Below are 57,671 nucleotides of genomic sequence, written 5' to 3'. Positions count from 1 at the left end.
CGTCATTTGTGTCGCTTGTGTCTCTGTGGCAACCTTGCCTGCAATGTAACGAAAATACCCACTAATGGTTTCTGACCTCTCCTCGCCCTTATAATCTGTAAAGGTAATCTTGTCAAATTGTAATTGTTGCATTTTGTTTGCAACCACAAAATTTCCATCTACTGCTTCTCTAAATGCTCTAATTTGCGTTGGGTCTTCGCGGTATCGTTGTGCAAGCTCAATATCGCTTGCGTCTTTACCATCAAAGAAACGATTAACCCCAAATGCTCCGGCGAAGTTTGTGCCATTATCTTGGATTGAGATATAAATCTCTTCTGAAGGATTTTTAGCTGTGATACTAAACGTTCTGGAATCGTTATTATAGATTGCTTGAAAGTGGTCATCAAAATCATTCAAAGCGTTTCCGTCTTCATTATCATCGACATTTGCATTAAGCTGACTAACAATACTTTGCATTGTTGTAAGATTGTTGATTGTAACTTCACGCACTCCAAGCTCTTTTCCATCTTTATTATACATAACAACTTTGAATGTCCCTTCATGCACATTATAACCGCTTGTTGTTAGCGCGTCTCTTGTATCTAAGGTCAAATAGTCGCTTCTTGCACTTAATTGAGAACATTCTGCATAGATATTATTTGTCGCTTCTATGATTCCATTTGCAAAAGTATCAAGGTCGTTAATATAAATTTGTAACTTTCCTAAAGTGCCGTTACAATTTAACACATCTTCTGTGCGAATCAAATCTAGCAATGCGCCAACTTTACCTTCATTTAAAGCATTTGTTAAATCATAAGGCTTGTGGTCGCTACGCAAATATTTAATCGTATAGATTCCGCTTGGATTTTCGGAATTATCCAAAACTAAAGGGTGAAAAGAAGTGCCATCTACTATGGATTTTCCTCCGATTGTTAGTGTATAACCATCATCAAAATCGGCAATATCTTTATTCACAACACAGCTTCCTTGCACATTTTGTTTAAAAACATTACAACCGATAAGATTGTTAATTTCAAACTCATATTGGTCGCGCAAATCACGCAAATCATTTGCTTTTTTGTAAAGCTCATGGCTTTCATGCTCTATAATCTGCTTATTTAAGATTGCAATTTGCTCACCTAAGCGATTCACCTCTTCAACTGCGATTTTCATTTCATCATTAAGACGTTGTTGGAGATACTCTAAAGATTTGCGCGTTTCTTGGATATTTTTTGTCAATGTCCCTGCTCGCTCTGCTAAGGCAATTTTTTGCGCTGGGTCTCCAGCTTTTGTCGAAAGGTCTTTCCAAGCATCAAAATACTCTTGTAAATCGTTATAGATTCCTACATTATCGATTTCTGGATAATAAGACGAAGCTTCTTTAAGCCCAGAAAAGCTTGTATCATAATAAGTTTTTTCTGACGCTGCTTTTTTATAACGCATAAAACTATATTCATCATGCACACGTTCAATTGTCAGAATGCTTAATCCCTGTCCTAATGCGTAATTTTGCTTCCAAAGGGGAGTTTCAGCTGCGGGACGCACAACTTGACGCGTATAAAATTCATTATTTGCATTAGCAATATTGTTTCCCGTGGTATCCACCATTACTTGATGACCAGTTAGCCCTGTATAAGGAGTATTCAAAGAAGAAAGTAGTCCGCCCATTATCTACTCCTTAAATTTCTGTTTGTAGAAATGATGCGTTACCTAGTGATTGTTTTTGGGATTGTTTTTTATATCCGCGGTCTTCAACAGGAACGATTTTGCTTAAAAGTGAGCTGTAAAATTCAGAAACAGCTAAAGACATTTTGCCAAGACGCAAATTTAAATCTTTTAACACACTTAAACTATCATGCAATTCTGCTGTGTATTGGCTAGCACCCTCACCCAACAAACGCTGCTTGTCTTCATAAGTCAAATCTTCTAATGTAGCATTTGGAAACTCTGCACACAAGCGTTCTTCTACTTCTTTAGCATACGCTTCTTTTTTGCGGATAAATGATGCGGTTAGCTCTTCTTTTTGCGGAATCCTTGCAAAGATTGCGTCATTATTCGCAACCTTAATATCAGCAATATCTTGTTCAGTGATTGCAATTAGAGCTTTAACATCCTCTAATGCATCTTGTAAAAACTGCAAAGACATAAGATAACTCCTTGAAATAAGTTATCTCTATCTAAGCAATTCTTGTGCCAATTTTTCTGCACTCCCCCTTAAATCAATTTTATATGTTCCATTTTTGATTGCATCTTTGATTGTATCCACTTTAGATTCTGAAGTTTTTACATTTTCTTTTGTTTTTTGCTTATCATCAATGGTTTCATTTTTTGCATTAACTTGCGAAGTATTTTTGTTGTTCGCTTGATTAATAGCAGTTGAGAAAGTTGCATTATTCATCAAATGATTAATCATTTTCACTCCTTTTTATGAAATCTTATAGCTATATCGGCTAAATTTTAAAAAACTAAAATGATTCACGCACACTTTTTGAAACATCTTGTAAAAATTTCTCTGTTTCGTTTTTTGCTGGCGCAATATTCTGTGTTTCACTATGCAATGGAACATTTGGACCACCAATTTTAATGGCATATAAAATTACAAAAAGCATAAAATAAACAAATAATCCAAACCCAATTGAAGGCACAAACCAATCTTTCATTTATGCTCCTAAGCTTTATATTGTGAAATCAATATTAAGATTATAGCAAAATTTTAAAATGATAAATTTTAAAGCATTTTTTAATTTTATTGCCCTAAATTGCGGATTTTGTGTTATAATTCTTAATTCAATTTTAAAAATCTAGGTTATTTTAAAGGATTATTATGCGTATTATAAAACAAATCAAACCCATAAAAATTTTTAGAAACACACTTAAGTTTTGGCTTGTTTTTGGGACTTTTGGGGTATTTTCACACGCGGCAACAATCCAAGAGGCAAAATGGGAACAAGGGCAAACTCTACTCACTTTTTTTGAAAAAAATGCGATTCCTTTAAAAACCTATTATGACCTTGCTCCAGAAGACAAAGAACTTGCTGATGAAATTATTAGCGGAAGCACTTATTATACATTATATGACGATTCTACACTGCTTCAAGCTCTAATTCCTATTAATGAAAATTCACAACTTCATGTTTTTAAACAAGGTGATAGCTATGGAATGCGTGCGATTCCGGTTGTGTATTTCTCCAAAGAACACACGATTTCTTTATCAGTGGATAATTCCTTATATAATGATATTGTTAATCTAACAGGAGATAGTTTTTTAGCAAGTGATTTTATCCAAGCTCATAAAGGCAATGTTAATTTTCGTAAAGAAGTGCGCAAAGGAGACCAACTCGCGGTGATTTATGAGCGCAAATATCGCTTAGGCAAAAATTTTGGTTCGCCTAATATCAAAGCATCAACCCTTAAAATCAATAACAAAAATCGCTATGTAATCCGCCATGACGATGGACATTTCTACGACTTACAAGGAAATAATTTAACCAAATATCTCCTCACTGTGCCTCTGCAATACAAAAGAATCTCCTCGCATTTTTCAATGGGAAGAAAACACCCTATTTTAGGCTACAAACGCCCGCATTTAGGCACAGATTATGCAGCACCTAGACATACGCCAATCCGCGCTTCAGGTGATGGAAAAGTAATTTTTGCTGGAACAAAAGGAGGATATGGCAGAACTGTGATTATCCAACACAATAATGGATACAGAACGCTTTATGCGCATATGCAAAAGATTGAGCGCGGAATCCGAATGGGCACTCGCGTCAAACAAGGTAAAAGAATCGGAACAGTGGGTAGCACAGGACTTAGCACAGGACCACACTTGCATTTTGGTTTATATAGAAATGGCAATGCTGTTAATCCTATCAAACATTTAAAAATCACGCATTCAAAATTACAAGGTAAGGAAAAAGAAACTTTCTTAGCAAATGCCAAAAATTATAAAAAAGCACTCAATATAGCTCTTTCAGAAGATAAATTCCAAAACACGCCTTTTAAACGTATCAAAGATGGCTATATCGTTTATCTAAGTCAAGATGATAAGAACTTTAACTAATGCAACCTAAAAATATTTCAAATATTCGCTTTTGTGCGTGTGAGGATTCTAAATACATAAAATCCAAAAGAATGCTTTTTAATGAAAATGGAAAAGAACGTAGCTGGGATATTATAGAAGCACATGATAGTGTTGCAGCATTACTCTACCACACACAAAAAAACGCTTTTGTTGTTGTCAAACAATTTCGCCCTGCTGTATTTTTAAAAGAAAAGAATCGCGATATAGGGCATTTAAAAACTGAAATTGGTTACACTTTTGAATTATGTGCAGGAATCACAGACAAAGATAAACCGCTTAATGTAATTATGCAAGAAGAGATTTTAGAAGAATGCGGCTATAATGTCCCTTTGCAAAATCTCATAAAAATTACAGAATTTTATAGCTCTGTGGGATTTGCAGGAAGCAAACAAACACTATTTTTCGCTGCTCTTGATGAAACTTACCGCCAAAACTTAGGCGGTGGTGTCGATGATGAAAATATTGAAACAATCTTTATCCCAAAAGAAGAAGCCTATAATTTTATTTTAGATTCTTCCTATCCGAAAACTTCAGGAATTATGTTTGCATTTCTTTGGTATTTTAGGAATTATCCATAATGCAAGACTTGAACGCTTTAAAAGAACTCACCAAAAAACTTGATACTATCAAAGAATCGTGGCAAATTTATGCGATTTTTGAAGACGCGAGAAAAAATTTTAATGAAGAATTTAGTGCGCTTAAAAAAGACAAAGAAGCCTTAATAGAATCCTTTAATACAACTTCTGCCAAAAATGCACTTTTGCTTGCAGAAAATAAGGAGCTAGAAGCCAAAAACAAAGCTTTATTAGAAAGCAACAAGACTTTAGAATCTTCGCAAAATCACACAATGCAAGATTTTACTTTAGAAAAAGATTCCACACATCTTTATGCGCAATGCGAAAATCTACAAGATACCCTAAAAGGCATACAAACTCTTCTTTCTAAGATTCCAAATGCTACTCCAAAACCCTTACAAAAGCTTGAAGTTTCTTACCAAAAACACCAACGCTTACTTGCAAATCCAGCAAAGGGCTATGTTTCTTTAGAAAGTGCTACTGCATTGTTTAATATACTAATCAATGTGGAATCCAAAATCAAAACATTAGATTCAGAACTTGCAAAGCTTCAAATTGAAATGCGTGATTTCTTTCAAAGCGCACAAAATCCCACAGAAGAGAATCTTGAAATTTCTGAAGATTCCACAGAATCAAATACAACACAACCCACAGATAACGATACACCTTGAAACCGATAAAAATTTTTGTCTCTGCTTTGGAATATTCTGCAAACCTGCATCTTGCTAGGCTTATAGAAGCCTTTGAAGAAAAAAAGATTCCTTTTAGTCTTTGTGGAATCTTTGATACTAAAGTGCTTAAAAACTATACAAGCACTTATAATCCTACAATATTTCGCGTTATGGGATTTAGCGGAATCTTAAAATTACTGCCAAAATTCTTTGCCGTCAAAAAAAATCTTGCAAAACTTGCTAGCACTTGCGATATTGCACTTTTTATGGATTCTTCTTCTTTTAATATTCCCCTTATTAAAAATATTCGCAAAATTTGTCAAAATCATTCTAACACGCCACCTTATATTGTTTATTATATCTTGCCACAAGTTTGGGCATGGAAAGCTTATCGCGCTAAAGTGTTAAGCACAATCTGCGATACGCTTTGGGGGATTTTACCTTTTGAGTGTGGATTCTATCCAAAAAATACGCCCATTTGTTATGTCGGACACCCTTTATTAGATGCTATTCCCTACTCTTTAAACGCTTATCAAGATTCCAGAAAAATTGCATTTATGCCCGGTTCAAGAAAAGCGGAAATCCAAGCACTTTTTCCTATTTTTCAATCCCTTGCAAAAATACTTAAAGAAAATGGAAAGATTCCGATTTTAATCGCGCCAAAATCTTTTGAAAACAAAAATTTAAACGCAATTTATGGAGATTTTAGCGACTTTGAAATGGTATTTGATACATATAGTGGCTTAAAAGATTGCTCTTTTGCCTTTGTTTGTAGCGGAACAGCAACTTTAGAATCTACACTTTTAGGGATTCCAACAATTTTGGCTTACAAAACAAGAATGCTTGATTATTACATCGCAAAATCTCTAGTGAAACTTAATTTTATAGGATTAGCTAATATTTTCCTAGAATTTTCCCTCTACAAAACACCAAAAAACAATCCAAATCCAAAAATTCCGCCTATTCACCCAGAGTTTTTGCAAAATTTAGTAACACCACAAAATTTACTAAAAGCTTATGAAAATTACGATTATACACGCTTTTTTGAGGGAAAAACTAAACTTGTAGAATACTTACAACAAGGCAGCGCAAAAACTTGTGCGCAAAATTTAGAAAATTTAATAAAAAATTTACAAAAATAAAGGGCTTTTTAACTCTCTTTGCCCTACTATTTCAAATTATTTTATTTTTAAGGAATCTTTGTGGAGCCTATGACAGAATATGGCTATAATAAGCTAATCACTGAATTAAAGAATCTAAAAGAAGTCGAACGCCCAAAAAATATTATTGAGATTGATACTGCAAGAGAGCATGGAGACTTAAAAGAAAATGCAGAATATCACGCTGCAAGAGAGCGGCAGCTCTTTTTAGATGCGCGCATTAATGAGCTTACACAACTTGTTGCAGAAGCGCGCGTAATTGACCCTACAACACTTTCGCATGACAAAGTAAGTTTTGGCTCTACAATCACACTAGAAGATATGGATACAGAAGAAAGCTACACCTACACCATTGTTGGAGCGACAGAAAGCAATCCTGATAAAGGCTTAATCTCTTATCATTCTCCCCTTGCAAAACAACTTCTTGGTAAAATTGTAGGCGATGAAGTGAGTATAACTTTACCTAAAGGGCGTGCAGATTATGAGATTTTAGACATCACTTACAAACCTATTGAATTTTAAGTTAGGTGTAGTTTAAGGAAAAAGTAATGGCAACACTTAAAATCAAACTTCTAAACTCCAATGCAACACTCCCTAAATACCAAACAAGTGGTTCTTCGGGATTTGATTTATGCGCAAGTGAAAATTTGGTGTTAAAGGCAGGGAGTTTTACGCTTGTTTCAACAGGACTTAGCTTTAGCTTTAGCGATAAATATGAAATTCAAGTGCGTCCTAGAAGTGGATTAGCCCTAAAACATGGAATCTCTGCTTTGAATACTCCGGGCACAATTGATGCAGATTATCGCGGAGAAATTAAAGTGCTTTTAATCAATCATAGCAAAGAAGATTTTACAATCAATATTGGTGATAGAATCGCACAAGCTGTGTTATGTCCGATTGAAAAAGCTATATTTGAAGTCGTAGAAGTTTTAGATACCACAAAACGCGGTGAAGGTGGATTTGGTAGCACAGGCAAACAATAAAAGGAGAAGAATTTGAGCTTAAAACAAAATGTAGATTACATCAAAGAAGAAATGAATAATGACGAGAAAATGCTTGAGGGCTTATTACGCTTTGAGAGTTGGTTTAGGCGTTACAAAACTGCTATTTTTACATTGCTTGGGATTATTGTTGTTGCAAGCGTTGGCTATGCAGGTAATACATATTATCAAGAAAAGCAACAACAAGCATTAGCGCAATCCTATGAAAAAGCATTAAAGGGTGATGAAAGTGCGCTTGCTACATTAAAGGATTCCAAAAGCAGGCTTTATGATTTATATCTTTTTCAAAATGCGCTAAAAACCAATGACGCTGCTGTGTTAAAGACTTTAGAATCTTCAAAAGACTCTATTATTGCGCAATTTGCAAAGACACAAAATGCTTCGCTTAGCAAAGATATAAATACGCTAAATTCTAAAAATTCTGGTGATTTTGGATATTTGCAAGCTGCACTTTTAGAGATTCAAGCAGGAAACTCGCAAAAAGCTAGAGAAATTCTAGTAAAAATCAAAAACGACTCTCCGATTAGAGATTTGGCAAATGCACTTACACATCTTAGTATTAAAGGAATAGATAATGAAAAATAATGTTTTAAAACAATGGCTGAAAATTACCTTTTTAGGTGTTATTGGAATTTTGATTTTTGGGGGTTGTGGGTCAAAATATTATTTCAAACCCGAACAACAAAGCATTGAAGGGTCTATAGAATATGATGGCATTGCTCCATCTTGGATTGGTTCTGTTGTGCGTGATGGTGCTACACTTTTAAATGGACGCTTTATCACAAAACATGCGGAGATTCCTAATATCCGCCTAAAAGCTGGCTCAAGATACCTTAATGAAACAGAAGAATATTATATTGTTCAGCGCGGTAAAGCACTCATTCTCATCAATAAAGACGATAGAAAAGAAACTAACATTCCGCTTGAAAGTATCCCTGTAAGTGTTTCTATGGATAAAAATTTAATTGCAATTATTTTTGATACTAATACAATCGCAATTTATGATTTAAATCGTATGCAAGTGGTTTATCGTCAAGATAATGTTCCAGCACCGGCAAACAACACACTGATTGCTTCTCCTTATTTTTTAAGTGATATTGTTGTGATTCCAACACTTGATGGCAAACTCATCATTGTAGATAAAGCAAGTATGCGTCTTGTAAGAAATATTGTTGTTAATGGAGATAAATTCTTTAATAATGTTATTTACCTAGAAGCTATCGGAAATCGTATGGTTTCAGCTACTCCAAAACGTATTATTTCTGTTAGTCCTAATATTATTAATACCTTTGATGCTAATATTAAAGATATTTTATTCTTTGAAGATAGAATCTTTATTTTCTCCAATGAAGGAGAGATTATTTTAACAGATAAAGACCTTAACGAAATTCGCCGTAAAAAATTCCCATTTGCACATTTCTCTGCAACAAACCATGGCAAAGATATTGTTGTTCTTGAAACACAAGGTTATATGATTACAGTTGATGATTCCTTGCAAACAAGTAAAATCCAAAAATTACCTCAAGCAATCACAGAACCAACATTCTCTGCTTCAGGAAAAATCTTTATTGGCGATAAATTTTTTAATATTCAATAGGTGCTTTTAATGATTCTTTGTGATATTGGAAATAGTTTTTTACATTTTTACTATCGCGGAAGAATCTGGAAAGAAGATAAACACGCGCTCTCTCAAAAAGACCCTAATGAAATAATCATCTACATTAGCGTCAATAAGGATTCTACAAAAGCTCTTTTGCGCTCCCATAAACGTTGTTTTGATTTATGTGATTACTTAAATCTTGATACAACTTATAAAGGTTTGGGCATTGATAGAATCGCAGCTTGTATGGCAATTAATGATGGTGTGATTGTAGATGCTGGAAGCGCGCTTACTGTAGATGTTATGCATCAAGGTATCCATTTGGGTGGCTTTATAATGCCCGGAATTTCTCAATACCGCAAAATGTTTAGCAATATTACAATTTTAGACCAAGAAATTAATTTAGCTGTAGATTTACACTCTTTTCCGCAAAATACAAAAGATGCTATTAGCTATGGAATGCTAAAATCCATCATTCTTACACTACAAACAACAACAAAAAATAAGAGAATCCACTTTACAGGAGGAGATGGCAAGTTTCTCTCGCATTTTTTTGAAAATTGTTTTTATGATGATTTGCTTGTCTTTAAAGGTATGCAAAAAGCAATTAAAGAAAATTTCACAGCAAAAGGGATTTATTTATGATTAGGGTTGCATTACCAAAGGGGAGAAATGCTGAAAAAACATTAAAGATTTTTGAGCATTTTTTAAATACACCACTACAATTTGAAGACCGCAAACTAATTTTAGAAAAAGAAAATTTTAGTTTTATGCTTGTAAGAAATCAAGATGTTCCAGCCTATATAGAACGTGGTGTAGCAGATATTGGAGTTGTTGGGTTAGATGTTTTAGAGGAACAAAAAAGCCCTCTTGTGCGCTTGCTTGATTTAGGATTTGGAAAATGCAGAGTTTGCATTGGTTCGCCAAATTCTTATACCTTTGATTTTGCAAATCCTAATTTAAAAATTGCCACAAAAATGGTCAATATCACAAAAAAATTTTTTGCACAAAAAGCAATGAGTGTAGAGATTATTAAACTTTATGGCTCTATTGAGCTAGCCCCTCTTGTAGGAATGGCTGATGCGATTGTGGATTTGGTGGAAACCGGTGATACAATGCGTCAAAATAACCTAAAAATTGACCATACTATTATGGATATTAGCGCATATTTAGTAGCAAATCCAAACAGCTTTTATATGCAACAACAAACAATTTTGGAAATCCAAAACTATTTTAAAACTTCATTAAATCTTTAAAAGGAGCAAAAATGGGACAAACAATTACTGAAAAGATTTTTTCACACCATGTAGGAAAAGAAGTTTATGCTGGAGATATTGTAGATTCTCCTATTGATATGGTAATTGGCAATGATATTACAACACCACTTTCTATTAAAGCCTTTGAAGAAAGCGGTGCAAAGCAATTAGCAAATCCTGATGGATTTTGCATTGTTATGGATCATTTTATCCCCGCAAAAGATATTGCAAGTGCCAATCAAGCAAAAATTAGTCGTGATTTTGCTAAAAAACACCAACTTAAACATTTTTTCGATGAAAAGGATATGGGGATTGAACACGCACTTCTACCAGAAAAGGGGCTTGTCGTAAGTGGTGATGTGATTATTGGAGCAGATTCTCATACTTGCACACATGGAGCACTTGGCGCATTTAGCACAGGTATGGGAAGCACAGATTTAGCCTATGCAATGATTACAGGGCGTAATTGGTTTAAAGTGCCAAGCTCTATTAAAGTAGAATTTATCGGTAAGCCTGCAACACACATTTATGGCAAAGATTTAATCTTAGAAATTATCCGTCAAATTGGCGTAGATGGCGCGCTTTATCAAACTTTAGAATTTTGCGGGGAAGGCATTTCTCATCTTAATATGGACGATAGATTCTCTCTTTGTAATATGGCGATAGAAGCAGGAGCAAAAAATGGAATCATTGCTCCAGATTCCATTACACGAGAGTTTTTAGCAAGCCGCCCTAACCTACGCACGCAGCCAAAAGAATTTTTCTCAGATTCCAATGCAAATTACACACACACAATCACGATTGATATTAGCAAACTTGAACCTGTTGTTGCTTATCCTTTCTTACCAAGTAATGGAAAAAGTATCACACAAGCTGTTAAAGATAATCTAAAAATCGACCAAGTTTTCATCGGAAGTTGCACAAATGGGCGTTTGAGTGATTTAAAAATTGCAAGTGAAATCCTAAAGGGCAAAAAAGTGCATTCTGATGTGCGACTCATCATCACACCCGGAACACAACAAATCTATAAAGATGCGCATAAACTTGGCTATATTGATATTCTTTTGGATTCTGGTGCGCTTATCTCAAATCCTACTTGCGGAGCATGTCTTGGCGGATATATGGGGATTTTAGGCGATAATGAACGTTGCGTTTCTACAACAAACCGCAACTTTGTAGGAAGAATGGGTGCTAGAAATTCAGAAGTCTATCTTGCAAATTCTGCTGTTGCAGCAATCAGTGCGATTAAAGGTAGAATCGCAGACCCACGCGACTAAGGGATTCTATTAAAGTCTTCCCTTAGTGTGCGCTTGTCGTAGTTGCGCTTCAGAGAAAATCTCTTCTCCCATATATTGCCACTCTAGCTCACTAGGAACTGAAAAATCTTGATATTGTTGCATAGAAGGATTTCTACTTCCATTTTGCAAGGAACGCATACTATATCCCGCTATGCTTCCTCCATTTAAAAAATAAGCTGTTGTTACAGAACCTAACCCAGCACCAAGCAAAAATGCGTCTGCCTTTGCAGAAATACAACCACTAAAACCTATCAAAGCGCAAACTAACAACCCAACAAAAACTATTTTTTTCAGAATCATTTTTTCCCTCTTAAAATAAAATTTCTAAACTTTTCTAAGCACACTTTATTCCAAAATTAGATAGAATCCCAAGTTTAGCTAACAAAAAAGGCAATTTAACAATGTTTGGAATGGGATTTTTTGAGATTTTAATGGTTGCAGTCGTTGCAATTATCTTTTTAGGACCAGAAAAATTACCAAAAGCACTCGTAGATATGGCAAAGTTTTTTCGTGCTGTAAAAAAAACAATGGACGATGCAAAAGAAAGTTTGGATAAAGAAATCAATCTCAATAAAATCAAAGAAGAAGCTTTAGCTTATAAAAATAGCATTACACAAGGTGCGCAAAATTTGACAAAAGAATTTGATTTAAAAGCACTTGATTTAGATGACAACCTCTTAAATGAGACACAAACTTCTAAAAACACAGAAGCAAAGCCTCAAACAAATTCCAACCCCAAAGATTCTACGCCACAAGAAGAATCACAAAAAGCCCAACCTACAAACCCAAATCTAAAAGAAATCAAGCTAGAAGCAAACAATAAAACCACTCTAAGCTTTGGTTCAAATCTCAATCAAGATACGCACAAGGAATCTTAATGCTTGAAGACTTAAAACCACATATTCAAGACTTACGCCGTTGCCTCATCAACATTACTATCGCTCTGTTAGTTACTTTTGCTATCTCTTTTTATTTTTGGGAGATTATTTTAGATTGGATGGTTGCTCCTTTAAGCGCAGCTTTGCCAAAAGGGCGCGAAAGTGTGATTTTTACGCAAGTTGGTGAAGCGTTTTTCACTGCACTTAAAGTTGCGTTTTTTAGTGCTTTTATTTTTGCGCTTCCTGTTATCTTTTGGCAAATTTGGGCATTTGTAGCTCCGGGACTTTATGAGAATGAAAAAAAGCTTGTGATTCCTTTTGTGATTTTTGGGACATTTTTCTTTTTATGCGGTTGCGCATTTGCCTATTATATTGCTTTTCCTATTGGATTTGGATATTTGATTAATTTTGGTAGTCAGCTTTTTACCGCACTTCCTAGTATTGGAGATTATGTAGGTTTTTTTGCAAAATTAATGGTAGGCTTTGGCGTATCTTTTGAACTTCCTGTGATTACATTTTTTCTAGCAAAAGTCGGGCTTGTAACAGATAGAACACTCAAAGAATACTTTAAATTTGCTATTGTTTTTATCTTTATTTTAGCAGCGATTCTTACTCCTCCTGATGTGCTTTCACAATTTTTAATGGCGATTCCCTTAGTTTTGCTTTATGGGCTTTCTATTATGATTGCAAAACTTGTGAATCCCTACAAACCAGCTGAAGAACTTGAAGAATCCTTAGAAGAAGAAACACACAAATGAATCCTTTAGCCCTAGAAAGCTATGATTACACACTCCCTAAAGAACAAATTGCAACAACCCCTATATCTCCAAAAGAAGCCGCAAAATTGCTTGTGTTTAACCGCAAAGATTCCACGATAACACATAGCACTTTTAAAGATTTTGCTAGTTTTTTGCCTAAAGATACATTGCTTGTTTTTAATAATACAAAAGTTCTTCCTGCTAGAATCTACGGAAAAAAACTTTTAACCCCTCCCTGCGATTCCACAAATCTACAAGCTTGCAATGGAGCAAAAATTGAAGCACTCTTTCATAAAGAGCTTGGAGATAATCGCTATTTAATGCAATGCAAGGGGCGTTTGAGAGTTGGACATTCTATTGGTTTTACAAAAAATATTTTTGCTAGAATCTTAAAAGATTCTTCAGAGCTAGGCGCAGGTTTTAAGGAATTAGAATTTTTTACAATACAAAACAACACAAGAATCCTCTTAAGCAAAGATACATTTTTTTCCTTTTTAGAACAATTTGGGCATATCCCTTTGCCACCTTATATCAAACGCGATTCAACAAAAGCAGACAAAAACGATTACCAAAGTGTCTTTGCAAAATGCCTAGGAGCAATCGCTGCCCCTACTGCTTCTTTGCATTTTAGCAAGGAATCTTATCAATCTTTGCAACAAACTTTTAATACCACAGAAATCACCTTGCATGTTGGTGCAGGCACTTTTATGAGCGTGCAAGCAGAAAATATTTTAGAACACACAATGCACAAGGAATCCTTTTTTATCTCTAAAGATTCTGCCCAAAAGCTCAAAAATGCAAAACACATTACAGCTATTGGGACAACAGCAGCGCGGACAATCGAAGCTTACGCAAGGCACAAAGCCTTCTTAAGCGGAGAAGAGCTAAGCGGGGAATGTGATTTATTTTTGCACCCAAAAAATCCTCCAAAAGCTACCAATGCACTTTTGACAAATTTCCACCTTCCAAAAACAACCCTTTTAATGCTAGTTGCTTCTTTTATAGGATTAGAACAAACCTTAAGTCTCTATCAAGAAGCTATTGCGCACAACTATCGCTTTTATTCTTATGGCGATGGAATGTTAATTTTATAGGCAACAAATGTCTTTAGATTCCACACAATTAGAACTTTTAAAATCCTACAAAATTATGCTTCATCAATGGAACACTATCCATAGTTTAAGTGGCGCAAAAGATACAAATCATATTCAAAAAAATATTGAAGATTCTTTATTTCCTTTGCAAAAAATTGATTTTAGCAAAAAGCATCTATTGCTTGATATTGGTAGCGGTAATGGATTCCCAGCAATCCCTATGCACATTGCGCTTAAGATTCCAACAATCCTGTGTGAGCCAAATGCAAAAAAAGCTGCATTTTTACAAAATGTCAAAGCAAGTTTAAAGCTTGAAAATCTAAGTATTCAGCGCAAAAAAATAGAATCTCTAAATCTCCCTATTTTGCCAGACCTCATCACTTCCCGTGCTACATTTTCACTTGCAACACTCCTAGAAAAATGCAAACATTGTATCAAAGAAGAGACATTATTACTCCTTTATAAAGGCTCAAATGTAGATAATGAGATTCCAAATGGCTTAAAATATTCACGTTTCAGCCAAAATCTTTTACAATATATTGTCATTAATGGAAAGGATATTTTATGTTAAAATGGATAATATTTGCACTCTGTATTTTTGGAATTTATTTTTTCTTTTTTAGAAAACCAAAAGAGAGCCAAAAAAAAGAACATAAAAAAGATTCCATTATGTTAGAATGCAACACTTGTGGAATCTATGTTTCAAGCGAAGAAGCAATCATTCAAGATGGTAAATATTACTGCTCAAAGGAATGCGCAAAATGCTAATTTTAAATCACCCGCTAATTAGCCCTTTAAATCTTAGAATTGTAAGCTCCAAAAATGCAATTGAAAATTCTCTGCCTAGTGATTTTTTAATCCTGCAATGCCAAAGTTTTGAAGAGCTTTTAAATCTAGCAAATTTTTGCAAAGAAAATCGTGTAAGCTTTAGCGTGATTCCTACTAATATCAAAGAAGCCTTGCTATTAGTCAATCTCAATGCGCGCTTTTTGCTCACAAAAGACTTAACATTTGCAAGCACTTTACAAAAACTTGCAGAAATTTATCTTTTTGATACAAAAATCCTTTTTTGCATTCAAGATGAAAATGCGATTGAATCTACTGCAAATTATGGAATCGATGGAGTTATCTTTGCAAGCATTTAGCCCTTTGGATTCCTTTGCCCCCTTTGACACCCTAAGTGCGCATAGCGTTCAAGAACTTCTACAAATCACCACATTAAAACTTTTTAAGCCAAAAGAAATTATCCTTTATGAAGAAGATTGTTGCAATTCTCTTTATTTTCTCTTACAAGGTTCGGTCAAACTTTATAAAGTCGGACGTTTTGATAATGAAGTCTTTTTAGGAATCCTAAATAATGGTTTATTGCTAGATTTTCAAATACAATGCGACACTTTTACTTCTTTTTGCAATATTGAGTGCATACAAGATTCCTATATTGCATGCTTTGATGGCAAAAAATTAAACCTTCTTCTAAAACAAAATGCAGAAATCTTAGAACTCTTTTTTAAAGCAACTTCAAACAAACTCCAATTATTTGCTGAAGTAATCCAAAAAGAACTTATCTTTGATAGCACCGCAAAGCTTGCTTATGCGCTTTTTCACCAACTTGAGCTTTTTAACGCGCGCAAAAAACAAGAAAATGCAGCCATTTTAAACATTCAGCCAGAAACACTCTCAAGAATCCTTAAAAAACTGCATCGTGATGCGATTCTAACCACAGACTCGCAAGGAAAAATTCAAATTAAAGATAGAAAAAAACTCCAACAAATTTTCAAACAGGAATTAAAATGACAAAAATCGTAACACGTCTTATTGCTCTTGGAATCCTTACAACCCTATGTGTAGCAGTAATGATTTTTTCTGTAATTTTAATCAACCAAAATAGTCTTCAAGATGGTCATATTATTAATATTGCAGGAAAACAACGTATGCTAACACAAAAAATTACAAAAGAGATTTTTATCATTAGCACACAAAATAGCAAAGACTATACAACGCTCAATCAAGCAATAAATGAATTTGAACAAAATTTACATATTTTACGCTTTGGAGATTCTAAACGCAATATTAATCCCCCTAACAAAACAATTATTGTTGCTAAGCTTGATGTTATTGCCAAAGAATGGAATGATTTTAAAACTTATGTAGAGTATTTCAAACAAGAAGCAAGCAAGCTTTATAGTGATAGAGAATTTTTATACACTAATAATTTAACTCTGTTAAAACTCTCTGACAAAATCGTTAAAGCAATGGTCGCTGCAAATATGCCTGCGCAATTAATTGATGATTCTGGACGCCAAAGAATGCTTAGCCAAAGAATGGCATATTTGCTAATACGTTATATTAACAACTGGGAAGATTACGCTTATAAAGAGTTCAAAGAAAGTTATAAGCTATATGATACGATTATCACAGATTTTTATCACAATAAACAATACCAAAAAAATCCACAACTTGCAAAAACTATTAATACTGCTTATAAGTTTTGGCAGGAATACTCAAAGCACATCAATGGAATCCTAGAAACACAAGATATTGTTGTCGCAAACTTACGCAAAATCTCCCAACAAAATACAGAAATTTTAAATGAAATTGACTGGTTAGTTAATCTCTATTCCGACCTTTCTATTCACTCACACACTTATTTAGAAAAATTCCAATATGCTGCTGCTTGCATTATGCTTTTATTAGCACTTTATTCTATCTATCACTTATTAAAAATTCATGGAATCCTAAAATGCTTTGTCGATAAAACACAGCTTCTAGCAAGCGGAAAACTTAAAACAAATCTCGCACAAGCAATTCAACTAGAAGGAGAAAGCGAACTCTCGCAAGCTTCCCAAAATCTTTCACGTTTCATTCAGCAAATTGAGCGCACAAAAGAAACTTCCAATCAAACTATTTATTTAAGTGAAATTATTAGTGAAGAAATCGCTAAGATTAGCGATGAGATTCGCAGTAAGCTCTCTCATGCACAAATTAGCGATTCCAAACGTCAAAATATTGAAAATGCCATTAATCTAGGTGAGGATATTGCTATCCAATCTAGCGAACAACTTATTGTCGCTGCAAAGCTTATTGAAAAACTGCATATTATTCTAAAAGAAATTGAAGAATACACCTAAAAGCTAATCACAAAACCACGGTCTAGCCCCGCTAAATCTTTGTAAAACTCTAAAGACTTATGCGGGATTTTTTCTAAATGCGCTTTAATACTCTCTCTTTGATTATAACCCATTTCGCACAGCGCATAAGGAATCTTATGCAAAAAAGCCAAATCAATAATATGCAAAAGCATTTCATCTCCCACTTCCCCAGCATAAAGTGCTTTTTTAGGTTCAAATCCAAGAGATTTAGGAAGCTTTTCTCCATTTTTAATATAAGGGGGATTTGCGATTAAAACATCAAATTTAAGCCTAAGCTTTGTATTAAAATCCAAATAAGAACTATGGTGCAATTCTAAATTCTTTGCATTAAATTTAATCTTATTCACATAAGCATTAAACAATGCTTCAGGAGAAATATCACTTGCATGCAAACACAATGTGGAATCTTTTTTCAAAAAAGACAGCATAATGCTAATTGCCCCACTCCCTACGCCAATTTCAACAATATTTTTGCACCCCTTTTGTGTGATAATCTCTAAGGCTTTATCTATTAAAATCTCTGTTTCAGGACGCGGAATCAATGCACCATGAGAAATATAAAATTCCTCCCCATAAAAACTAACTTTCTCCACTAAATATTCAATAGGCTCATGCAAACGCCTACGTTTAATAAGACGCCAAAAGGATTCCGCATAAAAAGGATGCACATTTTCATCATAGCGACAATGCAACTCAACCCTATTATAATCTAGCACGAAACCAAGTAGAATCTCTGCTTCTAATCTTGCGCGCTCTATTCCACTCTCTCCTAGAGCGCACACTGCTTCATCTAGCAACTCTTTAATCGTATTATGCGATTCCATTTTTGCCCAAATGCCCACAATCAAGCGCAAGCAACCTTGCCATTAAAGGGGGATGACTATAATAAAAACGCATATACAAAGGGTGGCTTAAAGGAAAGGAATTATTCTCTTTAACAAGCACAAGCAAGGCACTTGCTAAAGCTTCTTTAGTCGTTAAACTTGCCCCAAATTTATCCGCATTAAATTCATTTTTACAACTTAAAAAATTCACAAGCAACATAAAATAAAAACCAAAAGGCGCACTTAAAATCAATAAAAAAACAATGCTTGCATGCGCACTTATTTCTAAATGTGCACTTTGAAAGAGTGCTTCAGGCATATTTGCGACAAAAAATACAAGAAGTGCAAAAAAACCAAGAATCAAAGCCATCATTTTATAAATATCGTGATGTTTAAAATGTCCAAGCTCATGTCCAAGCACCGCTAAGAGTGAATCGCGCGGAATCTTATCTAAAAGTGTATCAAATAAAATCACACGTTTTGCTTTGCCAAGTCCTGCAAAATACGCATTTAATCTTCCATCGCGCTTAGATGCGTCCATCACAAACACTCCTTCACTTTTAAAACCAACACGCGCAAGTAAAGCATTAATCGCTTCTTTTAACTCCACATTATCTAAAGGGGAAAATTTATTAAACAAAGGCGCAATCACAGTTGGATACAATACATTTAAACTTACAATCAAAACTGCCCCTAAAATAAACGCGTATAACTCCCAACTCTCCACATTTACAATAATCCAACTAAATGCAAAAATTAAGATTCCACCTACAATAAAAAGTATTGCAAAAGACTTTAAAGTATCTGCCAAAAATAATTTTACCCCACCTTTTGCAAAACCAAATTTCTTATCAATCACCAAAATTTGATAAGCTTCAAGCGGTAAATGCACTAAAGATTGCACCCCCAAAAACACAAGCACAAATATGACAGACTTTACCAAAGGTGATAAATCCAAAGCATTCTCTAATGCACTAAATCCAAACAACAACCAAAACCCCACTAAAAGCAAATCTAAAAACGTATTTATAATGCTTAATTTCTCGCGCAAAATTGCATAATTTGCGGCTTGTAAAAACTTATCTTTCTCTAAAATATAAGGCTCTTTTGCGCTTTCTTGCTTTAAAAAGCCAAGCTGAAGCATTGATAAAACTAATTTTGGAAAACTCAAAACAAATGCGTAGCAAATAAAAACAATCATTTAAAAACCTTGAAAAAAACTTGCCTGCATTATAACAAAAGCGCGTAAAATTTATGATTTACATTGTATAATTTGTTAAAAATTATGTTGGGATACTATGGCACTTTTTGAAAGAAATGATATTGCAGTGGATTTAGGGACAGTCAATACTATCGTGCGCAACAATACAGATGATGTATTATTCTGTGAAGCAACATGTATTGCATTAGAAAACAAATATGGCAACACGCGCACTTTAGCAATTGGCAACAATGCAAAGAAAATGTTAGGACGCACACCACAAGAAATTAGTGTAATTAACCCTATTTTAAATGGTGCAATTAGCGATTTTGAAACAACAAAAATCTTTATGCAAGCACTTATTGAAAAAGGTAAAACAGGTTCTTTTGCTCCCAAAGTTGGTATTAGTATTCCCCAAAACTTAACACAAGTAGAACGCCACTCACTTCATGAAGCAACAATGCTTGCAGGAGCAAAAGAAGTCTTACTTATTGAAGACCCATTTAGTGCAAGTGCAGGCGTTGGGCTTGATATTAGCACATCACGCGCAAAAATGATTATTGATGCAGGAGGAGGTTTAGTTGAAGCAAGCATTATTTCTTTAGGAGGACTTGTAACAAGTGCTTATACAAAAGAAGCTGGAGATTTTATAGATTATGCAATTATGGAGTTTTGTCGTCATAATAAAAATATTGGCATTAGCAAAGATGTCGCAAACACTATTAAACATAGCATTAATATATTTTCTGATAATCAAAGTATTAATGTTGGCGCAAAAAATCTCGTCAATGGAATGCCTATTGCCTATGAATTACAATTAAATGATTTTAAAAATTTGCTTTTAAATAGTATGGAGAGAATAAAACGCACAATTTTAGAAGCAATCCATGAAGCTCCTCCACAAATTGCACCAGATTTAATTGAAGATGGTGCTACACTAACAGGAGGATTAGCGTTAATGCAAGGCTTAAAAGAATTTTTAGAAGAAGAATTAAAAATCGCTATTCATCTCTCGCCAAATCCATTGTTAGACATTTCAAAAGGTGTATGTTTAATTATGCAAAATTACGCAGACTATGAACAAGGGTTATAATGCAAACCCCTCCATCAAATATAGAAAAAACGCAGATTCATACGCCAAATGGCATCTGCGCGTTTTTAAGCCATTATCCTAATAATATTGCTTTTCACGCCGGCAAAGATTCCAAAGATACAATCCTAAAGAATCGCAGCACATTAATTTCCCCTTTTCATCTCTCAAACCTTGCTTATCTAAACCAAATCCATGGAAATATAATTTTAAATGCTAAAAATGGCGGGTTTTTAGGAGATGGAGATGGAATCTTAATCACACAAAAAGGAATCATTGGAATGATTATGGTTGCAGATTGCAACCCTATTTTGCTCTTTGATTCCAAACAAAAGATTCTTATGCTTTTACACGGGGGGCGCGTTGGATTACAAAAAGGAATCTTACATAACGCGCTAGATTTACTACAAAAAGATTTTCATACAAATTTACAAAATCTTTTTATCTATATTGGTCCTTCAATCCGCGCTTGTTGCTATGAAGTGCAAAATGATGTCTTTAGCGATTCCACTTTAGATTGTGGCAAGATTATTCGCAATGGGAAAATTTATTTAGATTTAATAGCAGTTATCCGCGCACAATTAGAATCCTATAATCTTACAAACCACACTATTGCACCACAATGCACTTGTTGTAATAAAACTTTTTTCTCTTATCGGCGTGATTGTAATTGTGGGCGTTTTGCTCTTTTTGCATATTTGGTATAATACAGCTTTTAACAAAATGTTTAGGCTTTTAAGGGTTTAAGGAATGACTGGTTATTTAATCGGACTAAACGCACAAGCGAAACGTGGTTTGATTGAACAAGCGCACAATAAGCGTAGGTTTGAGTTTGATTTAAGTGTATGGGATGCAGATTTTAAAGAGATTTCCCCTAATTTAGAAGTAGAATTTGAACTCAGTGATGATAAAACTCGTGTCAATGTCGTGCGCCCCAAAAAAAATCCTAATCAATCCTTTGTTATCCGCCAAACACGTAGTATTAAAGATTGTATTTATGATTATTTTGGTGGTGTTGAAAACTTAATTAAACGTTATGAAAAAGAGATTAACTCCAAAAAAGACTTAGATTTTTTACGCATTAAACGCTTTTTATTTACTGCTTATAATGACCTTTTTGAACTAGATAGCACCATTTCAAATACTGCATTAACAAACTTAAAATCAGAGCTTGGTGCATTAGATAGAGAATACGAATCCTTTACGAAAAAAGTCTCTTACCCTCCACAATATTCTTATGAAAAAATCTTTTTAACACGTCAAATAGAATTTGTCAAAATGGAAGAACTCATTGAAAGCACACAATCTATTATCAAAAGCGCGACCATTCAGCAATCTACCTTAGGAACTACACTAAAAAATATGGAAGAACAATTTTCAAAACGCAACGATACGCGCAGTGCTTCTTATGCGCAAGCTTTAATTAATCTCAAAAAAATCCGCAAACGTTATGTAGATTTGCTCCACTATCTCTCTGAACAAAAAGATAAGCTTGCCAAAGCTACAAAAGTAAGAGATGAGTTCTCTGAACAATTTTTTGAAGAATTTTTAAAAAATTATCTTCCGCTAACAAATGAACTCAAGAAGGATTTTATAAAGCTTTTAAACGCAAAAGCTTACGATTTAGACGCGCTTCTTTGGCAAAGAGCAAAACGTAGTTTAAGTGTTAGAAGATTCTTTATCAAAGCTGGAATCACTGGAACTTATAGCTCAAAAACATTTCTAAAATACTTTTTACATAGCTTAGACCGCAACAAAATCCGCAATGAAACAAAAAAACTTTTTGACCTTTTAAAATACCTTGAAGCATTTTCTAAAAAAAACATTCTCTTAATCCAAAGTTCCAAAGATGATAGCAAGCGTTATAAAGAATATTTAAGAAATTTTGATAGTGATTTACAAATCACAACTTCTAATGACCCCCATAACCATTTAAGCATTTCAAATCCAATGGATTATCATGTTATTGTTATGGAATGGGAAGTGTGTGAAATGAATGTTATAAATTTTATGCAAAAATACCTTGAAGTTTTTAGAGAAGCTTCTTGTGTTCCTAAATTTTGTGCAATTATGCCTAAAAATATCAATGGCACGATACTTGCAGAAGTTAGAGAGCAAGGTATAGATTATTATGTTACACAAGGAAATATCGACCAATTTATTGATATGATGCGAATGATTTTATAGTTTTTGTGCTTTTAGGTTATTTTTTGCTACAATAGCAAATTATTTTTGTGCTGGGGTTTATAAATGACTTTTAATTCAACTTTAGATTCCATCAAGACTTATGAGACAGGACGTCCAATTGAGCTTGTTGTAAGAGAATATGGAATCGCAGAAGACGCAGTAGTTAAACTAGCTTCTAACGAAAACCCATTAGGTGCTAGTCCAAAAGCTATTGAAGCAATCATTAAAAATGCACAAAATGCACATTTATATCCTGATGATTCTATGTTTGCTTTAAAAGAAAGTCTCGCTAAACATTTTGATGTGGATAAAAATACCTTAATTATCGGCTCTGGAAGCGACCAAATCATTGAGTTTTGCATTCACGCAAAAGCGAATGAAAAAAGCAAAATTTTAATGGCAAAGACGACTTTTGCAATGTATGAAGTTTATGCCAAAGCTGTTGGGGCAGAAGTGGTTCGCACGAAGAGCCATGAGCATAATCTAACAGAATTTTTAGAATCCTACAAACAGCATAAACCAGAGATTCTATTCCTTTGTATTCCTAATAATCCTTTAGGAGAATGTTTGGACTCCAAAGAGACTTTTGAGTTTTTAAAACAAGTTGATAAAAATTGCCTGATTGTGATTGATGGGGCGTATCAAGAATATGCTAAGGCTAAGGATTTAAGCAAAGCAATCCAACCAAAAGAGCTAATCAATACTTTCCCCAATGCAATTTATTTGGGCACTTTTTCCAAAGCTTATGGATTAGGTGGAATGCGCGTAGGATATGGAATCGCAAATGCAGAAATTATCCAAGCACTTTCTAAACTGCGTCCTCCTTTTAATATTACAACACCATCACTTGCAGCAGCCATTGCAGCATTAGAAGACAAAGAACACATCAAAAAAAGCGTAGAAAATAACTTAGCACAAATGCCTTTATTTGAAAATTTTGCAAAAGAAAATGGCTTTGACTTCACGCCAAGCTATACAAATTTCATCACTTATTATTTCAAAGCACCGCTAGATTCTACCAAAGTTGCAGACTATTTGTTACAAAAAGGAATGATTATTAGGAATCTTGCAAGCTATGGCTTAAATGCGATTCGTATCACTATTGGGACAAAAGAACAAAATGAAAAATTCTTTGCATTATTTAATACATATCTCAATCAAAAATAGGCGTTAGATTTTGGATTTAAAAGCATTATTTGAACAAATTAGAAGTCTTTATAAGAAGCTAAATAAAAAGCAAAAAATTGTTATTTTAGCAACCGTTGTTGTTGTTGTCGGCTTTATTTCTGGTCTTATTGTATGGAATTCTGTTAATAACAGAGCTGGAGTCTTATATCCCGGATATGCAGTTTTATTCGAAGGCGTTTCTCCAGATGATGGCGCACTTATTATTCAGCAACTCCAACAAGACAAGATTCCTTATAGAATCCCAAAAGATAATACGATTCTAATCCCCCAAGAATTTGTCTATGAACAAAGAATGAAGCTTGCAAGTAATGGAATCCCAAAAAGTAGCAAGATTGGTTTTGAAATTTTTGATACAAAAGATTTTGGGGCAACAGATTTTGACCAACGTATTAAATATTTGCGCGCTATTGAAGGAGAATTAGCGCGCACGATTGAAAGCCTAGCCCCAATTCAAAAAGCAACCGTGCATTTAGCCCAACCTGAAAAAACCGTGTTTGTGAGCGAGCAAACACCGCCAACAGCTTCTGTCGTTCTTGTCTTTAGACCAGCACAAACACTAACGCCAAAGCAAATTTCAGGGATTAAAAATATTGTTTCTTCGGCTGTTCCAAATCTTACCATTCAAAATGTAGAAGTTGTGAATGAAAAAGGTGAGCCATTAAGTGAGCTTGATGAATTAGGCGGCGCAAGAGAACTTGCAGTGGCTCAACTCCGCTACAAAACAGACTTTGAACATGCTTTAGAAGAAAAAATTGTTAATATTCTCTCTCCAATTGCAGGAGGAAGAGAAGGGGTTGTTGCAAAAGTTACAGCAGAATTTGACTTTGCGCAAAAAGAAAGCACGCAAGAATATTATGACCCAAATAATGTTGTGCGCAGTATCCAAGATTTAGAAGAAAAGCGTGAGGGATTTCGCCCCAAAGAAATTGGAGGTGTTCCGGGAGTTGTCAGCAACATTGGTCCCGTGCAAGGTTTAGAAGATGATAACATCAAAGAAAAATATGAAAAAACACAAAACACTACAAATTTTGAAATCAGTAAAACTATTTCTAACATCAAAGGAGAATTTGCCACAATTCGCAGATTATCCGCCGCTGTTGTTGTAGATGGACGCTATGAAAGGGAACTCAATGAAGAAGGTGTAGAGCAGTTAAGATATATTGCATTAAATGAAGACGATATGTCAAAAATTTCTGCTCTTGTGCGTCAAGCTATTGGCTACAACGAAACAAGAGGAGATGAAGTTTCTGTAAGTAATTTTCAGCTCAATGGACAATTATCTGGCTTTAAAGCACGCACTCCATTAGAGAGATTTTTAGAAGCATCAGTTAAACTTTTAGAACCCTTTATGCCATTGCTAAAATATGCAGTTGTTGGTTTAATTTTATTCTTCTTCTATAAAAAAGTTATCGTTCCATTTAGCGAACGCATGCTTGAAGCAAAGCCCGATGAAGAAGAAGAGTTGGAATCTCTTATTAAAATTGATGAAGATGAAGAAGAAAATGATGACCGACTCAATGAAATGCGCCGCAGAATTGAAGATCAACTTGGATTTGGTGGCTCAAATGAAGATGAAATTAAGTATAATGTCTTATTAGAAAAAATTAAGGAAATTGCTATGGAAAAACCAGCAGAGCTTGCAAATCTCTTCCAAACTCTAGTGCATGATGAATTAGGACTTGATAGCATGAGCGGAGGAAAACGCTAATGCCTTCCATTACACTAAGCCCACGCCAACAAGCACAATATGACGATCTCTCAATGGCGGAAAAAATTGCTATTTTATTAGTTCAGCTAGGTGATGAGCTAACAGGAGAAATTTTCTCACACTTAGATTTGGATTCTATTACAGAAATCTCTAAATATATCGCCCAAAATTCTGGTGTTGATAAAGTAATTGCTGGAGCAATCTTAGAAGAATTCTATGCAATTTTTCAATCTAATCAATTCATTTCTACTGGTGGTTTTGAATACGCAAAAGAGTTACTATACCGCACACTTGGACCTGAAGCTGCTAAGAAAGTCTTGGATAAACTTGCAAAGTCTATGCAATCTTCCCAAAACTTTGCTTATCTTTCACGCGTGCGCCCTCAACAGCTTTCAGATTTTATTATCCATGAGCACCCACAAACTATCGCTCTAATTCTAGCGCATATGGACCCGACAAATGCCGCAGAGACATTAAACTTTTTCTCTGATGATTTGCGTGCAGAAATCGCGATTCGTATGGCAAACTTGGGAGATATTTCTCCAAATGTTGTCAAACGTGTTTCAACGGTGTTAGAAAACAAACTAGAATCTCTAACAAGCTATAAAGTTGAAGTCGGTGGAATCCGTGCTGTTGCAGAAGTATTTAATCGCTTAGGGCAAAAGGCAGCAAAAGCAACGATTGCGTATATTGAACAAATTGATGACCAACTTGCAGTTGCTATTAAAGAAATGATGTTTACTTTTGAAGATATTGAAAAACTTGATAATAATGCAATCAGAGAGATTCTAAAAATCATTGATAAAAAAGATTTAATTCTAGCCCTTAAGGCATCCCCTGAAGAATTAAAACAAAAATTTATGTCCAATATGTCGCAAAGAGCAAGTGAGCAATTCTTAGAGGAAATGCAGTTTTTAGGTGCGGTAAAGGTTAAAGATGTAGAAGCTGCGCAACGTAGAATTGTAGAAACAGTGCAATCTCTCTCTGAACAAGGCATTGTCCAAATTGGAGAACAAGAGGATACCATTGAATAATATTAACGAACACGAAAATATCATTACAGAACAACACAAAGATAGGCATGATATTAAAAAATATAATTTTAGAACTATGGAAGTTGTTGCAAAAGCTGAACCACAAGCCAATACAGAAGCGCAAGTGAGCGAAGAGATAGCACCACCGCAGCCAACAATGCAAGCTGTTGAAACTCCACCAAAATCAAATGAGCCTAACATTGATGCTCCAGCATTGAAACTTTTTGAAACAGAAGTGGTGGATAAAATTTTACAAAAAAGTGATGTATTAGCAGAATCTTTACAGAAACTTCAAGAACAATTTGACAAGCAAGAACGCGAGATTGAACAAAAAGTCAGTGCCGCTAAAAGCGAGGCAAAAGAGCAGGGATATAATGAAGGTTATCAACAAGCAAAACAAGAGTTAGAAGCACAAATTAGCAGTCAAAAAGAGCTTTATGCGCTAAGTATTCAACGCATTGATACAAATATTTTAGAATCTAAAAATCATATTTTAGACCTAGAAAAAGAGTTAAGTGCTATTGCGCTTGATATTGCAAAAGAAGTGATAACCACAGAAATTAACACAAATAGTGCAAAAATTGCTTCTGCTCTTGCGCGCACTCTTTTGCAAGATATTGCTCAAAATACACAAGTAACACTTAAAGTTTCTCCTAAGGATTTAGAAGAACTCAAGGAATCTCTAAAAGACTTAAGTAATGTTACACTAGAAGCTGACCAAGCTGTTTCCAAAGGAGGTGTTGTAATCTTAAGTAGTGAGGGAAATATTGACGGCAATGTTTTTGTGCGCTTTGAAACTTTGAAAAAATCAATTTTAGAGAATAAAGCATAATGCCACTAGATTCAAAATACTTAGAAATTCTAAATACAAAAGAGCTAAAGGAAAAGGACTTCACTGCTTTAAATGAACTTGCTACACTTATGCGTGAAAGAATCTTAGAAGTCGTCTCTAAAAATGGGGGGCATCTTAGCTCAACACTTGGCGCAGTAGAACTCATCATTGGTATGCACTGCGTTTTTGATTCTCCAAAAGACCCATTTATCTTTGATGTTAGCCATCAAGCCTATGCACATAAGCTATTAACTGGTCGTTGGGATTCCTTTGAAACACTGCGCCAAAAGGACGGGATTAGCGGTTTTACAAAACCAAGTGAAAGCAACCAAGACTACTTTATTGCCGGACATAGCTCTACTTCTATTTCTTTAGGAGTTGGTGCTGCAAAAGCCTTTGGTTTAAAAGGAAGCAAACAAATCCCTGTTGTTCTTATTGGTGATGGTGCGATGAGTGCAGGTTTAGCTTATGAAGCACTCAATGAATTAGGAGACCGCAAATATCCAATGGTTATTATCCTAAATGATAATGAAATGAGTATTGCTGAGCCAATCGGGGCGATTAGCAAATATCTCTCACAAATTATTGCAGGAAAATTTGTCCAAGGAATAAAAAATAGAATTGGTAGTGCGATTCATAAAATGCCAAATGCAACTTATATTGCAAAACGTTTTGAAGAATCCTTAAAGCTAATCACACCGGGCATTCTCTTTGAAGAATTAGGCTTAGAATACATTGGACCAATTGATGGACACAATTTAAAAGAAATCATAGATGCTCTAACGCTTGCTAAAAATACAAAAAAACCTATTATTGTGCATGCGCAAACCCTAAAAGGCAAAGGATATTCTCCAGCAGAAGGACATTTAGAGCAATGGCATGGAGTTAGCCCTTTTGACCCAGCAAAAGGCGATAAGACACTTACTAAAAGCAACACAGAATCTCCAACTTCCGTTTTCGCAGCAACTCTATTAGAATGCGCAAAAACAGATTCAAGTGTTGTTGGAATCACTGCTGCAATGCCTAGTGGAACAGGATTAGACAAACTCATAAAAGCATATCCTAATAGATTTTGGGATGTTGCTATTGCCGAGCAACACGCCACTACGCAAGCAAGCTCTTTGGCAAAAGAAGGACTTAAGCCTTTTGTGGCGATTTATTCCACATTTCTACAACGCGCCTTTGACCAATTAATCCACGATGTTGGCATTATGAAAACTCCGGTGAAATTCGCGATTGACCGCGCTGGAATCGTAGGAGAAGATGGAGAAACTCATCAAGGCATCTTTGATATTAGCTATTTAAATATGATTCCAAATTTCACACTCTTTGCACCGCGCGATTTAGCAACACTATCTTTAGCAGTGGAATTTGCAAAAGATTTTTCAAGCAGCCCATGCGCGTTTCGCTATCCTAGAAAAGCATTTAAACTTTTAGAAAACACATTTAAAGCCACTCCTTTTACTTATGGAAAATTAGAGATTCTACAAGAAAATAAAAATGGAATCTTATTGCTTGGATATGGTAATGGCGTAGGACGCGCATATCAATGCTTATTAGAGCTAGAAAAAAAAGGAATTAACGCGACTTTAGTGGATTTGCGTTTTATTAAGCCTTTAGATATGGAATCCCTATTGCATTTAGCGCAATCCCATTCTACTTGGTTTGTCTTTAGTGATAGCGTAAAAATCGGTGGTGTGGGACATATTCTTAGTGCATTTGCTCAAGAACATTGCCTTAAAGTTAAAATCCATTCTTTTGAATTTGAAGATTCCTTTATTCCGCATGGAAAAGTAGAAGACATAGAGGAACAATTAGGATTTACCACACACCAGCTTACACAGCAAATTTTAAAATACCTATAAAAGGAATATTTATGCGATTAGTTTTCATTTTAGTTTTTTTCTTTGCAATGTCTTTTACTTTCTTAAACGCGCAAGACTTACAACTAAACTCTGTGCTAACCCATGCTCAAGAAAAGGATATATTAAATGATTTTGAAGAAGAATATTCTACTTCCTTAGCTATTAATGATCCTTTGATAAGCTATAATCGCTGGATGCACAATGTAAATTGGGGATTTTATAATTATGTAATGAGCCCTATTTTGGACGCTTATAATTTCATTACACCGCTTGGACTAAGAATTGGGCTTTATAACTTTTTTGATAATCTTGCAGCCCCTGTGAGATTCCTTGCGATTTTGCTTGCTGGAGAGCCTAAAGGCGCAATGGATGAATTAGGTCGTTTTATGCTTAATTCTACTGCTGGGATTTTAGGATTTTTTGATATTGCTTCAGAAAATAACTTATATTCTCATCATAACGACTTTGGAATCACCTTTGGTAAATGGGGAATAGGTGGAGGATTTCACTTGACTTTACCAATTCTTGGACCAAGCAATTTGCGTGATATTATTGCCCTCCCTTTAAATGCCCTCGCCTCTCCTACAAACTATCTCAAACCTGCCAAAGCGGCATTTGCAGTCGATACAATCGGATTTGGAAACTATGTAGCACGGCATAAAGCAACTTTAGATTCTATGTATCAAGATTCTTTAGATAGCTATCTTTTATTCCGCGATTCTTATGAACAAAGACGCGCAGCATTAATCTCAGAAAAATAAGGACAATTATGAAGACTTCAAAATTTCTTCTAAAAATTTTATTACTTGTTAGCATCTCCTCTTGTTTTGTTTTTGGGCTAGAGTTTGGGGAGATTGATAACACAATGCAAAAAAATATCCAGCAAACTCTTGCAATTTTGCAAAAAACAACAAGCGGCAATAAAGATTCCACAATTTCTAACGCACAAGCAGAACAAATTTCCAAAGAAATTTTTGCACTCTTTGATTCTATTTTTGATTATTCTCTTATGGCGCAGCTTTCTTTATCCAAAGAATATAAAGCATTATCACAAGCCCAACAAATAGAATACACTAAAGCATTTGAGCAGAATCTCAAAAAAAGCTTTACAGATAAACTAAAACTCTACAAAGATGAAAAAATAGAGGTTGTCGGTGGCGAGAAACCAAAACCTAATCGCTACAATCTCAAAACTTCTATGGTTTTAGATGGCAAGATAAACTACATTATTTTCAAATTTCACGACAACAATGGGGATTGGAAAATCTATGATGTAGATATTTTGGGAATTAGTATTATCCAAACTTATCGTTCGCAATTTAGTGATATTTTGGCAAAATCTGATTTTAACACATTGCTAAATAGTTTGCAGAGTGAAATTTCCTTTGAAGCAAAATAGCGTTTTCAAACTTCAAGAGTTGCTAGCACGCCTTTTTTCACGCTTCTATAAGATAATTTTACACTCTCCAAAAGTTACTCTTGGAATCTGTATTGTATTTTTTATTCTTTTTGGAATCTCTGCATTAAAACTTCCTATTGACGCAAGCTCTGATAGCTTAATCTTAGAAAATGACAAAGATTTCAAGACTTATGAATCACTCTTAGAAGACTATTCTACTAAGGATTTTTTGATTCTTGCTTACACTCCAAAAAGTGGCAATGTTTTTACTCAAGATTCCTTAGAAACCCTAAAAGAGCTTAGCGCGGATTTAAAAGCGATTCCACAAGTTGAAAGTGTGCTAAGCATTCTAAATGCACCTTTGCTTAAAAGTGTGCCAAATTTAGATTTGCAAGAAACTCTAAAACGCAACCCAACATTGCTTTCTCAAGAAGTGGATTTAGAGCTTGCAAAAAAAGAGATTCTAAACCATTCCTTTTTCTTGCAAAATTTAATTTCAAAAGATTCTAAAACTGCTGGAATCATTATTAATCTAGCAAGTAATCCGCGTTTAGTGGAGCTAAAAACCCTAAAAAACACCGCAAATTCTGCTTTTGAAAAAGAAGAATACCAACAACTCATCACCCTTGAGAAAAAAAGATTACAAGCCCAAAATGATTCTGCTATTGCCGCTTTAAAAGCTTTGCAAAATCAATACGAAGGACTAGAAATAGGCGGAATCACACTTATTGCTAGCGATATGATTGCTTATGTCAAATCAGATTTAATCACTTATGGGACACTTCTTAGCGTCATTTTAGCTTTTATGTTATGGATTTTTTTTAGAAGTTGGCAATTTGTCGCACTAACACTTGGAATCTGTTTTTTCACTCTTGTGGTAAGTAGCGGAATCTTTGCAGCACTAGGTTATCAAATCACCGTTGTTTCCTCAAATTATGTTTCTTTGCTACTTATTATTAATGTTTCTTTGGTTGTGCATTTAATCGTAGCGTATTTAGAATTTTATGAAAAATTCCCAAAAGCAACACAAAAAAGCCTGCTATATGCTACACTTATTGGTAAGCAAATGCCAAGTTTCTTTGCTGTGCTAACTACAATGATTGGCTTTTTAAGCCTTATCTATTCTAATATTTTGCCCATTATTCATTTAGGAATCGTAATGAGCCTTGGGGTTAGTGTGGCACTAATTTTTACTTTTGTATTATTTGCTAGCATTTTATCTCTGCTTCCAAAACCCAAAAAAGTCGCCAAACTCCCCTCAAAACAAGAATCCTTTTTACGCTTTTGCGCAAATTACGCCATAAAAAAACCAAAAACAATCTATGCGATTGCCCTATTTTGTGTCCTATTTAGCATTTATGGAATACAACATTTAAAGGTCGAAAATAGCTTTGTGAATTATTTTAAAGATTCTAGCGCAATCAAGCAAGGCTTATTAAAGATTGATAAAGAATTAGGTGGAACCGTGCCTTTAGATATTCTTGTAACTTTTCCCAAAAAAGAAGAAAAAAAGGAAAATGCGACAAATGATTTTGAAGCAGAATTTGAAGCGTTAGAATCGCAAGATATTTATTGGTTTGATAGTCAAAAACTCCGCATTGCTAAACTTGTGCATACTTATTTGCAAACAAATCCCTACATTGGCTCAATCTTAAGCTTGCATAGCCTAGCAATGCTTCTTGATAATCTTGGCATTGGTGCAGATGATTTTACGATTGCTTTTTTGTATAAAAATGTCTCACCGGAGCTTAAGGCGCAGCTTTTTATCCCTTATGCAAATTTAGAGAAAAATCAATTGCATTTTTCTTTGCGCACTTTTGATTCTAATCCAAATTTAGAACGCAACACCTTTATCGCACAAATCAAACAAGATTTACACAATCTCTTGCAAGATGAAGAAGTTAGCATTGAAATCAATGGTGCAATGGTTTTGTATAACAATCTTCTGCAAAACCTTATCACCTCTCAAGTTGATACACTAAGTTTTGTGATTGGTGTGATTTTTCTAGTCTTTATTGTGATTTTTAGAAGCCTAAAACTTGCCTTTATCGCGCTTCTTACAAATCTCATTCCACTTGGCACAATCTTTGGAATCTTAGGAGTTAGCGGGATTCCACTTGATTTAATGGGAGTTACGATTGCTGCAATTGCGCTTGGAATTGGCGTTGATGATGTGATTCACTATATCCACCGCTTTAGCGCAGAAATCAAAACGAACTCTCTACAACAAGCGATTCTAAATTCCCATAGCTCTATTGGAAATGCGATGTATTACACGACACTTATTATTGTTGTTGGCTTTTGTATGATGATGAGTAGCAATTTTATCCCCACAATTTATTTTGGATTCCTTACAACACTTGTAATGCTACTAATGCTCTCAAGTGCGCTTATTTTGCTTCCTGCTTTATTGCACAGCCTTTATAGAAAAGTATAATATTCAAGATAGAGAACAACATCTTGCTTGTATTTATCCCATTGCAAAGTATAAATACAAGCAATCTCCTTGCCTTGCGCTTCTCTTAAATCTGTGTTAAATACAAACGCATTGCAAATACTCTTTCCTTCTTTTAATTTTAATTGACTATGTCCTGTGCCAAAATAACGTATGTTAATAATCTTTGCTTGCACGCAAAACTTTGGAATCGTATTTGCATGACCAAAAGGCGCAAAGCTCTGCACCATTGCAAAAAATTTAGAATCAATAGCACCTAAAGGCAAATATCCCAATGTTTTGTTGAAAGTAGAATCCTCTTTAACTTGCACATATCTAAAACGCTCTAAAGCTTGCTTAAACAGCTCTAAAGATTCTTGCTTTAAACTAAGTCCAGCTGCTCCAAAATGCCCCCCAAAAGCACACAAATACTCTTTTGCACTTTCTAAAACTTCCATACAATCTATATGCGATGAACGCATACTGCCTTTTAAGATTCCATCTTTTTGCGTTAGTGCAACACAAGGTTTTATAAACTCTTCACTCAAACGCGCTGCAATAATTCCAACAATTCCTTCATGCCAACTTGGATTATAAACCAAAACAAAAGGAATCTCTGTATGGTTTTCTTGTGCGCAAAACATTGCTTTAGCTTCTGCATACATTGTATTTTGCAGAGTTTTTCTCTCCGTATTAATCGCCAAAAGTTGCTCTAATAAGGCTTTAGAATGCTCTTTATTTTTCTCTATTAAAAATGTATAAGCAAGCATTGCGCTATCCATTCTCCCAGCGCAATTTAACAAAGGAGCAATATAATAACTAATGAGTTGTGTATCAATATGATATTTACAAAACTGCTCTTTTAGATGCATAAATGCTAGTCTTTTACTTTGTTTAAGCACTTCTAAACCTTTTTTTAACAACACGCGATTCATTCCTCGCAAAGGCATAACATCACTAACAATTGCTAATGCTAATAAGTCTAAAAATTCCACCATTGCAATATCAACATTCAATACTTGTTTCAAAGCAGCACAAAGATACCACGCTACACAAGCCCCGCAAATTTCAGGTTCAGGAAAACTGCTTGAAAGCTTAGGATTGCAGATTAAAGCATTAGGTAGAATCTCTTGGGGCGTGTGGTGGTCTGTAATGAGTAGCTCAATCCCTTTATCTTTGCAGATTTGCGCAACCTCAACTGCATTAATCCCATTATCTACCGTGATAATCACATCACAATCCAAACGCGCAACAACAGATTTTGAAAGCCCATAGCCATCACTAAAACGATTTGGAATCTCAACTTGTATCGGATAATGAATCTTTTTGAAAAATTCATAAAGAATTGCGCAAGAGACAACACCATCAACATCATAATCCCCCACAACAACAATACGCTTTTGTTCTTGAATCGCAGCTTTTATGCGTTCTGCGATTACTATAAGATTACAAAGACTATCAGGATTTGGTAAATCTTTTAACCGCTTAATCTTTTCATCAACAAAACGTTGTTGCAAAAGTGATTCCACAGCTTTAAAATCAAGTTTTGGTAAATGTGGAATCACAAAATTTCCTTAAGGACGCAAAGCATTAAGAGATTGTTTAATAAACTCTAAAATTACACAATTTGGAGCTTGCAATCTTGAAGTAAATTCTGGGTGAAATTGCACTGCAACAAACCATGGATGATTCTTTAGCTCAATTGCTTCAATAAGCCCATTACTCTCTCCGCTAATTATCATACCTTGCTTTTCTAATGCTTCTCTATATTTTGGATTTGCTTCGTAGCGGTGTCTATGACGTTCTTTAACAACTTTTTGCCCCTTATATGCTGCTTGAAGTTTGCTACCATTTTTTGTTTGGCATTCATACTCCCCTAAGCGCATCGTGCCTCCCATTGGCGAAGTATGCGTCCTAATTTGTGCATTTCCTGCTTGGTCGATAAAGTTTTCAATCAAATAAATTGCAGGCTCTTTTGCCTTAGGATTAAACTCCATAGAATCTGCCTCTTTTATCCCTAAAACATTGCGACAATACTCTAAAATTGCAAGTTGCATTCCTAGACAAATCCCCAAAAATGGAATCTTATTTTCTCTAGCATAAGTAATTGCTTGCATTTTTCCTATAACTCCACGCTCTCCAAAACCACCGGGAACTAAGATTCCATCTACATATTTTAACTGCTCTAACGCTTCTTCATTTTTTTCTAGCTCCTCACTATCAATCCATTGAATATCAACTTTTGTATCAAGATTTGCCCCTGCGTGGATTAAGGCTTCAATCAGTGATTTATAGGATTCTTTAAGCCTTAAATATTTCCCTACAAAAGCAATTTTTACTGCATTTTGTGGAGCTAAAATCTGCTTTACTAGCAAATCCCATTCTTTCATATCTGGGCTAAATTCAGGCAACTTTAAAAACCTAGCAATCGGTGCTAAAATACCTTCTTTTAAGAAATTAATAGGCATTTGGTAAATACTTTTTGCATCTTGTGCTGTTATCACACAATCATAATCCACATCGCAACTCATAGAAAGCTTACTTTTAAGCTCTTTTGGAATCTCTTTTTCTGTGCGTGCGATAATAATCTGCGGTGTGATTCCTATACGTCTAAGCTCTTGCACGCTATGTTGTGTGGGTTTTGTCTTTAGCTCTCCTGCGGCACGGATTAAAGGAATCAAAGTTACATGCAAGCTTATAACTCTTTCCATTCCATATTCATGCTTCATTTCACGCATTGCCTCTAAAAATGGTAAGCCTTCAATATCTCCAACCGTCCCTCCAAGCTCCACAACTAAAATTTCATTTTCTTCTCCTGCAAGACGGATTCTGCGTTTGATTTCATCAACAATATGCGGAATCACTTGGATTGTTTTTCCTAAATATCCCCCTTTTCGCTCTCGCTCTATTACACTTAAATACACTTGTCCTGTTGTGAAGTTATTTTTACTTGAGAAATTCATATTTAAAAATCTCTCATAATGCCCAATATCCAAATCCGTTTCTGCGCCATCATGCGTTACAAAAACTTCTCCATGTTCTAGCGGGCTCATCGTTCCTGGGTCTACATTAATATAAGGGTCAATTTTTAAAATTCCAACCTTAAAACCAGAATGCTTTAAAAGTGTCGCAAGAGATGATGAAGTGATTCCTTTGCCCAATGAACTTAACACACCACCTGTTACAAAAATATATTTTGTTTCAAACTTTGTCATAAATAACCTCGCAGATGTAAAAAGCGCATTATACTTTTTGGCAACTTCATTTTTGCTTTTTAACAGATATAGAATCCTGCTATAATTTTGAGATAAAATTTTGCCAAAGGCAAACAATGCTAGAAAAAATCCTAGAATCTTATCCTAAGTTAAGCTTTCGATTCCATAGGCAAATTTGCCTAGAATTACAAAATAAAACTTGCCTTTATGGAGCAAATGGAATCGGAAAAACAAACTTTGTTCTACACTATTTTAACCAACCACAATTTAACACATTTAAAAAACTCTATATCGATTGCAACGATACACGTCTAAATCCACTAAAAGATTTAAAAGGACTAGATTCCTTTATCAAAGAGCAAAATATCAATCTATTAATCATTGATAATTTTAACCCCTCTATCACACTTCCCCAACTCCCTTCTTTATCTTTTTTGCTCATAATTTCTAATACTCCTTATGCAAATTTTCATAACATACAAATGCCTCCTATTACTTTTAACGAATTTCTTTTAATGCGTAAAATTTCACAAGAAGACGCACTCACACAATATTTGAAATTTGGAAATTTATTTGAAAATTTAAATGGACAAAAAAAGGGAGAGTTTTTAAGAGCAATCGCATTAGATTCTATGAATTTTTGGATATTGCGGAATCTCATTTTGCACTTAGGACAAAAAGTTTCGCCCTATCAAATTTACACAAAACTAAAAAAAGAAGGCAAGCTTTCAAAAGACAGATTTTACGCATATTGTCAATTCTTACAAGAAAGTGGAATCCTATTTTGGCTAGAGAAATTTGAACACGTTTCCTCGCCAAAAAAACTTTATTTTTGGGATTTCACACTAAAAAACGCTGTTTCTTTTGAACGCAATTTTAATCTGCTTTTTGAAAATATGGTGTTTTTAGAATTACTTTATCATTTTAAAGTGGAATTTTTTTATACCGATAAACTCGACTTTTATATTCCTTCTTTATCGCTTGGAATCCTTTGTGCGCCTTTCACACAAACATTACAATCACGCCTTAGCAAACTTGGCAAGGAAAGGGAATTTTGCGATTCCTTATTAATCCTTTCTTTAAACCAAAAAGCAAGCGGAGAGCATTTGGGTATGCCTTATAAAATCTTGCCTTTTACCGATTTTGTTGCAAGCAATTTTAAAGATTGGCTTTAAAGATTTCTTGCACATTTTCTAGTATAAAATATGCTAGAATCCCAAAATTTTTCTAAAGGCACATAATGTTTGAGAATATAGAATCTGTTACTTATATTATAGGTGTAGCAACTGTTACAATTATCGCTGTTTTAAACCCTTTTGGCAATCTCCCCTTGTTTATCGCAATGACAGAACAAGTCCCTATTCGCTTGCGCCAAAAACTCTTTTTAAATATCTCATGGGTAGCATTTTTAATTGTCTTGCTTTTTCTCTTTAGTGGTTCTTTTATTATGCAATATCTTTTTCGTGTCAATTTAGATAGCTTACGCATAGCTGGGGGCTTAGTGATTATTGTAATGAGCCTAAAAAATTTACTTTTCTCACACGCGCAACAAGATTTTTCTAGCTACAAGGATTTAGAATTTCATGAGCTTTTAAAGCATAGTGTTATCCCTATGGCTTTTCCTATGCTTGTGGGACCTGGGACACTCTCTACCGTGATTATTATCGCAGAAGAAAGCAATATGTTAATCGCTTCAGGAGCAGTGGTTACCGCATTTATTTTTTTATTGATTTTATTTTATTTTTCTGCAATGATTGAAAAGATTTTAGGACATCTTGTATTGTATGTGTTATCACGTATCGCATTAATTTTTATCATAGCAGTTGGAATCCAAATGATTATTACAGGATTACAGGGAATGGGAGTTATTCCAACGCCTAAATAAACACTTCAAAAATAAAGCTATATTTCTAATAATATTTTCCAAGAATCTCGCAAATTATCAAAACTATATCTCGCATTTGCTGGACTAGTTGAAGGCAAAGAAAAGATTGTAATCTCACGTCCAAATTTTTGGCAAAAAGATTTTGAAGATTCTTTAGGGATAAGGGTTTTATAATTTTGGTGCGTTTGGATTGTAAGCTCTAAATTGCGGGTTTTGCAATATTGCATAAAAAGTGTTGTAGCTTTTGTGCCATTTAGGCAAATCATTCGAATCTTGCTTGAATCAAGCAGGGCAAAAATATCGTTAAATTCTTTATTTTTTAGGCTACTATCACTCGAACCTTTAATCTCACAAGAATGCACTATATCCCATAACACTAGGGAATGGGATTTAAGAAACGCGATTTTATCATCGGTGTTTTGCAGCTTTAAAATGCCTTTATCGCTTTTATCACCAAACAAATCCGCTAAAACTTTCCAAAAGCGATTCTGCGGGTGCGCGTAGTAAAACCCTAACTCTCTTGAAACCACAGAAGGAAAAGAACCCAAAATAAGGACTTTGGAATCCTTATTTAAACCACTTGGCGGAAATGGGTGCATTGGCATTTAATCGCCCTCTATTCAAGAAGCATAGGTTTCACAAAAGGAACATGAGAGCCTACAATTAAAGTTTTATCTTTTTTAAATTGTGTCAAAAATTTTTCCCTAGTCTTTGCGGCTTGCTCTTTGTCTATATCATAAGTCGCTGAAATATCAGGATTCTTAGTTTGCACATCAAAAGCATGCAGTAAATCCGCCCAAAATACAAGTTTTTTGCTATTTTTCATATCTTGTAGCATAATGAGATTATGCCCGGGAGTATGCCCATAAGCTGGGATTGGAGAAACCACCAAAGCACCTTTAAAGATAGGATTCGCATCAAAAAATATCGTATCTTTTAAAAGAGATTCTAAAATATTTTTAGCTTTTTTATTATCGCTTTTGAGCCAATATTCTTGCTCTTTTTTATCAATCAATACCTTAGCATTTGGAAAAGTCTTTTTATCATTTTGGAGCAATCCGCCGATATGGTCCATATGTCCATGTGTAATGATAATATGCGTAACATCGCTAGGCTTTACATTTGTAGCTTGCAATGCTTCTGTGAGCTCGTTTATCGTATGCTCAAAGCCTGTATCTATAAGCGCAATATAGTCTTTATTTTTAAGCAGCATAACATTTTGCTGATTTTTTACATTTTTATCTTTATATGTCTTTGCGATAAGCTCCTTATCTGCTTCATTATTAGCTATGAGTATTTCAGGATTGATAGGTCGCTTCAACAATGAAAGCACATAAACATCAGTATCAGCTATTTTTGTATGGTAGCTTTCTGCACCAAAAGCATATACCCATAATGCAATAAAACATAGTATGATTTTTTTCATTCTTACTCCTTTGATTTTGCTGTAAATGCGTATTGTAGCATAAATGTAATGTCGCATTAAGATTTTGCTGCAAATTCTACACCCGTGAAAATTTCTAAGCACTCTTTCACAACACGACACACCAGAATTATCAAACTTGCTAAGCCCGCTTTTGGCATATAGGGTATAATCTTTGCCCCTTTCTAGCTCTAAATGCTTTTCACTTGTTTTTGGTGTGCTTTGCTAAAAGGCAATGCAAAATGGCTTATCCATTAATTCTAATTGCTCTAATGCGCTAATTTTCAAGCTATCATCAAGCCAAAAATAATCAAGCTTGCCTATCTTTTTATTGCCAAAATTTAGAATATTTAGGTAGTTTTGCATTTTTTCTCTTCCAAGCTCGCGTGCGATTTGCTGAAAAGCTGGCACTTGAGAGAATTTCATCGCATTTTTAAGATTTGCATCATTTTTCCACACTTCAAAGCTAACATTTTCTCCATTATAGCGATAAAATATCGTATCAACATTCTTTACCAACCCAGAATCTAACGCAAAAAGTGAGTTATAAATCTTGAAAGTTGAAGCGGGCGGATAAGTAGTAGCAGCCCTTTTTTGATTGATGATATAGGTTTTAGAACCTAGCTTTATCACAAATGTGCCATCAATGCCATAATCCCTAAAACGCGATTCTATGGTTTTAGTTTTATCATTAGTGGATTTTTGCGGATTGTGTTGCAATGTTTGACTAAAGAGATTTGTGCTCAAACTTGCAATGCTAAACAGAGTTAGAAATAATGTTTTTAGAATCTTTTGCATAGATATCCTTGTTAAGAAGATTATAGTGTGCAATTACATTTTAATGATTTTAGAATCTGGCATTACGCCACTCAATTGGAATATATTTAGTTTGATAATATGTTTCTAATTCTTTCTCTAGATTGTCCTTTAAATCTTTTATATTTTTATAGCGAATTTGTTTGTATCCTTTTAAATCAAAACCTGCCTCTTCATTTTCTTTTAACAACAAAATGAGTTGCTCATCGATTCCTTTTGCACGGCAAAGTGCTAAAGTATAACCAACCTCCAAATAAACATTAGGATTTTTATTTGTAATATCAGCAATCACAAGTCCTCTTTCATCAATCTGATCAAAAATTTCATTAACGATTTGATAAGTTGTTCCCTTAATATACTTATCTATTCTTAAAGGTTTTAACAAATTCTTATCCTCAAGTATCTCTAAACTTATTTTTTCTATTGTTTCATTTATTGCTTCAAAAACATCATCATTATCATGAAATGCCATAGCAATAAATATTTTAAAACTCTTAGGAATATAGGTATTTTGATAAACCAAAAAGAGATTTTCAAAATCTTGGAATCTTTTTAGCTCTGCATCTTCTATAAGCCATTCACAAAAATATTTAATTTCTTTTTCAATTTTTACATTCTCGTTATCTTTCATTTTTTCATAGAGAAAAAAGATAATACAAATAAATTCTGCTAGTTGGTTATGGTCAGAAAAATGCTTTAAAATTTCTTCAAACTCTTTTTGCTCAATCTTATCCCTCAAAAATGAAAAAAATTCACTTAATAATTCCTCATCATTATTTTGAATCTTTTTTGCTAAATAATCGCAAGCTTTGGCAATAACATCCTCTTTTAATTGGTTATGATAATCTTTGAAAATATCTAAAATTTTATCATTAGATTCTCTAAACACATACAACCACCAATCAATAGCTTTAAGTTCCTTAGAATCTTCAAATTCTTTTAGTGTTCTACTTAAATAATCTTTAGGCAAAAGTGGTTTTGATTTGGAATTAAGATAATAGAAAAATGCTAATTCATCTTTGATACTATTCTCCCCCTCTTTCATAAAAACAAAAGTTACACCAACATAGTCATCATTAAAGGCATTTTCTTTATCTTCTAAAAGTTTTTTAATTGCTGAAAGCCTATGATTGCCATCTACGATTTTAAATTTTCTCAAAGCTTCTTGCTTTTTAATACTAAGCTTAAGCATTGAGTGAAAGGGTCTTTTAATTTTAGAAAAATCTATTTCAGAATCTAAAGATTTCACATTAAACATTTTTACTAAATTCATATACTCATACATTTTTTGAGATAGCTCTTCAATATCCATATTTTCTATATTATCATTCTCAAACCCACTAGTCATTTTTTGAATATCTTCGAATGATAATAAATTTACTTTAAGTTGAGATACTTCTATATGTTTATTTTCTAATAGCTTGCCTTCGTCTTCAAAGGACAACTCAAGATTAAGATCTTTATCTCTTACCACTATTACAATATCAGGCAAATAACGATATTTTTCATTTTTAAGATATTTTATAATTTTATCTTCATGTTCTCTTTCTAATTCTCTTTGATATTCTCCACTAAAAACTTCAAAGTTAGCAAGTTGTCTAAAGCTTAGATAACCTTTAGCTACACGATAATTAAAAATCTGTTCTTGCCACAAATAAACATCAATAGGTTCAAATGCCATAAAGTTATCCTCCTAATATCATCTTTTCCACTTCTTTTTTAGCAGATTCTAAAATTGCTTTAGATTCTATTTGCAATGCCTTTGCTTTTTCTCTGCGTTGGCTAATTTCCTTAGCTATCTGCTCTTGGATTTCAATAGGCGGGAGGGGGATTTTTAGGTTTAAAAATTCACTTTGATTAATTGAAGCCATAATTGCACCACTAGATTCTCTTTTAAGTAGTTCTTGAAATAAATTAGTCCTTAAAATAAACATTAAAAAATTCTTTAGTAAATTACTTGTGTGCCTAATAACAAAAAACCCTGTAGAGGCAATCATATTTTCAGTTTTACTATCAATAATTGCAATAGCTTTCATAGAACCACTTAAAGTTGAAACCAACAAATCACCATCATAAACTTTTTGCCTTGCACGACTAGGGAAATCACCATGTATTTTTTTAATATTTTCAACATTGCCATTTTCTTTATTGATTGAAGATAAATCAATATAATTAATACTTTCATATTTTTTGGTATCCTCTAAGGCATTATTAATCAATACTTTTTCTCTCAATTTCACCGCAGGATATCCCCAAAGTTTTTGTAAGTTTGTTTGAAATTTTATTATTTCACTCATAGCAAGGGTATTTTCCATTGCATTAAAATCAACAACAAATTCATATATTACCCCCCCCCCCGCTAGATTCTGGAGCTAGTATTATGTTTTCTATATCAATTTTTGCCGCATTCAAAATTTCTTTTGCTTTTGTTTGTAACGCTAATGCTTGATTTTTAGAATCTAAAAGTTTTTTTGAAATTTGTTCTTGAATTTCTAGTGGTGGTAAGGGGATTTTTAGGTTTAAAAATTTATCAATATTTAGGTGCTTGATGACTGCTCCTATACTTTGGCGATTGGCTAAGATATTGATAATTTGGCTTGCGAGCAAAAATTGCAAAAAATATCTATCAACTTCTTTAACTAGCTTTAATCTTAATATCCCTCCACTAATAATATAATCCCTTTTCATATCTGCTTCTAAGCATATACCTATCGTGCCATCTTTGGAATATAAAAGCTCATTTTCTTGTGGCTGAAAAGTTTTAAGATTCTCATACAAAGAAGCACTAACAAACTTTTGCACATTTTCAAAGTCTATGCCATTATTTGAAATATCACTCACCCGAATAAATGGAATCTCTTTATTTTGAGAATACTCACTGCTGCCAACTTCTATACCCTTTTTAAAATCCTCTATTATAGAAGCTAGGTTTATTAAAGGATAGGGAGAGCTTTGCAAGGCATTTTCTAAATCTTGATAGTATTTTTGATGATAGCTTGGGTCAAAGCGAGAGCCACTTAGGGCACTTATTTTTTGTGTAAAGATTCTAGAATCTAGGGCATTATTAGTTTGTGATGGCATAGTAATACCTAATTCTTCTAATAGATAAGAATCAATAGAATCTAAAAGCTCTTTTGCTTGTTGTTCTTTTGCTTTTGCTAATCGATTAGCCTCTTCAATTACATAATAAATTGATTCGTTATAGACAATAGGAATGCTTTTTAGAGCCTTATAATCTAAGGCTGGACGAGTTCCTCCTGTTGCTCTGCGACTTGCTAGTTTTTCTCCTATATCGGTATTTAAGAATGTTGCTATTGCTCTACTTGTTTGCAAATCTTTTGTTTTTATTACGACAGAATGTTGATTAATATTTCCTATAAATCCTTTAGGGGCAACTGCTGCCGTCCCTAATCTACCTGTAATTGTTACAATTAAATCATTTTCACTTACTTGGCTTCGCTTTAACATTCCTTCGTGAGTTTCAACATTGATATAGATAAAATCATCTGAAATTGTTGTATTCGGTTTAATATTTTGCACTCGCAAAAATGGAATCCCTTTAGTCTTATCTTCTGTATAATATTTCCAAGATTCTTTTTTATCTGGGGTAGCCCCACTTGAAATACTTATAATAAAATCTGATAGTTTTAAAGTTGTTTTAGTTCGTAAAGTCTTCTCCAATTCCATAAATTCATCTTTATAATATTCCGCATCAAATCTATTCCCACTCAATTCACTCCATTTTCTGATAAAGATTTTACTCATTTTTACCCCAATTTTGCGTATAATACTCTCTAAACTGCTGGGCAACTTCTGCTAAATCACATTCTTCATATTCGCAAGTTTGCTTACCTGTGGCATCAAAGCCAATATCTTCAACAATAGCCATAAAAATATGATAGTCCTCTAAAGTTTTAATCTGTTCCTTTGCTTCATTCTCTATTTTATCTCTTATAATCTCTTCTTGGAATTTGTATTTTCCTTTTATATCTGCAATTTCATTTTTAAGGGTCTCAATATTATCTTTCAAGATTTTATTTTCTAAATCATTTTTAAATTCTTTTTCTAGGGATTTTAACTCTTTATTGAGTGGAGCTATCGTTGTTTTGCACTCTTCTCTTAAAGATAAAATCTCTGGTTTATATTTTAAAGTGCTATTTTGTTCAATTGCTTCTTTTTGAGTAACAAAAGATTCATAAGCCTTTTTGGGCTTCTTTTTTAAAATTAAAATGCTTGATTTTACTCCTGCTCCATAGTTTGAAAAGGTATGTTGTGGCAGAGAAAAAGAAGCAAGCAAATAGAATCGCTCTAGTAAATAATCTCGCACATTTTGTGTGCTAGAATTAGTCAAAACTCCATCGGGCAAGACACAAGCGACAATGCCATTTTCTTTTAAGAAATCAAAATATCTCTCTAAAAAGAGAATTTCGCTTTTTTGAGATTCTAAATTTTTGTTTGATTTTTTATCGATGATTTCATCAATGAAATGCGCTTCACTTTTAGAAAAATCAAAGTTTTCAAAGTAGGATTTACTAGATGGGATACTAGAGCCAAAAGGGGGATTAGTAAAAATATAATCAAAAGTATTTTTTTGGAATTTGTTATTTTTAATAATAAAATTTTCAAAGGAATCTAATCCATCTGCTGTAATCACATTTGTATGCCCATCATCGTGGATAATCATATTCATTTTAGCTGTTTGTGAAATCCCACTATTAATTTCTATACCATAGAGATTTTTTTCAGCAAAGGAATGCCAAAAGTTATGTTGTGCAGTTGTGTCCTTAAGTCTTTTGCTTTTTTCTTGCATATACTGCAGAGTTTGCAGCAAAAACCCTCCACTTCCGCAACTTGGATCTAACACTAAATCATCTTTTGTAATATCAAAACATTGCACAATAAATTTGACAATATTAAGAGGTGTGAAATATTGTCCTGCTGTGCCTTTAAAAAAGTCGGCAAAAAACTTTTGAAAAACTTGTCCTTTGATATCCAAATCTGTTTTACTAAGATTAATTGATTCTAAATTCTCAACAAGAAATTTTATTTCATCAGCATCGAGAATCAAGGAGTTATCAAAAACATTTTTATCTTTTTCTTTATAGCGGTTGTAAAGTTCTTTTATTCGCTTCCCTAATGCGTATTTATCCTCATCGCGATTTTTTTGAAATTCATAATATTCTTTATTGTAATCCGCATCATATTCAGCAATTTTTTCATCCATAATCTTAGTAAAAATAATCTTACTAAATTCACTAAAAGCTTCTGCTGGATTTCGCTTGCCGCCATTCCATAGGTAATTATGGATTTTTTGTAGTAATGATTTTAACTCATCAGTGGTGATTGGCTGGATATTATTATCTTTAGAATCCCTCTCATATTTCCACAAGGGTGCATCGCCACCATAGTCTGGAATATCGTCAATCAAATCGTTACCATCATCTTTAATGTAAAGTGTTATTTTTTCTTTGCCATTTGTTGCTTGTGCGTAATCTGCACGCAAAAAGTTTGCATAACTTAGGGCTTGCCCTTTTGCTTCTCTTAAATCCCTTTGGTCTTGTTTTTTAAGCTCAATAACAATATGGGCTTTCTTGTGAGAATTATTAGAATATACAACAATATCAGCCCTTGTATTGCTTATATTTTCACTTCCTCGTTTTACAGGGATTTCTATACCAATATGCCCTAATGGATATTTCTTTTGCAGAAGAAGTTTTGCAAATATCTCAGCCCTCACTTGCTCTTCTGGATTTTGATAATTTTGTTTTGAAAGTTTTTTGGTATGATAAATAATAAAATCTCCCTCAAAACTAATATAGTTTTGCTCCAATGCTTGATATATAAATTCGCTATACAATTTTTACCTCCTAGCTAATTACCTTTTCCTTTTAATGCTTTATAGGTAGATTCTAAAATTTCTTCATCTTCTTTTTGTGCTTTTAGCAATGCCTCTTTTTTGCGTTGCGTTTCAAAAAGATTGTATTGTTCATAGGCAATTTTTTCCATTTGTGCATTAGAGATACTGCCATTATCCCTTAAAACTTCCTTACCTTGAAATGCAATCAGTGAATCTACATTTTCTCTCCAAAAATCCATTGTTAAGGTTTGCTTATCTTTCACTCTTAATTCTGCTGATTCCAAAAATACATTCACAAATCGATTAAGAGTATCTAGCTCATCTTTGCTTAAATAATTTTTTGCAACAATCACATCGCCTTTACGCACGACACTGCCTTTCCAATTTGTAAGCCCCATATTTGGCTCATTGGCATTAGCCCGCTCACAGATAAGCTCTGCAGCGGTTTTATGCGTAACTGCATATAAAAGCTTATTTTGAGTTTGTGCAAAAAACATTTGCGTTGCTTTATCGCTCGCATCATAATCCACGCTTAAAGCAAAAAGTTCTCGCACTTTTTGATAGAATCTCTTTTCACTCGCCCTTATATCGCGGATTTGCTCTAATAATTCATCAAAATAATCTGTTCTGCCATTTGGGTTTTTAAGCCTTGTGCTATCAATCACAAAGCCTTTTTGCAAATAGCTTGCCAAATGCTCATTTGCCCAGATTCTAAACTGCACTCCTCTTTTACTCCGCACACGAAAACCAATGGCTAAAATCATCTCTAGGGAATAAAATTTTACCTTATATTGTTTGCCATCATTGGCAGTTGTTCGGATTTCCCGAATAACTGAATCTGCTCGCAATTCTCCCTCTTTTAGGATATTTGCGATATGCTCACTGATACTAGATTTTGAGGTGTCAAAAAGTTTGGTAATAGAATCTTGATTAAGATATACACTCTCGCCAAGCTCATAAAGCTCGACTTTTACCCTATTATCTTGTGTGGTGTAGAGGAGGAGGTTTGGCATAAGATTAAACTCCAAAAAAATTATAGGCATTTGCTATTGTTGCTGTGCCATATGAATCTATAACAATGGCTTTGAATTCCAATCTATTCTGCGAAGCAGAAGTTGATCTTTTTTGCGACATTGAACTAAAAGGATAAATATAATATTTTTTACTCTTGCTAATATCAATATTTTTAAAATCATCATTTTTATAATAGTAACTATAGCAATCTAAAAGATATTGTAAAAATAATTGGGAAGACTCTATTTGCTTTATTGCTTCATCTAAATATTTTTTTTGATAACTTGATTTAATTTCACAAAAATAAATTTCCAATCCTCTACTGCTATTCAGCAAAACGATAAAATCACACGAACAATTTGTAGAGTATCCCTGTAACATCTCAATTGTATGTTGATTTTCAATCTGCCTTATAATGATAGCATCATCTTTGTTTTTAAAAGTAAGGTGTATCGTACGTATAGCACTACCATCTTTTTCTTTAATAGCAAAACAGCCTTTATTGTTTGAAACTCTTAAATCTTTATGAAGTGAATTGTAAAAATCTTTCAATGCTTTATTGGTCATATTTCTTTATCCCTAGCTTTTAATAATTCTTCAAAGATATTCCCTTGATTTTCATTTTGAGAATCTATTGACTCATCAAAAGTTTCCATAAAAATGCCTTGCTCTTGCGTTATCTTGACTTCTTTTAGGGTATTTTTACCCTTAATATTTTCCGCTAAATAAGCTTTTACTTTTTTAGATTCTAGCTTATATTCTTTGGAATATCCTTGCTTTTTAAGCTTTTGAATTTGCTCATCAGAGAGATTATTTAACATAATACAATTACTTAATTCTCGGACAATGTAATCACTATGTGTAGTGATAAATACTTTAATCCCAGCATTGACGAGCAAAGTAAGCAATCTAGCAACAAGAATCTGATTTTTAGGGTGGAGATTTAGCTCGGGTTCATCTATCATAAGAATATCATTTTCATTTGCAATATGCAAAACATAGTAATTCAACATTAGTAAAGAACGCACAGAGCTTGAAGCTATTTCAATATTATAAGCTTTTTTTGAGCCTTTAGGTTGAAACAAAATTCCAGCGTCTGTTGCTTTATATCTTCCTCCAATAATCTTGCCTAAAATTTCAAAAATTACTTTATTGTTGTCTTTATATTTTTTAAAAACACTCTCTTGTTTTGATATTTGTTTAATATCTCTAATGAATGCTATATTATCTCTCACGGGTTTTGGATAGAGTTGTTTTTTCTTATCTAATGTTCTGTTAATTTCAAACAAACTAATATCCTCTTCTTTAAGCATTTTTTGCACTGTTTCTAACCTTGCTATTTTTATAAAATCTAATTCTTCTTGAAATATAGAAGCCCCCGTTCTTTCAACACTTAAAATAAAATTTTTCATAAAAATTATATGCAACATTGCATCAAAAAAGGTCTCTGCATAATCAACAAAACCCCTTTTGTTTAAACCAGAAAAACTTAACCCATTATCATAAATAGTATGTTGCACTCTTCTTTTGTATCTTCTATTTAAACTACCATCTTCTAAATACTTTTTAATGGCCTCCTTGACATCTTTTAAAGAAATGTTAAACTCTGTATTAAATTCTACATTTGAAAAATCTTCCTCTTTGCCTGCCATAATTTGTAATAAGACGCGATTAGAATATAATTTAGTTTTTTCTTGCATGTGTTTTTTTAGTTTTTCTAATATCTTTTCATATGTTATTTTAATTTCTTGTTGAGATTCCCCCATATTTTCTAAAAACTCATTATCATCAAAAAGATTTCTTCGTGCCCTTAAAAACATATTTTCACGAATACTTCTCATAAAATCCAAATACCCATACAAGCTATAAGTCGCATAAGTTTTACCTGTATTATTTTCACCACAAATCAGAGTCAAGTCTCCTACTTCAAATTCCGCTTCATCAAGCATTCCGATATTTTTAATATGAACTTTCATTTCTTAATCCTTTCCATTTTTACTCCCACCAGATGAGATTTTTAAGTTTGGGGTATTTGGCTAAGTCTAGGCAGTCTTTGGCAATGATTTCGCCATTGTCAAATTCACAAGATTCTATATCTTTAGAATCTACAAATAATCGCTTGATTTTCCAACCCATAAGGTTAGCTAATGTGTGAAAAATATCAAAATCTTTGCGAGATTCTGCAGTCATATCAAGACAAATTGTTTCACCTTTATTTAGCTTATCAATAAGTTTGCGGGATTTGTTGTAATCTATAATTTTTCCTGCTTTGGCATAATCTTTGCCTTTGTAATTGCTTTTATTTTCTTGTGTATTAAAAATTAAAGGTTGTAGCACATACTCGCAATTTGTCAAAGCTTCTTCATAGGATTCTAGCTCATAATATCTAAAAGCTCCTCCACCTTTATAATCACATTCTTTAAAGATTCCACTTACAAATCCTGCAATGACTTTTTTAAGGCGTGGGATTATCACATTATAAAAATGCTCTCCCATTTCTACGCCCAGCCATTTACGCCCTAATTTTTGTGCAACTGCACAAGTTGTGCCACTACCTGCAAAAAAGTCTAAGATTATAGAATCCTGCTTATTGCTTGCAATTTCTAAGATTCTTTGCAAAAGTTTTTCGGGCTTTGGAGTGTCAAAACTTATATTTTCAAAATTATCTTTAATATCTTGTTTGCCTTGTTGTGTATTCCCTACTTCCTGTTGTGTTAATAAAGTATTATGAACAACACCTTCTTTAACTTCCAATAAAAACTTTTTTAATCTTGGAGTATTTTTTTTGTTCTCTCCAAACCAAATTCTATTATCTTCATAAAGCTCTAACATTTTATCTTTTGAAAATCTTGGATACGAGCCCATTGGTGCTTCCCATTCAATTCCATTTGGGAAAACAATTTTATAACGCATACTCTCATTACCACTTTTTGCCTGTAAAGTTATTGAAGTCCAAACACCGCGAGGGTCATTATCTGGGTTTTTATAAGACTCTAACATATCTTCTGTGCGTTGTAATAAATTTGGCTTAAAGCTCTCTTTTATTTTTGCATAATTTACAACATATTCATGATTAACACTATACCATTGGGCATCATTTTGTCTTCCTCCTTTCTTTTCCCACACAAAATTTGCTACAAAATTCTCCTCCCCAAACATCTCATCACAAAGCAATTTAAGTCTTGCTTGTTCTTTATCATCAATGCTTATAAAAATACTTCCTTTTTGATTTAGTAACTCCTTTGCACATTCAAGGCGATTGTTTATCATACTTAGCCACGAGGCGTGATTAAAAGTATCCGCATAAATAAAGCCATCATTGCCTGTGTTATAAGGCGGGTCAATATAGATTAAATCCACCTTACCGCTATATTTTGGCATTAGGGTATTGAGGGCTTGAAAGTTATCTGCTTTGATTAGCTCACCATTAAGGATAGATTCTAAATTGTCAAAACTATTTAGAATCTTATATTTGGTTGTTTGGCTAAAATGCTTTGTATCAATAGGCAAAAAGTAATATTTGTTGTTTTTAGATTCTCCAGCTAAAGATTTAGAACAACAAAAATCTAAGAAATCTTGCTTATCAAAATTTTCATCAATCAAATTTAGCTCACGCCATTCTTTGACTTGGGATTCAAAACCTTTATCGTTTAAAATTAATTCCAAAAATTCTTTTATGAGAGAGGAGAGGGGCTTGAATTGCGAAGTCGCTCCCTCCCCCCTCTCAAACTCTCCCCCCACCCCGACAACGCCTTTAAGGTTTGCGCTACGCGCAATTTGATTTAAAATCATATCGACGCTAAAAACATATTCTACTTTTTTAGCAAACTTAGGCTTCAGCCATATTGCTTTTAACTCATTTTCAAAATCTGCAATGAGCTTGATAATCTCATAGGCGATATTTTTAATCTTTTGCAAATGGGCAATGATATGCGGATTCCATTCTTGAATCTCGCTATCCTTGTAGAGATAGCCAAACATCCATAAATCAAATTGCTCTTGCAAAAAAGCTTTGGCATTTTTGTGGATAAAAAAGTCAATTTCACTTTGTTTTTTGTAGCTTTTAAAGATTTTTTTCAATTCCTCTTCATTGATTTTAATTTTAAAATCTTTAAGGATTGCATTTTGTCTTAAATCTTTTAAAAATTCCTCGCTAAATTCATTTGAATTTTGCTTAAAAACATTATTAAGCTCTGGGAATAAATCCTTTTGGCTTAGCACTTTAATGATGATTCTAGGGGTTTGGTCTTCTTGGCTGATAGATTGGAATTTAAATAACACTTTATTTTTATTGTTATCAGCATTTTGGCGGTATTCACTTGCGTCAAAATAGACTTCATAGTTTTGCTTTTCATCACTTAAAAGTAGGCTTTGGTAAAGCGTATCGGATTTGACATAATAAAGATTTTGGGTTTTATAAAAAAGACTTGTATCTTTGGAATTACTATAAACTTTGGCATAGATATTTTTATAAATGGGTGTATCGCTAAAAAATGGCGTGCCACTTTCATTGAGATAGCTATCAAAGAAAGTGTAGAGTTTATTATAAATATCATGCGAAAGTGGTTCTTTTTCTACTTGCGAATCTAAATAAGCCTTGATATGTTGAAAATACTTTTCTTTAATATGAAGTAGATTACTAAAGCCACTTTTGGCGATATTATTTTTGTGAAAATCCTTGATTTTCACACCCATATAGCAATCTTCTAGCTTTGAATAAAATGCTTGTTTGTAGTTCATATCTAGCCTTTGTATAATTATTGTCATTATATTGTTTGTTTAATGCTTAATAATCTTGTTTTTCAAAAATCACTTTTTCTTTCCTAAATCACTTAAAATAAGGGTAAATTATAACAAAAGAGAACTTATATATTTTATACCTAAATTTTCGTCTCAACTCATAGTCAAACACACTCAATAACTTTACAACAGAACCATAAAAGATAAACTCAAAAAGAGATTCTACATTTTTCCACAATCTTTAGGCATTAAATGCTTTTAATTAATGCTTTTGATTTTATCTTGATATTTCAAGCGGTGTTTTTTGATATTTTCTTTTGCGACTTTTTGCATATCTGCCGCCTCGTCAAACTCATCAACAATCTCTTTGCCAAGCAAAGTTTCAATCGCATCTTCGCGCGTTACTACTCCATAAAATTGTCCATATCTATCTTGCACGACAAATAATTGCTCTTTTTGCGCAATAAAAAGATTCAACAAATTCAGCACAGAAAGATTAAAAGACACGACATAAACCGGTCGCATTAAATCCCCAATGGTTTGCTTGTCCGCATTTTCTTTTAACCCAGCTTCTAAAATATCTTGTGTATGCACGATTCCAATCACAAAATCTTCATTTTCGCCATAAACAGGAATCCGAGAATATTTATGCACTCCTTTAACACTTAGGGCTTTTTGTATCGTATCACTATAACACAACGACACAACCACGCTACGCGGCGTAAGAATATCAATAGCTTGGTAGTTTTTCAGTTTCAGTAGATTCTCAATAATGTATTCCTCACGCATAGAAATAGAACCACTTTGATGCCCGATTTGGCTTGCAGCAAGAATCTCATCACGCCCAATAAATAGACTAGAGCTTGTCTTGACAAAACGCGTAATGAGTTTGGCAATCAAAACAAATGGGAAGACGATTTTTAAAAGATAATGGATACTTTGCGTTACATAAGGAGCTAAGTTTTTCCAATAAGTCGCGCCGATAGTTTTAGGCAGAATCTCCGAAAAATAAATCAATACAATTGTAAGAATTGTCGCACCTAATGCTTGATAGGAAATCCCATAAATGCTTGCAACTTGGATTCCAACTCCTGTGGCTGCCGCAGTGGTTGCAAAAGTGTTTAAAACCAAAATTGCGCCCTCTGCGTCATCAACATGATCTTTAAGGTATTTCAAACGACCGCCAACTTTAGGATTCTGCTTCTCAAAACTTGCGACAAAAGAAGGAGTGATAGACAAAAATACGGATTCCATAATAGAACACAAAAAAGTAAAAACAATCGCAATCAAACAATAAATAACTAAAAGAATCATATTCTCTCCTAACGTTGCAAATTGCCCACACCAAGAGCGGCATTAATTGCATCTTCTAACGCCACAATACCTACGACATTTTGTCCCTCATCGACAACCAAAAACAAATGCTCTTTGTGTGAAATAAATTTCTCTAATAAGTCTAACACACCCATTTGGGATTCCACTTTTATAATGTTTTTTGCGATACTTTTTAAGCTCTCTGTGTTTCTTTTTTCAAGGCTAGTGCGTAAAATCTTCTTTTTAAACACAACCGCATTAATATTATCTATACTTCCTGCAAACAAAGGAATCCGAGAATATTTATGCATATTAGAAATTCCTAAAGATTCTTCAATGCTTGTATTCTCATCAAGCGCAAAAATCTTATCCTTTGGTGTCATAATATCTCTAGTTTTAAGCATTTTTTGCAAAATCAAATGTTCTAAAATATCACCCTCTAGCTCATTAATAGAACCGCTCTTCTCCCCAAGGTCCATAATCGCTAAAACCTCATCTCGGCTCATTTGGTTAGTGTCTTTTTTCTTAAACAAATGCGTAATAATGCGTGAGATATAAACAAAAGGGAAAGTAAAACAATAAAGCACAAAAACGCCATAAGACATAGGCAATACGATTTTTTTCCAATAAGTCGCGCCGATAGTTTTAGGCAGAATCTCGGAGATATACAAAATGCACAAAGTCATAAACAAGGCAACAAAACCCTGCCACTTCTGCCCAAAAATCTCTACTGCTTGCGCACCCACACCCGCTGCACCCACCGTGTTTGCAAAGGTATTAACAACCAAAATCGCACCCACTGCGTTATCAATATTGCCCTTAAGATATTTTAAAATCTTGCCACTTTTAGGGTGAGATTTCGCATAACTCTCCATAAATGAAGGCGTAACAGAAAGTAACGCCGCTTCTAATACTGAACAAACAAAAGAAATAACAATTGCTAATAAAAAATAACCAACTAGAGAAAACATCGCATCTCCATAAATCCCCAAACCTCATTCTAAGATGATTTTATTTTTAAATATTACCAAAAAGCAGGACAAATTATCAAGTTATCGTGATTCTTAATTACTCTTAGACTTGCAAACAGAAAGCTTAAATGCACACAAATAATCTTCCGCTTATAAAATCAAGATTCCAATTTGTTATTGCAATTTGGAATCTGTTATTTTAGGACTTACTAAAGAATCACTAATAGGAGCTGGAGCATAATATGCCGCATAGAGATGTTGCGTCATTGAAAGCAAGTCTTTGCTGACTTTATTAGCGGTGTCAATATCATTAAGAATCGTTGAAACATTTGTCGCTGTAATTTTATTATCCAAAATCAATTTTTCTATTTTGTTAATAGCATTATCATCAATTTGGTCTAGGAGTATAGAGCCTTTGCGAATGCTAGATAAAATGATTTGAATATTCTCATCAGAGCTTTTTTCGAGATTCTCAATACTGCGCAAAAGTTCAGCCAAATCAATCCGCATTTCATTATAAAGGTCTCTTAGAGCTTCATTTTGAGTTTGTGCTGCTTCTTTGAAATTGTGATAAAGCATTTTGAGTTGGTGGATAGATTCTACTGCTTTACGTGCTGCATTTTTGATATGCGCAATCTCATTTACTTGCTCCTTGTCATTCGTGTGTGTTTGCGCAATGGTAGCAAAGTCAAAAATTTTATCAAACAAATATTTGATATTTTTCTTATAAAAATTATCAAAATCTACATCTCTTCTATATAGTTTTTTGCGTGCAATAATTTCCCTAAAAGGCGTGTCAGAATGAATCTCTTTGCGCGTAAAGCCAATTGCATAGGTAAGAACCATAAAGCAGTTATCATATAAATGCTCCATTTCATTTTTCAAAGCTTCAATTGCAGTATCAGGATACCCTACAATAGCGTGATTAAGATAGATTGGTTCGTATTCTTTAGCCTTTTTATCCACAATGACTTTTTCAAGAAACCAAACCATTTTTTCTATAAAGGGCATCATAAGTGTAATGCCGACAAGATTAAAAAGCGTGTGGAATGCAGTAAGCTGCAAGATATAATCATCACTTGCGATTCCAACAGCTTCACAAAAAAGTCGCACAACATAAATCATTTGATGCAAGAAAATAACCGCAATAAGTGCCGTTACACTATTAAAAAGCAAATGCGCTGCGGCAAGCCGCTTGCCTGCAATGCTTGTCCCAATAGAACCAATGATTGCCATAACCGTGCTACCTATATTTGAACCAATTGCAAAGCCAAGCGCGTTTTCATAGCTCATTTGTCCAGCAGCCAAAATTGTAATTGCAACAAGCAAGCTTGCATTAGAGCTTTGCATAATCACGGTAAGCAAGATTCCAACAAGCACAAATGTAGAAACACCTAAGATTCCGCTCATTTGTCCGTATTGTGCAATATCTACAATATCTTTTAGTTCATTAAATCCACTTTTTACAAAAGAAATCCCTAAAAAGAAGAATCCGATTCCACAAAGAATTGACCCAAAAGCTTTTGTGGTTTTGGAGCTTTGAAAATTCAAAATCACACCAAAGATAAGCAAAGGCATTGTGATAGAAGAAATATCAAATTTCACTCCAGCAATTGCAATAACCCACGCAACAATGGTAGTGCCAACATTTGCTCCAAAGATAATACCAATCCCTTGTCCTAAAGTGATAAATCCTGCAGATAGAAATGAGATTGCAAGCACAGAAACAAGCCCGCTGCTTTGCATAATCATTGTAGAAATTGCACCAAAAACTAAACTTTTTGTCGCGGTGTTTGCCCACTTCTTCAGCACACGCTCAATAAAAGTGCTAAAGTTGCTAAAGCCATTTTTTAGACACATTACACCAAAAAGAAAAATGGCGATTCCAGAGCAAGCTCCCAAAAAAGAGCTTGATTCATAAAACAAAAACCCTAAAACACCAAAAACAAGAAATAATATGATGTTGCGCATTCTTTTCCTTGTTAAATTTTTTTAGAAAAATAAAAAATCATTTTACGACAATTATTATTAAATGAATATAAGCTTAAATTAAAAGAATGGGAAATAAAGCTCTATTGTTGCAAAAAATAAAAGAGAGTTACACTTATTAAAATATACAAAATTAAAATCGCATAAAGAATCAAAAATAGTTTTTAACATCTGGCAGAGAGGAAGGGATTCGAACCCTCGAAGGCTTGCACCTTACACGCGTTCCAGGCGTGCTCCTTCAACCACTCGGACACCTCTCTAAAAAAGCGATTTATATTTTAAAGATTTCAAATTTCATTCTGAATCCCAAAAATGGGATTCTAAGAATGTTATTTTACTGTTGCCATTTTGCGGCGTAAATATGCGATTTTGCTTTGTAATGGTAGATTTTTTGGACATACATCATGGCATGCTAGCAAACTCATACAACCAAACACGCCATTATCATCGCCTACTAACTCATAATAATCTGCATCGCTTCTTTCATCATGTGGATCGAGCATAAATCGCATTACGCGGTTAAGTCCTGCTGCACCCACAAAATCTTCACGCATAAGCTTTGTTCCACAAGAAGCGATACAACATCCACACTCAATACAACGATCAAGCTCAAAAACTTCTGCTGCCACTTCAGGTTCTACGCGCTCTTCAATCTGGCACATATGTTCTTCGCTCTTCTCTTGTGCATGAATCCAACTCTCCACACGCTTACTCATTCCATTAAACCAATTTCCAGTATCTACAGATAAGTCTTTAATAAGCTTAAATGCAGGCAATGGCATTAATGTAATTACACCATCTGGAAAATCTTTTGTTAATGTCCTACAAGCAAGTCTTGGACGCCCATTAATCATCATTCCACAACTTCCACAAATCCCTGCACGACATACAAAGTCAAAACTCAAATCTGGGTCATATTGCTCTTTAATCATATTTAGCACAATGAAAATTGTCATAGAATGTGCTTCTTTGAGTTTATATTCTACAAAATGTGGTTTTGAAACCGCACTATTTGGATCAAACTTCAAAACTCTAATTGTTAGCTCTCTGTTGCTACTTTGCACTGCTCCACTCATTGTTTATCTCCTATTCTTTCATTGCGTGCTTTATAATATGATTGCAATTCAAATGGCATTAATGCTTCTTGAATCGCATAACGATCTTTACCTTGTGCTTCCATAT

The 57,671-nt window shown here is 33.9% G+C and carries 57 protein-coding genes and 1 tRNA gene (2 of these 58 cut by a window edge); 32 read left to right on the top strand and 26 right to left on the bottom strand.

All coding sequences use genetic code 11. The annotated features are described in order from the left end of the window. The 4 genes in view from flgK to LS70_RS04350 are tightly spaced (at most 52 nt apart) and all read right to left on the bottom strand, a layout consistent with a single transcriptional unit that may run on beyond the window. Positions 1-1,647: the 5' portion of a flagellar hook-associated protein FlgK gene (gene flgK, locus LS70_RS04365; RefSeq protein WP_034288268.1), read on the bottom strand. 180 nt of this gene lie to the left of the window's left edge; the window shows 1,647 of its 1,827 coding nt (coding positions 1-1,647); the start codon lies at positions 1,645-1,647; the stop codon falls past the left edge of the window. A gap of 10 nt (positions 1,648-1,657) precedes the next feature. After that, entirely contained in the window at positions 1,658-2,125 is a 468-nt protein-coding gene (locus LS70_RS04360; protein WP_201273960.1) for a hypothetical protein, read from the bottom strand. Positions 2,126-2,152: 27 nt separating this feature from the next. Next, positions 2,153-2,392, bottom strand: coding sequence for a flagellar biosynthesis anti-sigma factor FlgM (locus LS70_RS04355; protein WP_034288265.1), 240 nt, complete (start codon positions 2,390-2,392; stop codon positions 2,153-2,155). A gap of 52 nt (positions 2,393-2,444) precedes the next feature. Next, complete coding sequence (locus tag LS70_RS04350; RefSeq protein ID WP_034288262.1) at positions 2,445-2,639, bottom strand: hypothetical protein; 195 nt, start codon at positions 2,637-2,639, stop codon at positions 2,445-2,447. A 164-nt stretch (positions 2,640-2,803) separates the two neighbouring features. Between LS70_RS04350 and LS70_RS04345 the strand changes: the two genes are divergently transcribed. The 11 genes from LS70_RS04345 to LS70_RS04295 all read left to right on the top strand — a co-directional run bounded on the left by LS70_RS04345 (position 2,804) and on the right by LS70_RS04295 (position 11,603). Then, on the top strand, positions 2,804-4,042 hold the full coding sequence (locus LS70_RS04345; protein ID WP_034288260.1) for a peptidoglycan DD-metalloendopeptidase family protein: 1,239 nt from the start codon (positions 2,804-2,806) through the stop codon (positions 4,040-4,042). Next, positions 4,042-4,641: an NUDIX hydrolase gene (locus LS70_RS04340; protein ID WP_034288257.1), complete on the top strand. Its 600-nt coding sequence runs from the start codon at positions 4,042-4,044 to the stop codon at positions 4,639-4,641. The genes LS70_RS04345 and LS70_RS04340 overlap by 1 nt, the downstream gene beginning before the upstream one ends. Continuing rightward, entirely contained in the window at positions 4,641-5,309 is a 669-nt protein-coding gene (locus tag LS70_RS04335) for a hypothetical protein (RefSeq protein WP_052083341.1), read from the top strand. Before LS70_RS04340 ends, LS70_RS04335 begins: the two co-directional genes overlap by 1 nt. Beyond that, the gene (gene lpxB, locus LS70_RS04330; protein ID WP_034288254.1) at positions 5,306-6,451 is read left to right on the top strand and encodes a lipid-A-disaccharide synthase; all 1,146 of its coding nucleotides are present in this window, start codon (positions 5,306-5,308) and stop codon (positions 6,449-6,451) included. Before LS70_RS04335 ends, lpxB begins: the two co-directional genes overlap by 4 nt. 69 nt (positions 6,452-6,520) lie before the next feature. Then, entirely contained in the window at positions 6,521-6,991 is a 471-nt protein-coding gene (gene greA / locus LS70_RS04325) for a transcription elongation factor GreA (RefSeq protein WP_034289205.1), read from the top strand. A gap of 26 nt (positions 6,992-7,017) precedes the next feature. Beyond that, positions 7,018-7,452 carry a dUTP diphosphatase gene (gene dut / locus LS70_RS04320; protein ID WP_034288251.1) on the top strand — a complete coding sequence of 145 codons (435 nt, stop codon included), beginning with the start codon at positions 7,018-7,020 and terminating at the stop codon, positions 7,450-7,452. A 12-nt stretch (positions 7,453-7,464) separates the two neighbouring features. Beyond that, positions 7,465-8,055, top strand: a complete 591-nt coding sequence (locus tag LS70_RS04315) for a tetratricopeptide repeat protein (RefSeq protein ID WP_034288248.1) — start codon at positions 7,465-7,467, stop codon at positions 8,053-8,055. Further along, the gene (locus tag LS70_RS04310; RefSeq protein ID WP_034288245.1) at positions 8,045-9,067 is read left to right on the top strand and encodes a hypothetical protein; all 1,023 of its coding nucleotides are present in this window, start codon (positions 8,045-8,047) and stop codon (positions 9,065-9,067) included. Before LS70_RS04315 ends, LS70_RS04310 begins: the two co-directional genes overlap by 11 nt. A gap of 9 nt (positions 9,068-9,076) precedes the next feature. Continuing rightward, positions 9,077-9,715: a type III pantothenate kinase gene (locus LS70_RS04305; protein ID WP_138109348.1), complete on the top strand. Its 639-nt coding sequence runs from the start codon at positions 9,077-9,079 to the stop codon at positions 9,713-9,715. Beyond that, on the top strand, positions 9,712-10,326 hold the full coding sequence (hisG, locus tag LS70_RS04300; RefSeq protein ID WP_034288243.1) for an ATP phosphoribosyltransferase: 615 nt from the start codon (positions 9,712-9,714) through the stop codon (positions 10,324-10,326). Before LS70_RS04305 ends, hisG begins: the two co-directional genes overlap by 4 nt. 11 nt (positions 10,327-10,337) lie before the next feature. After that, a complete protein-coding gene (locus LS70_RS04295) occupies positions 10,338-11,603 on the top strand; it encodes a 3-isopropylmalate dehydratase large subunit (protein ID WP_034288240.1) in 1,266 nt (421 codons plus the stop codon). A 9-nt stretch (positions 11,604-11,612) separates the two neighbouring features. Here LS70_RS04295 and LS70_RS04290 read toward each other — a convergent pair whose 3' ends face one another. After that, positions 11,613-11,924 carry a hypothetical protein gene (locus LS70_RS04290; protein WP_052083340.1) on the bottom strand — a complete coding sequence of 104 codons (312 nt, stop codon included), beginning with the start codon at positions 11,922-11,924 and terminating at the stop codon, positions 11,613-11,615. A 101-nt stretch (positions 11,925-12,025) separates the two neighbouring features. Here LS70_RS04290 and tatB point away from each other — a divergent pair, with 101 nt between their 5' ends. Genes tatB through LS70_RS04250 form a run of 8 tightly spaced genes read left to right on the top strand, consistent with a single transcriptional unit; the run spans position 12,026 to position 17,482 of the window. After that, positions 12,026-12,502, top strand: a complete 477-nt coding sequence (tatB, locus tag LS70_RS04285; protein ID WP_034288237.1) for a Sec-independent protein translocase protein TatB — start codon at positions 12,026-12,028, stop codon at positions 12,500-12,502. Then, positions 12,502-13,260, top strand: coding sequence for a twin-arginine translocase subunit TatC (gene tatC, locus LS70_RS04280; protein ID WP_034288235.1), 759 nt, complete (start codon positions 12,502-12,504; stop codon positions 13,258-13,260). The genes tatB and tatC overlap by 1 nt, the downstream gene beginning before the upstream one ends. Further along, complete coding sequence (gene queA / locus LS70_RS04275; RefSeq protein ID WP_034288232.1) at positions 13,257-14,354, top strand: tRNA preQ1(34) S-adenosylmethionine ribosyltransferase-isomerase QueA; 1,098 nt, start codon at positions 13,257-13,259, stop codon at positions 14,352-14,354. The genes tatC and queA overlap by 4 nt, the downstream gene beginning before the upstream one ends. Positions 14,355-14,361: 7 nt before the next feature. Continuing rightward, entirely contained in the window at positions 14,362-14,925 is a 564-nt protein-coding gene (rsmG, locus tag LS70_RS04270) for a 16S rRNA (guanine(527)-N(7))-methyltransferase RsmG (protein WP_034288229.1), read from the top strand. Further along, positions 14,919-15,122: a PP0621 family protein gene (locus LS70_RS04265; RefSeq protein WP_034288226.1), complete on the top strand. Its 204-nt coding sequence runs from the start codon at positions 14,919-14,921 to the stop codon at positions 15,120-15,122. Before rsmG ends, LS70_RS04265 begins: the two co-directional genes overlap by 7 nt. After that, on the top strand, positions 15,116-15,499 hold the full coding sequence (locus tag LS70_RS04260; protein WP_034288223.1) for a hypothetical protein: 384 nt from the start codon (positions 15,116-15,118) through the stop codon (positions 15,497-15,499). The genes LS70_RS04265 and LS70_RS04260 overlap by 7 nt, the downstream gene beginning before the upstream one ends. Continuing rightward, positions 15,486-16,148 (top strand): Crp/Fnr family transcriptional regulator, encoded by a 663-nt coding sequence (locus LS70_RS04255; protein ID WP_236096436.1) that lies wholly within the window; start codon positions 15,486-15,488, stop codon positions 16,146-16,148. The genes LS70_RS04260 and LS70_RS04255 overlap by 14 nt, the downstream gene beginning before the upstream one ends. Continuing rightward, positions 16,145-17,482 carry a type IV pili methyl-accepting chemotaxis transducer N-terminal domain-containing protein gene (locus tag LS70_RS04250; RefSeq protein ID WP_034288220.1) on the top strand — a complete coding sequence of 446 codons (1,338 nt, stop codon included), beginning with the start codon at positions 16,145-16,147 and terminating at the stop codon, positions 17,480-17,482. Before LS70_RS04255 ends, LS70_RS04250 begins: the two co-directional genes overlap by 4 nt. Here the strand turns inward: LS70_RS04250 and LS70_RS04245 are convergent. Together LS70_RS04245 and LS70_RS04240 are read right to left on the bottom strand one after the other, a co-directional pair. After that, positions 17,479-18,345 (bottom strand): HemK/PrmC family methyltransferase, encoded by an 867-nt coding sequence (locus tag LS70_RS04245; protein WP_236096440.1) that lies wholly within the window; start codon positions 18,343-18,345, stop codon positions 17,479-17,481. The two genes, LS70_RS04250 and LS70_RS04245, sit on opposite strands and share 4 nt — an antisense overlap. Further along, positions 18,314-19,528 (bottom strand): M48 family metallopeptidase, encoded by a 1,215-nt coding sequence (locus LS70_RS04240; RefSeq protein ID WP_034288217.1) that lies wholly within the window; start codon positions 19,526-19,528, stop codon positions 18,314-18,316. The genes LS70_RS04245 and LS70_RS04240 overlap by 32 nt, the downstream gene beginning before the upstream one ends. Positions 19,529-19,625: 97 nt before the next feature. On the opposite strand from LS70_RS04240, the gene LS70_RS04235 reads away from it, so the two are divergent. The 11 genes from LS70_RS04235 (at position 19,626) to LS70_RS04185 (ending at position 33,268) form a co-directional block, all read left to right on the top strand. Next, positions 19,626-20,621: a rod shape-determining protein gene (locus LS70_RS04235; RefSeq protein ID WP_034288214.1), complete on the top strand. Its 996-nt coding sequence runs from the start codon at positions 19,626-19,628 to the stop codon at positions 20,619-20,621. Further along, positions 20,621-21,325, top strand: a complete 705-nt coding sequence (locus LS70_RS04230) for a polyphenol oxidase family protein (protein WP_052083338.1) — start codon at positions 20,621-20,623, stop codon at positions 21,323-21,325. The genes LS70_RS04235 and LS70_RS04230 overlap by 1 nt, the downstream gene beginning before the upstream one ends. Positions 21,326-21,368: 43 nt before the next feature. Further along, the gene (locus tag LS70_RS04225) at positions 21,369-22,805 is read left to right on the top strand and encodes a hypothetical protein (protein WP_034288211.1); all 1,437 of its coding nucleotides are present in this window, start codon (positions 21,369-21,371) and stop codon (positions 22,803-22,805) included. Positions 22,806-22,868: 63 nt separating this feature from the next. After that, positions 22,869-23,972: a histidinol-phosphate transaminase gene (gene hisC / locus LS70_RS04220; protein WP_034288208.1), complete on the top strand. Its 1,104-nt coding sequence runs from the start codon at positions 22,869-22,871 to the stop codon at positions 23,970-23,972. A gap of 10 nt (positions 23,973-23,982) precedes the next feature. Next, positions 23,983-25,701 carry a flagellar basal-body MS-ring/collar protein FliF gene (gene fliF, locus LS70_RS04215; RefSeq protein WP_034288205.1) on the top strand — a complete coding sequence of 573 codons (1,719 nt, stop codon included), beginning with the start codon at positions 23,983-23,985 and terminating at the stop codon, positions 25,699-25,701. Beyond that, complete coding sequence (gene fliG, locus LS70_RS04210; protein ID WP_034288203.1) at positions 25,701-26,735, top strand: flagellar motor switch protein FliG; 1,035 nt, start codon at positions 25,701-25,703, stop codon at positions 26,733-26,735. The genes fliF and fliG overlap by 1 nt, the downstream gene beginning before the upstream one ends. Next, complete coding sequence (fliH, locus tag LS70_RS04205) at positions 26,728-27,567, top strand: flagellar assembly protein FliH (RefSeq protein WP_034288200.1); 840 nt, start codon at positions 26,728-26,730, stop codon at positions 27,565-27,567. Before fliG ends, fliH begins: the two co-directional genes overlap by 8 nt. Then, positions 27,567-29,432: a 1-deoxy-D-xylulose-5-phosphate synthase gene (gene dxs, locus LS70_RS04200; RefSeq protein ID WP_052083337.1), complete on the top strand. Its 1,866-nt coding sequence runs from the start codon at positions 27,567-27,569 to the stop codon at positions 29,430-29,432. The genes fliH and dxs overlap by 1 nt, the downstream gene beginning before the upstream one ends. An 11-nt stretch (positions 29,433-29,443) precedes the next feature. Beyond that, complete coding sequence (locus tag LS70_RS04195) at positions 29,444-30,193, top strand: MlaA family lipoprotein (RefSeq protein ID WP_034288194.1); 750 nt, start codon at positions 29,444-29,446, stop codon at positions 30,191-30,193. Between the two features lie 8 nt (positions 30,194-30,201). Continuing rightward, positions 30,202-30,831, top strand: coding sequence for a Tgt2/MlaC family protein (locus tag LS70_RS04190; RefSeq protein WP_034288191.1), 630 nt, complete (start codon positions 30,202-30,204; stop codon positions 30,829-30,831). Further along, complete coding sequence (locus LS70_RS04185; protein ID WP_081949741.1) at positions 30,818-33,268, top strand: efflux RND transporter permease subunit; 2,451 nt, start codon at positions 30,818-30,820, stop codon at positions 33,266-33,268. Before LS70_RS04190 ends, LS70_RS04185 begins: the two co-directional genes overlap by 14 nt. Here LS70_RS04185 and recJ read toward each other — a convergent pair. Together recJ and LS70_RS04175 are read right to left on the bottom strand one after the other, a co-directional pair. Next, on the bottom strand, positions 33,253-34,830 hold the full coding sequence (recJ, locus tag LS70_RS04180) for a single-stranded-DNA-specific exonuclease RecJ (RefSeq protein ID WP_138109347.1): 1,578 nt from the start codon (positions 34,828-34,830) through the stop codon (positions 33,253-33,255). The genes LS70_RS04185 and recJ overlap by 16 nt on opposite strands. A gap of 9 nt (positions 34,831-34,839) precedes the next feature. Beyond that, entirely contained in the window at positions 34,840-36,480 is a 1,641-nt protein-coding gene (locus LS70_RS04175) for a CTP synthase (RefSeq protein WP_034289186.1), read from the bottom strand. Between the two features lie 116 nt (positions 36,481-36,596). On the opposite strand from LS70_RS04175, the gene LS70_RS04170 reads away from it, so the two are divergent. Together LS70_RS04170 and LS70_RS04165 are read left to right on the top strand one after the other, a co-directional pair. Further along, positions 36,597-37,655, top strand: a complete 1,059-nt coding sequence (locus LS70_RS04170) for an ATP-binding protein (RefSeq protein ID WP_034288188.1) — start codon at positions 36,597-36,599, stop codon at positions 37,653-37,655. Between the two features lie 65 nt (positions 37,656-37,720). After that, the gene (locus tag LS70_RS04165) at positions 37,721-38,365 is read left to right on the top strand and encodes a MarC family protein (protein ID WP_034288185.1); all 645 of its coding nucleotides are present in this window, start codon (positions 37,721-37,723) and stop codon (positions 38,363-38,365) included. A gap of 17 nt (positions 38,366-38,382) precedes the next feature. Here LS70_RS04165 and LS70_RS04160 read toward each other — a convergent pair whose 3' ends face one another. The 17 genes from LS70_RS04160 to LS70_RS04080 form a co-directional block, all read right to left on the bottom strand. After that, positions 38,383-38,970: a DNA-deoxyinosine glycosylase gene (locus LS70_RS04160; RefSeq protein WP_034288182.1), complete on the bottom strand. Its 588-nt coding sequence runs from the start codon at positions 38,968-38,970 to the stop codon at positions 38,383-38,385. 11 nt (positions 38,971-38,981) lie between these two features. Continuing rightward, positions 38,982-39,791, bottom strand: coding sequence for an MBL fold metallo-hydrolase (locus tag LS70_RS04155; protein ID WP_052083336.1), 810 nt, complete (start codon positions 39,789-39,791; stop codon positions 38,982-38,984). A 222-nt stretch (positions 39,792-40,013) separates the two neighbouring features. Further along, a complete protein-coding gene (locus tag LS70_RS04150) occupies positions 40,014-40,586 on the bottom strand; it encodes a penicillin-binding transpeptidase domain-containing protein (protein ID WP_052083335.1) in 573 nt (190 codons plus the stop codon). Positions 40,587-40,635: 49 nt separating this feature from the next. Continuing rightward, complete coding sequence (locus tag LS70_RS04145; protein WP_138109346.1) at positions 40,636-42,285, bottom strand: DNA sulfur modification protein DndB; 1,650 nt, start codon at positions 42,283-42,285, stop codon at positions 40,636-40,638. Between the two features lie 4 nt (positions 42,286-42,289). Continuing rightward, positions 42,290-42,901, bottom strand: a complete 612-nt coding sequence (locus LS70_RS04140) for a restriction endonuclease subunit S (protein WP_052083334.1) — start codon at positions 42,899-42,901, stop codon at positions 42,290-42,292. A gap of 40 nt (positions 42,902-42,941) precedes the next feature. Continuing rightward, complete coding sequence (locus tag LS70_RS04135) at positions 42,942-44,369, bottom strand: restriction endonuclease subunit S (protein WP_034288174.1); 1,428 nt, start codon at positions 44,367-44,369, stop codon at positions 42,942-42,944. Further along, entirely contained in the window at positions 44,362-46,461 is a 2,100-nt protein-coding gene (locus LS70_RS04130; protein WP_034288171.1) for a restriction endonuclease subunit M, read from the bottom strand. Before LS70_RS04130 ends, LS70_RS04135 begins: the two co-directional genes overlap by 8 nt. Positions 46,462-46,475: 14 nt before the next feature. Further along, positions 46,476-47,474 (bottom strand): virulence RhuM family protein, encoded by a 999-nt coding sequence (locus LS70_RS04125; protein ID WP_034289178.1) that lies wholly within the window; start codon positions 47,472-47,474, stop codon positions 46,476-46,478. Positions 47,475-47,478: 4 nt separating this feature from the next. Then, a complete protein-coding gene (locus tag LS70_RS04120; protein ID WP_034288168.1) occupies positions 47,479-48,042 on the bottom strand; it encodes a hypothetical protein in 564 nt (187 codons plus the stop codon). Further along, positions 48,039-49,451: an AAA family ATPase gene (locus LS70_RS04115; protein ID WP_034288165.1), complete on the bottom strand. Its 1,413-nt coding sequence runs from the start codon at positions 49,449-49,451 to the stop codon at positions 48,039-48,041. Before LS70_RS04115 ends, LS70_RS04120 begins: the two co-directional genes overlap by 4 nt. 19 nt (positions 49,452-49,470) lie before the next feature. After that, on the bottom strand, positions 49,471-52,215 hold the full coding sequence (locus LS70_RS04110; protein WP_138109359.1) for a site-specific DNA-methyltransferase: 2,745 nt from the start codon (positions 52,213-52,215) through the stop codon (positions 49,471-49,473). Between the two features lie 258 nt (positions 52,216-52,473). Further along, complete coding sequence (locus tag LS70_RS04105) at positions 52,474-53,529, bottom strand: CNNM domain-containing protein (RefSeq protein ID WP_138109345.1); 1,056 nt, start codon at positions 53,527-53,529, stop codon at positions 52,474-52,476. 8 nt (positions 53,530-53,537) lie between these two features. Beyond that, a complete protein-coding gene (locus LS70_RS04100; protein WP_052083311.1) occupies positions 53,538-54,500 on the bottom strand; it encodes a CNNM domain-containing protein in 963 nt (320 codons plus the stop codon). Positions 54,501-54,674: 174 nt separating this feature from the next. Continuing rightward, entirely contained in the window at positions 54,675-56,471 is a 1,797-nt protein-coding gene (locus tag LS70_RS04095) for a Na/Pi cotransporter family protein (RefSeq protein WP_138109344.1), read from the bottom strand. A gap of 190 nt (positions 56,472-56,661) precedes the next feature. Next, positions 56,662-56,749 (bottom strand) — tRNA-Ser (locus LS70_RS04090). A gap of 69 nt (positions 56,750-56,818) precedes the next feature. Beyond that, positions 56,819-57,565, bottom strand: coding sequence for a fumarate reductase iron-sulfur subunit (locus tag LS70_RS04085; protein WP_138109343.1), 747 nt, complete (start codon positions 57,563-57,565; stop codon positions 56,819-56,821). Further along, positions 57,562-57,671, bottom strand: the end of a protein-coding gene (locus tag LS70_RS04080; RefSeq protein WP_034287748.1) for a fumarate reductase flavoprotein subunit. 1,864 nt of this gene lie beyond the right edge of the window; the window shows 110 of its 1,974 coding nt (coding positions 1,865-1,974); the start codon falls outside the window, past its right edge; its stop codon occupies positions 57,562-57,564. The genes LS70_RS04085 and LS70_RS04080 overlap by 4 nt, the downstream gene beginning before the upstream one ends.

Origin of the sequence: Helicobacter sp. MIT 11-5569 (genome assembly GCF_000765695.2) — a bacterium.
Taxonomy (GTDB): domain Bacteria; phylum Campylobacterota; class Campylobacteria; order Campylobacterales; family Helicobacteraceae; genus Helicobacter_D.
This window is presented reverse-complemented; position numbering and strand designations above follow the sequence as displayed.

Coding starts and splice junctions, on each gene's coding strand:
- LS70_RS04360 (WP_201273960.1), bottom strand. CDS start 2,125: ATGTCTTTGCAGTTTTTACAAGATGCATTAGAGGATGTTAAAGCTCTA.
- LS70_RS04355 (WP_034288265.1), bottom strand. CDS start 2,392: ATGATTAATCATTTGATGAATAATGCAACTTTCTCAACTGCTATTAAT.
- LS70_RS04350 (WP_034288262.1), bottom strand. CDS start 2,639: ATGAAAGATTGGTTTGTGCCTTCAATTGGGTTTGGATTATTTGTTTAT.
- LS70_RS04345 (WP_034288260.1), top strand. CDS start 2,804: ATGCGTATTATAAAACAAATCAAACCCATAAAAATTTTTAGAAACACA.
- LS70_RS04340 (WP_034288257.1), top strand. CDS start 4,042: ATGCAACCTAAAAATATTTCAAATATTCGCTTTTGTGCGTGTGAGGAT.
- LS70_RS04335 (WP_052083341.1), top strand. CDS start 4,641: ATGCAAGACTTGAACGCTTTAAAAGAACTCACCAAAAAACTTGATACT.
- greA (WP_034289205.1), top strand. CDS start 6,521: ATGACAGAATATGGCTATAATAAGCTAATCACTGAATTAAAGAATCTA.
- dut (WP_034288251.1), top strand. CDS start 7,018: ATGGCAACACTTAAAATCAAACTTCTAAACTCCAATGCAACACTCCCT.
- LS70_RS04310 (WP_034288245.1), top strand. CDS start 8,045: ATGAAAAATAATGTTTTAAAACAATGGCTGAAAATTACCTTTTTAGGT.
- LS70_RS04305 (WP_138109348.1), top strand. CDS start 9,077: ATGATTCTTTGTGATATTGGAAATAGTTTTTTACATTTTTACTATCGC.
- hisG (WP_034288243.1), top strand. CDS start 9,712: ATGATTAGGGTTGCATTACCAAAGGGGAGAAATGCTGAAAAAACATTA.
- LS70_RS04295 (WP_034288240.1), top strand. CDS start 10,338: ATGGGACAAACAATTACTGAAAAGATTTTTTCACACCATGTAGGAAAA.
- LS70_RS04290 (WP_052083340.1), bottom strand. CDS start 11,924: ATGATTCTGAAAAAAATAGTTTTTGTTGGGTTGTTAGTTTGCGCTTTG.
- tatB (WP_034288237.1), top strand. CDS start 12,026: ATGTTTGGAATGGGATTTTTTGAGATTTTAATGGTTGCAGTCGTTGCA.
- tatC (WP_034288235.1), top strand. CDS start 12,502: ATGCTTGAAGACTTAAAACCACATATTCAAGACTTACGCCGTTGCCTC.
- queA (WP_034288232.1), top strand. CDS start 13,257: ATGAATCCTTTAGCCCTAGAAAGCTATGATTACACACTCCCTAAAGAA.
- rsmG (WP_034288229.1), top strand. CDS start 14,362: ATGTCTTTAGATTCCACACAATTAGAACTTTTAAAATCCTACAAAATT.
- LS70_RS04265 (WP_034288226.1), top strand. CDS start 14,919: ATGTTAAAATGGATAATATTTGCACTCTGTATTTTTGGAATTTATTTT.
- LS70_RS04260 (WP_034288223.1), top strand. CDS start 15,116: ATGCTAATTTTAAATCACCCGCTAATTAGCCCTTTAAATCTTAGAATT.
- LS70_RS04250 (WP_034288220.1), top strand. CDS start 16,145: ATGACAAAAATCGTAACACGTCTTATTGCTCTTGGAATCCTTACAACC.
- LS70_RS04240 (WP_034288217.1), bottom strand. CDS start 19,528: ATGATTGTTTTTATTTGCTACGCATTTGTTTTGAGTTTTCCAAAATTA.
- LS70_RS04235 (WP_034288214.1), top strand. CDS start 19,626: ATGGCACTTTTTGAAAGAAATGATATTGCAGTGGATTTAGGGACAGTC.
- LS70_RS04230 (WP_052083338.1), top strand. CDS start 20,621: ATGCAAACCCCTCCATCAAATATAGAAAAAACGCAGATTCATACGCCA.
- LS70_RS04225 (WP_034288211.1), top strand. CDS start 21,369: ATGACTGGTTATTTAATCGGACTAAACGCACAAGCGAAACGTGGTTTG.
- hisC (WP_034288208.1), top strand. CDS start 22,869: ATGACTTTTAATTCAACTTTAGATTCCATCAAGACTTATGAGACAGGA.
- fliG (WP_034288203.1), top strand. CDS start 25,701: ATGCCTTCCATTACACTAAGCCCACGCCAACAAGCACAATATGACGAT.
- dxs (WP_052083337.1), top strand. CDS start 27,567: ATGCCACTAGATTCAAAATACTTAGAAATTCTAAATACAAAAGAGCTA.
- LS70_RS04195 (WP_034288194.1), top strand. CDS start 29,444: ATGCGATTAGTTTTCATTTTAGTTTTTTTCTTTGCAATGTCTTTTACT.
- LS70_RS04190 (WP_034288191.1), top strand. CDS start 30,202: ATGAAGACTTCAAAATTTCTTCTAAAAATTTTATTACTTGTTAGCATC.
- LS70_RS04175 (WP_034289186.1), bottom strand. CDS start 36,480: ATGACAAAGTTTGAAACAAAATATATTTTTGTAACAGGTGGTGTGTTA.
- LS70_RS04170 (WP_034288188.1), top strand. CDS start 36,597: ATGCTAGAAAAAATCCTAGAATCTTATCCTAAGTTAAGCTTTCGATTC.
- LS70_RS04165 (WP_034288185.1), top strand. CDS start 37,721: ATGTTTGAGAATATAGAATCTGTTACTTATATTATAGGTGTAGCAACT.
- LS70_RS04160 (WP_034288182.1), bottom strand. CDS start 38,970: ATGCCAATGCACCCATTTCCGCCAAGTGGTTTAAATAAGGATTCCAAA.
- LS70_RS04155 (WP_052083336.1), bottom strand. CDS start 39,791: ATGAAAAAAATCATACTATGTTTTATTGCATTATGGGTATATGCTTTT.
- LS70_RS04150 (WP_052083335.1), bottom strand. CDS start 40,586: ATGCAAAAGATTCTAAAAACATTATTTCTAACTCTGTTTAGCATTGCA.
- LS70_RS04145 (WP_138109346.1), bottom strand. CDS start 42,285: ATGGCATTTGAACCTATTGATGTTTATTTGTGGCAAGAACAGATTTTT.
- LS70_RS04140 (WP_052083334.1), bottom strand. CDS start 42,901: ATGAGTGAAATAATAAAATTTCAAACAAACTTACAAAAACTTTGGGGA.
- LS70_RS04135 (WP_034288174.1), bottom strand. CDS start 44,369: ATGAGTAAAATCTTTATCAGAAAATGGAGTGAATTGAGTGGGAATAGA.
- LS70_RS04125 (WP_034289178.1), bottom strand. CDS start 47,474: ATGCCAAACCTCCTCCTCTACACCACACAAGATAATAGGGTAAAAGTC.
- LS70_RS04120 (WP_034288168.1), bottom strand. CDS start 48,042: ATGACCAATAAAGCATTGAAAGATTTTTACAATTCACTTCATAAAGAT.
- LS70_RS04115 (WP_034288165.1), bottom strand. CDS start 49,451: ATGAAAGTTCATATTAAAAATATCGGAATGCTTGATGAAGCGGAATTT.
- LS70_RS04110 (WP_138109359.1), bottom strand. CDS start 52,215: ATGAACTACAAACAAGCATTTTATTCAAAGCTAGAAGATTGCTATATG.
- LS70_RS04105 (WP_138109345.1), bottom strand. CDS start 53,529: ATGATTCTTTTAGTTATTTATTGTTTGATTGCGATTGTTTTTACTTTT.
- LS70_RS04100 (WP_052083311.1), bottom strand. CDS start 54,500: ATGTTTTCTCTAGTTGGTTATTTTTTATTAGCAATTGTTATTTCTTTT.
- LS70_RS04095 (WP_138109344.1), bottom strand. CDS start 56,471: ATGCGCAACATCATATTATTTCTTGTTTTTGGTGTTTTAGGGTTTTTG.
- LS70_RS04085 (WP_138109343.1), bottom strand. CDS start 57,565: ATGAGTGGAGCAGTGCAAAGTAGCAACAGAGAGCTAACAATTAGAGTT.